The 57,671-nt window shown below is 59.4% G+C and carries 54 protein-coding genes (1 of these 54 running past the window's edge); 17 read left to right on the top strand and 37 right to left on the bottom strand.

The window, feature by feature from the left end:
- A protein-coding gene (locus tag ACXRVY_RS01135; RefSeq protein WP_457266005.1) for a cation:proton antiporter crosses the window boundary here: on the bottom strand, positions 1 to 735 show its 5' end (the start). The gene continues 1,029 nt to the left of window position 1, outside the view; the window shows 735 of its 1,764 coding nt (coding positions 1-735); the start codon lies at positions 733 to 735; its stop codon lies beyond the left edge, outside the window.
- A gap of 286 nt (positions 736 to 1,021) precedes the next feature.
- Here ACXRVY_RS01135 and ACXRVY_RS01130 point away from each other — a divergent pair, with 286 nt between their 5' ends.
- Positions 1,022 to 1,504, top strand: coding sequence for an acyl-CoA thioesterase (locus ACXRVY_RS01130; protein WP_056726807.1), 483 nt, complete (start codon positions 1,022 to 1,024; stop codon positions 1,502 to 1,504).
- Positions 1,505 to 1,616: 112 nt separating this feature from the next.
- Here ACXRVY_RS01130 and pdxY read toward each other — a convergent pair whose 3' ends face one another.
- Positions 1,617 to 2,489, bottom strand: a complete 873-nt coding sequence (gene pdxY, locus ACXRVY_RS01125; RefSeq protein WP_046038853.1) for a pyridoxal kinase PdxY — start codon at positions 2,487 to 2,489, stop codon at positions 1,617 to 1,619.
- A 119-nt stretch (positions 2,490 to 2,608) separates the two neighbouring features.
- Here pdxY and ACXRVY_RS01120 point away from each other — a divergent pair, with 119 nt between their 5' ends.
- Entirely contained in the window at positions 2,609 to 3,022 is a 414-nt protein-coding gene (locus ACXRVY_RS01120; RefSeq protein WP_223459025.1) for a DUF3301 domain-containing protein, read from the top strand.
- A gap of 4 nt (positions 3,023 to 3,026) precedes the next feature.
- On the opposite strand, the gene ACXRVY_RS01115 is transcribed toward ACXRVY_RS01120, so the two are convergent.
- A complete protein-coding gene (locus ACXRVY_RS01115; RefSeq protein ID WP_223459028.1) occupies positions 3,027 to 3,998 on the bottom strand; it encodes a CobW family GTP-binding protein in 972 nt (323 codons plus the stop codon).
- A gap of 27 nt (positions 3,999 to 4,025) precedes the next feature.
- Here ACXRVY_RS01115 and ACXRVY_RS01110 point away from each other — a divergent pair, with 27 nt between their 5' ends.
- On the top strand, positions 4,026 to 4,382 hold the full coding sequence (locus ACXRVY_RS01110; protein ID WP_223459030.1) for an NADH:ubiquinone oxidoreductase: 357 nt from the start codon (positions 4,026 to 4,028) through the stop codon (positions 4,380 to 4,382).
- Positions 4,383 to 4,397: 15 nt separating this feature from the next.
- Here the strand turns inward: ACXRVY_RS01110 and zigA are convergent, their stop codons facing one another.
- Complete coding sequence (zigA, locus tag ACXRVY_RS01105; protein ID WP_223459032.1) at positions 4,398 to 5,603, bottom strand: zinc metallochaperone GTPase ZigA; 1,206 nt, start codon at positions 5,601 to 5,603, stop codon at positions 4,398 to 4,400.
- 140 nt (positions 5,604 to 5,743) lie between these two features.
- Here zigA and ACXRVY_RS01100 point away from each other — a divergent pair, with 140 nt between their 5' ends.
- From ACXRVY_RS01100 to ACXRVY_RS01075, 6 genes are all read left to right on the top strand, one after another.
- On the top strand, positions 5,744 to 6,121 hold the full coding sequence (locus tag ACXRVY_RS01100; RefSeq protein ID WP_223459034.1) for a glutamine synthetase: 378 nt from the start codon (positions 5,744 to 5,746) through the stop codon (positions 6,119 to 6,121).
- Positions 6,122 to 6,266: 145 nt separating this feature from the next.
- Positions 6,267 to 7,163, top strand: coding sequence for a GTP cyclohydrolase FolE2 (gene folE2, locus ACXRVY_RS01095; protein WP_223459036.1), 897 nt, complete (start codon positions 6,267 to 6,269; stop codon positions 7,161 to 7,163).
- On the top strand, positions 7,160 to 7,828 hold the full coding sequence (locus ACXRVY_RS01090; protein WP_457266008.1) for a metal ABC transporter ATP-binding protein: 669 nt from the start codon (positions 7,160 to 7,162) through the stop codon (positions 7,826 to 7,828). The genes folE2 and ACXRVY_RS01090 overlap by 4 nt, the downstream gene beginning before the upstream one ends.
- A complete protein-coding gene (locus ACXRVY_RS01085) occupies positions 7,828 to 8,694 on the top strand; it encodes a metal ABC transporter permease (RefSeq protein ID WP_223459040.1) in 867 nt (288 codons plus the stop codon). Before ACXRVY_RS01090 ends, ACXRVY_RS01085 begins: the two co-directional genes overlap by 1 nt.
- A gap of 11 nt (positions 8,695 to 8,705) precedes the next feature.
- The gene (locus tag ACXRVY_RS01080) at positions 8,706 to 9,581 is read left to right on the top strand and encodes a metal ABC transporter substrate-binding protein (protein WP_457266009.1); all 876 of its coding nucleotides are present in this window, start codon (positions 8,706 to 8,708) and stop codon (positions 9,579 to 9,581) included.
- A 129-nt stretch (positions 9,582 to 9,710) separates the two neighbouring features.
- Positions 9,711 to 10,589 (top strand): His/Gly/Thr/Pro-type tRNA ligase C-terminal domain-containing protein, encoded by an 879-nt coding sequence (locus ACXRVY_RS01075; protein WP_457266010.1) that lies wholly within the window; start codon positions 9,711 to 9,713, stop codon positions 10,587 to 10,589.
- Between the two features lie 99 nt (positions 10,590 to 10,688).
- Here ACXRVY_RS01075 and ACXRVY_RS01070 read toward each other — a convergent pair whose 3' ends face one another.
- Entirely contained in the window at positions 10,689 to 11,210 is a 522-nt protein-coding gene (locus ACXRVY_RS01070) for a DUF3617 domain-containing protein (protein ID WP_223459046.1), read from the bottom strand.
- A gap of 132 nt (positions 11,211 to 11,342) precedes the next feature.
- On the opposite strand from ACXRVY_RS01070, the gene cls reads away from it, so the two are divergent.
- The gene (gene cls / locus ACXRVY_RS01065) at positions 11,343 to 12,782 is read left to right on the top strand and encodes a cardiolipin synthase (RefSeq protein ID WP_223459049.1); all 1,440 of its coding nucleotides are present in this window, start codon (positions 11,343 to 11,345) and stop codon (positions 12,780 to 12,782) included.
- Here the strand turns inward: cls and cfaB are convergent.
- From cfaB to hflK (ACXRVY_RS01040), 5 genes are all read right to left on the bottom strand, one after another.
- Positions 12,779 to 13,963: a C17 cyclopropane fatty acid synthase CfaB gene (gene cfaB / locus ACXRVY_RS01060; protein WP_458236960.1), complete on the bottom strand. Its 1,185-nt coding sequence runs from the start codon at positions 13,961 to 13,963 to the stop codon at positions 12,779 to 12,781. The two genes, cls and cfaB, sit on opposite strands and share 4 nt — an antisense overlap.
- A gap of 219 nt (positions 13,964 to 14,182) precedes the next feature.
- Positions 14,183 to 16,093: a cation-translocating P-type ATPase gene (locus tag ACXRVY_RS01055; RefSeq protein WP_223459053.1), complete on the bottom strand. Its 1,911-nt coding sequence runs from the start codon at positions 16,091 to 16,093 to the stop codon at positions 14,183 to 14,185.
- Positions 16,090 to 17,148: a protease modulator HflK gene (hflK, locus tag ACXRVY_RS01050; protein WP_223459055.1), complete on the bottom strand. Its 1,059-nt coding sequence runs from the start codon at positions 17,146 to 17,148 to the stop codon at positions 16,090 to 16,092. Before hflK (ACXRVY_RS01050) ends, ACXRVY_RS01055 begins: the two co-directional genes overlap by 4 nt.
- On the bottom strand, positions 17,145 to 18,185 hold the full coding sequence (gene hflC, locus ACXRVY_RS01045; protein WP_223459057.1) for a protease modulator HflC: 1,041 nt from the start codon (positions 18,183 to 18,185) through the stop codon (positions 17,145 to 17,147). The genes hflK (ACXRVY_RS01050) and hflC overlap by 4 nt, the downstream gene beginning before the upstream one ends.
- Positions 18,182 to 20,140: a protease modulator HflK gene (hflK, locus tag ACXRVY_RS01040; protein WP_458236959.1), complete on the bottom strand. Its 1,959-nt coding sequence runs from the start codon at positions 20,138 to 20,140 to the stop codon at positions 18,182 to 18,184. Before hflK (ACXRVY_RS01040) ends, hflC begins: the two co-directional genes overlap by 4 nt.
- 213 nt (positions 20,141 to 20,353) lie before the next feature.
- Here hflK (ACXRVY_RS01040) and lpdA point away from each other — a divergent pair, with 213 nt between their 5' ends.
- A complete protein-coding gene (gene lpdA / locus ACXRVY_RS01035) occupies positions 20,354 to 21,754 on the top strand; it encodes a dihydrolipoyl dehydrogenase (RefSeq protein ID WP_223459061.1) in 1,401 nt (466 codons plus the stop codon).
- Positions 21,755 to 21,876: 122 nt separating this feature from the next.
- Here lpdA and ACXRVY_RS01030 read toward each other — a convergent pair whose 3' ends face one another.
- Positions 21,877 to 22,350, bottom strand: coding sequence for an Lrp/AsnC family transcriptional regulator (locus ACXRVY_RS01030; protein WP_108218814.1), 474 nt, complete (start codon positions 22,348 to 22,350; stop codon positions 21,877 to 21,879).
- A gap of 146 nt (positions 22,351 to 22,496) precedes the next feature.
- On the opposite strand from ACXRVY_RS01030, the gene ACXRVY_RS01025 reads away from it, so the two are divergent.
- Positions 22,497 to 23,126: a LysE family translocator gene (locus ACXRVY_RS01025; protein ID WP_223459063.1), complete on the top strand. Its 630-nt coding sequence runs from the start codon at positions 22,497 to 22,499 to the stop codon at positions 23,124 to 23,126.
- A 3-nt stretch (positions 23,127 to 23,129) separates the two neighbouring features.
- Here the strand turns inward: ACXRVY_RS01025 and ACXRVY_RS01020 are convergent, their stop codons facing one another.
- The 5 genes from ACXRVY_RS01020 to ACXRVY_RS01000 all read right to left on the bottom strand — a co-directional run bounded on the left by ACXRVY_RS01020 (position 23,130) and on the right by ACXRVY_RS01000 (position 30,286).
- Positions 23,130 to 25,244 (bottom strand): hypothetical protein, encoded by a 2,115-nt coding sequence (locus ACXRVY_RS01020; protein ID WP_223459065.1) that lies wholly within the window; start codon positions 25,242 to 25,244, stop codon positions 23,130 to 23,132.
- On the bottom strand, positions 25,231 to 26,427 hold the full coding sequence (locus ACXRVY_RS01015; protein ID WP_223459067.1) for a DUF3142 domain-containing protein: 1,197 nt from the start codon (positions 26,425 to 26,427) through the stop codon (positions 25,231 to 25,233). Before ACXRVY_RS01015 ends, ACXRVY_RS01020 begins: the two co-directional genes overlap by 14 nt.
- Positions 26,428 to 26,536: 109 nt before the next feature.
- On the bottom strand, positions 26,537 to 28,567 hold the full coding sequence (locus tag ACXRVY_RS01010; RefSeq protein WP_223459070.1) for a pyridoxamine 5'-phosphate oxidase family protein: 2,031 nt from the start codon (positions 28,565 to 28,567) through the stop codon (positions 26,537 to 26,539).
- A gap of 63 nt (positions 28,568 to 28,630) precedes the next feature.
- Entirely contained in the window at positions 28,631 to 29,257 is a 627-nt protein-coding gene (locus tag ACXRVY_RS01005) for a glutathione S-transferase family protein (protein WP_223459072.1), read from the bottom strand.
- A gap of 126 nt (positions 29,258 to 29,383) precedes the next feature.
- Complete coding sequence (locus ACXRVY_RS01000) at positions 29,384 to 30,286, bottom strand: LysR family transcriptional regulator (RefSeq protein WP_223459074.1); 903 nt, start codon at positions 30,284 to 30,286, stop codon at positions 29,384 to 29,386.
- A 579-nt stretch (positions 30,287 to 30,865) separates the two neighbouring features.
- On the opposite strand from ACXRVY_RS01000, the gene ACXRVY_RS00995 reads away from it, so the two are divergent.
- The 4 genes from ACXRVY_RS00995 to ACXRVY_RS00980 are packed head-to-tail and all read left to right on the top strand — an operon-like array spanning position 30,866 to position 35,675.
- Positions 30,866 to 32,023, top strand: coding sequence for an AI-2E family transporter (locus ACXRVY_RS00995; protein ID WP_223459076.1), 1,158 nt, complete (start codon positions 30,866 to 30,868; stop codon positions 32,021 to 32,023).
- A gap of 14 nt (positions 32,024 to 32,037) precedes the next feature.
- Entirely contained in the window at positions 32,038 to 33,549 is a 1,512-nt protein-coding gene (locus tag ACXRVY_RS00990) for an efflux transporter outer membrane subunit (RefSeq protein WP_223459078.1), read from the top strand.
- Entirely contained in the window at positions 33,542 to 34,660 is a 1,119-nt protein-coding gene (locus ACXRVY_RS00985) for an HlyD family secretion protein (RefSeq protein ID WP_223459080.1), read from the top strand. The genes ACXRVY_RS00990 and ACXRVY_RS00985 overlap by 8 nt, the downstream gene beginning before the upstream one ends.
- Positions 34,650 to 35,675, top strand: a complete 1,026-nt coding sequence (locus ACXRVY_RS00980) for a DUF2955 domain-containing protein (protein ID WP_458236958.1) — start codon at positions 34,650 to 34,652, stop codon at positions 35,673 to 35,675. Before ACXRVY_RS00985 ends, ACXRVY_RS00980 begins: the two co-directional genes overlap by 11 nt.
- A gap of 45 nt (positions 35,676 to 35,720) precedes the next feature.
- Here ACXRVY_RS00980 and glmS read toward each other — a convergent pair whose 3' ends face one another.
- From glmS to rpmH, 21 genes are all read right to left on the bottom strand, one after another.
- Positions 35,721 to 37,553 (bottom strand): glutamine--fructose-6-phosphate transaminase (isomerizing), encoded by a 1,833-nt coding sequence (gene glmS, locus ACXRVY_RS00975; protein ID WP_223459085.1) that lies wholly within the window; start codon positions 37,551 to 37,553, stop codon positions 35,721 to 35,723.
- A gap of 1 nt (position 37,554) precedes the next feature.
- On the bottom strand, positions 37,555 to 38,331 hold the full coding sequence (locus tag ACXRVY_RS00970; protein ID WP_458236957.1) for a DeoR family transcriptional regulator: 777 nt from the start codon (positions 38,329 to 38,331) through the stop codon (positions 37,555 to 37,557).
- A 201-nt stretch (positions 38,332 to 38,532) separates the two neighbouring features.
- Positions 38,533 to 39,900: a bifunctional UDP-N-acetylglucosamine diphosphorylase/glucosamine-1-phosphate N-acetyltransferase GlmU gene (glmU, locus tag ACXRVY_RS00965; protein ID WP_458236956.1), complete on the bottom strand. Its 1,368-nt coding sequence runs from the start codon at positions 39,898 to 39,900 to the stop codon at positions 38,533 to 38,535.
- A 114-nt stretch (positions 39,901 to 40,014) separates the two neighbouring features.
- Positions 40,015 to 40,440 carry a F0F1 ATP synthase subunit epsilon gene (locus tag ACXRVY_RS00960; protein WP_007985046.1) on the bottom strand — a complete coding sequence of 142 codons (426 nt, stop codon included), beginning with the start codon at positions 40,438 to 40,440 and terminating at the stop codon, positions 40,015 to 40,017.
- A 45-nt stretch (positions 40,441 to 40,485) separates the two neighbouring features.
- Positions 40,486 to 41,865, bottom strand: coding sequence for a F0F1 ATP synthase subunit beta (atpD, locus tag ACXRVY_RS00955; protein WP_223459090.1), 1,380 nt, complete (start codon positions 41,863 to 41,865; stop codon positions 40,486 to 40,488).
- 27 nt (positions 41,866 to 41,892) lie between these two features.
- Entirely contained in the window at positions 41,893 to 42,753 is an 861-nt protein-coding gene (atpG, locus tag ACXRVY_RS00950; protein WP_007934344.1) for a F0F1 ATP synthase subunit gamma, read from the bottom strand.
- A gap of 50 nt (positions 42,754 to 42,803) precedes the next feature.
- Entirely contained in the window at positions 42,804 to 44,348 is a 1,545-nt protein-coding gene (atpA, locus tag ACXRVY_RS00945; RefSeq protein WP_030132553.1) for a F0F1 ATP synthase subunit alpha, read from the bottom strand.
- A gap of 21 nt (positions 44,349 to 44,369) precedes the next feature.
- Positions 44,370 to 44,906, bottom strand: a complete 537-nt coding sequence (locus tag ACXRVY_RS00940; RefSeq protein ID WP_108218799.1) for a F0F1 ATP synthase subunit delta — start codon at positions 44,904 to 44,906, stop codon at positions 44,370 to 44,372.
- Between the two features lie 12 nt (positions 44,907 to 44,918).
- Positions 44,919 to 45,389, bottom strand: a complete 471-nt coding sequence (locus ACXRVY_RS00935) for a F0F1 ATP synthase subunit B (protein WP_108218798.1) — start codon at positions 45,387 to 45,389, stop codon at positions 44,919 to 44,921.
- Positions 45,390 to 45,447: 58 nt separating this feature from the next.
- Positions 45,448 to 45,705: a F0F1 ATP synthase subunit C gene (gene atpE, locus ACXRVY_RS00930; RefSeq protein ID WP_003097235.1), complete on the bottom strand. Its 258-nt coding sequence runs from the start codon at positions 45,703 to 45,705 to the stop codon at positions 45,448 to 45,450.
- A gap of 134 nt (positions 45,706 to 45,839) precedes the next feature.
- The gene (gene atpB, locus ACXRVY_RS00925) at positions 45,840 to 46,709 is read right to left on the bottom strand and encodes a F0F1 ATP synthase subunit A (protein ID WP_223459093.1); all 870 of its coding nucleotides are present in this window, start codon (positions 46,707 to 46,709) and stop codon (positions 45,840 to 45,842) included.
- A 16-nt stretch (positions 46,710 to 46,725) separates the two neighbouring features.
- On the bottom strand, positions 46,726 to 47,133 hold the full coding sequence (locus ACXRVY_RS00920; protein WP_223459271.1) for a F0F1 ATP synthase subunit I: 408 nt from the start codon (positions 47,131 to 47,133) through the stop codon (positions 46,726 to 46,728).
- 148 nt (positions 47,134 to 47,281) lie between these two features.
- Positions 47,282 to 48,154 carry a ParB/RepB/Spo0J family partition protein gene (locus ACXRVY_RS00915; protein ID WP_458236955.1) on the bottom strand — a complete coding sequence of 291 codons (873 nt, stop codon included), beginning with the start codon at positions 48,152 to 48,154 and terminating at the stop codon, positions 47,282 to 47,284.
- Between the two features lie 9 nt (positions 48,155 to 48,163).
- Positions 48,164 to 48,961, bottom strand: coding sequence for a ParA family protein (locus ACXRVY_RS00910; RefSeq protein WP_007969897.1), 798 nt, complete (start codon positions 48,959 to 48,961; stop codon positions 48,164 to 48,166).
- Between the two features lie 18 nt (positions 48,962 to 48,979).
- A complete protein-coding gene (rsmG, locus tag ACXRVY_RS00905; protein ID WP_223459098.1) occupies positions 48,980 to 49,624 on the bottom strand; it encodes a 16S rRNA (guanine(527)-N(7))-methyltransferase RsmG in 645 nt (214 codons plus the stop codon).
- A complete protein-coding gene (mnmG, locus tag ACXRVY_RS00900; RefSeq protein ID WP_223459100.1) occupies positions 49,621 to 51,519 on the bottom strand; it encodes a tRNA uridine-5-carboxymethylaminomethyl(34) synthesis enzyme MnmG in 1,899 nt (632 codons plus the stop codon). The genes rsmG and mnmG overlap by 4 nt, the downstream gene beginning before the upstream one ends.
- A 549-nt stretch (positions 51,520 to 52,068) precedes the next feature.
- Entirely contained in the window at positions 52,069 to 53,439 is a 1,371-nt protein-coding gene (gene mnmE / locus ACXRVY_RS00895) for a tRNA uridine-5-carboxymethylaminomethyl(34) synthesis GTPase MnmE (protein ID WP_223459101.1), read from the bottom strand.
- Positions 53,440 to 53,518: 79 nt separating this feature from the next.
- Entirely contained in the window at positions 53,519 to 55,198 is a 1,680-nt protein-coding gene (gene yidC / locus ACXRVY_RS00890; RefSeq protein ID WP_458236954.1) for a membrane protein insertase YidC, read from the bottom strand.
- 2 nt (positions 55,199 to 55,200) lie between these two features.
- Positions 55,201 to 55,446 (bottom strand): membrane protein insertion efficiency factor YidD, encoded by a 246-nt coding sequence (yidD, locus tag ACXRVY_RS00885; protein ID WP_010207715.1) that lies wholly within the window; start codon positions 55,444 to 55,446, stop codon positions 55,201 to 55,203.
- Positions 55,439 to 55,840, bottom strand: coding sequence for a ribonuclease P protein component (gene rnpA / locus ACXRVY_RS00880; protein WP_056727027.1), 402 nt, complete (start codon positions 55,838 to 55,840; stop codon positions 55,439 to 55,441). The genes yidD and rnpA overlap by 8 nt, the downstream gene beginning before the upstream one ends.
- Before the next feature lie 16 nt (positions 55,841 to 55,856).
- On the bottom strand, positions 55,857 to 55,991 hold the full coding sequence (gene rpmH, locus ACXRVY_RS00875) for a 50S ribosomal protein L34 (protein ID WP_003213577.1): 135 nt from the start codon (positions 55,989 to 55,991) through the stop codon (positions 55,857 to 55,859).
- A gap of 566 nt (positions 55,992 to 56,557) precedes the next feature.
- Between rpmH and dnaA the strand changes: the two genes are divergently transcribed.
- Positions 56,558 to 57,671 (top strand): chromosomal replication initiator protein DnaA (gene dnaA / locus ACXRVY_RS00870; RefSeq protein ID WP_458236953.1); only part of this gene is annotated, 1,114 nt, incomplete at its 3' end.

Below are 57,671 nucleotides of genomic sequence, written 5' to 3'. Positions count from 1 at the left end.
GAGGACCATGCTGTATTCAAGCTTGACCACCAGCAGGCAGAAGCCGAAACACAGGCCCAGCACGGTAATCAGTAGCATTTCGTTGCTGTCGAATCTGGCCACGTAGGCCAGCAACCGCGGCACCATCAGAATACCGATGACCAATGCGACGATCATGAACAGCGACAGCTTGCCGACTGTAGAAAACACTTCGCCGGAGCTGACCGTACCGCTGACAGCGATACTGGATAACAGCGCGATGATGCCAATGCCCAGGATGTCTTCGACGATCAGCACCCCGAATATCAACTGGGCAAACCGCTCGTTTTTCAACTTCAGGTCGTTGAGCGCCTTGACGATGATGGTGGTCGAGGAAATCGCCAGGATCGCGCCGAGGAACAGTGAGTCCATGGTGTTCCAGTCGAACCAGCGACCGATTTCGTAGCCGATCCAGATCATCAGCACGATTTCCAGGAATGCCGCGATGAATGCCGTGGCACCGACCTTGAACAACTTGCGCAGGCTGAATTCCAGGCCCAGGCAGAACATCAGGAATATCACCCCGAGTTCGGCCAGGGTCTTGATGGTTTCTTCGTCATGGATCAGGCCGAATGGCGGGGTGTGCGGGCCAATGATGAAACCGGCGACGATGTATCCCAGCACCACCGGTTGTTTCAGGCGATGGAAGACCACGGTGACCACTCCTGCGATCAACATGATCACTGCCAGATCCTGAATGAAACTGATGGCATGCATGGCGTGAGACTCCCTGGATGGCATTGCTCGATCCCCGTCCGCAGGAAAAGTCTGATCGAGCAGAACAAAAATCGGAATTGCACGTAGGAAATGCCCTTAAGTCAGGGCTTTTTGCAGGGTAACACCGCGACTTCTGGCAGAAAGGCGGTGCAATATATGGAAACAGATCGATCCGGCGTGACGGCGACTCCGCACCCGGCGTCCCGATAACTGTTGGTTTGAAAAAACCGCCGAGGCACCCGCAGAGGTGCATCCCTCAAACCTGGCCTTGACCCGTGAGAATGCTATGGAACCCGGAAACGCCCAGCTGTCGATGACGGTATTGATGACCCCCGACATGGCCAACTTCTCTGGCAATGTTCACGGCGGCACCCTGCTCAAATACCTCGACGAAGTGGCCTACGCCTGCGCCAGCCGTTATGCCGGCCGCTATGTGGTGACCCTGTCGGTGGATCAGGTCATTTTCCGTGAGCCGATCCATGTCGGCGAACTGGTGACCTTTCTCGCCTCGGTCAACTACACCGGCAACACCTCCATGGAGGTGGGAATCAAAGTGGTGACCGAGAACATCCGCGAACGCTCGGTGCGTCACACCAACAGTTGCTTCTTCACCATGGTCGCGGTGGATGACCAGCGTAAACCTGCCTCCGTACCACCGTTGCAACCGGATAACAGCGAGAGCAAGCGCCGCTTCATCCAGGCTCAGCAGCGCCGGCAGATTCGTCAGGAGCTGGAAAAGCGTTATCAGGAGATCAAGGGCGACGCCTAAGGCGGGTCGCTCTTGCGTGATCTTCGGACCGCTATCGCGAGCAAGCTCGCTCCCACAGGTACAGCATTAACCCTGTGGGAGCGAGCTTGCTCGCGATGGGGGCAGCGCCGAATCAAAGGCTGATCGACGTCGCCTCGAACCTCACCCGCGGATGGGCAATCCGGTCCTGAGCCCGAACCAGTTCCAACTCGTAGCTGGCACACGCCTGGGTTTCCAGCAGCACTTCATGCACCGCCGATGCCGTGAACTCGAACGCGGCCACCAGGCTGTCGCCCAACAGCACACGCGCCAGGAACAGACCAGACGTCAGATCGCCCACGCCCACCGGCTGACGCGGGAACGCCAGCAACGGGCGCTGCAAATGCCAGCTGCCTTCGGCCGTCACCAGCAGCATCTCGAAGACCTCTGCCGATTTGCCTGGGTAGTCCAGATGCTTGACCAGCACCGCTTTCGGGCCGCGCACCAGTAATGCACGCGCCATGGCCAGGCAATCGAACAGCGATTGCGGCTTGCGCCCGGAGAAGCTGTCCAGCTCCAACTGGTTCGGGCACATGAAGTCCGCCACGGCGGCGGCCTCTTCCAACAGGAAATCACTGACCTCCGCCGGAACACTGCAGCCCTTCTCCGGATGCCCCATGACCGGGTCACACAGGTACAGCGCCTTGGGATTCATCGACTTGATCCGCGCCACCCCTGTCAGGATCGCCCGGCCCTGGGCCGCACTGCCGAGGTAACCGGAGAGCACCGCATCGCAGTTGCCCAACTCGCCAATCGCCGCGATGCCTTCGACCAGGTCCGGGATCTGGTGCGGCGCCAGCACTTCACCGGCCCACTGACCGTACTGGGTGTGATTGGAGAACTGCACGGTGTTGAGCGGCCAGACATTCACCCCGACCCGTTGCATCGGGAAAACCGCGGCACTGTTGCCGGCGTGACCGAATACCACGTGGGACTGGATAGCGAGCAAATGCGGAGTACGTTTCATGCGGTGGATTTCCGTAAAACGATTGAAATTCTAGCCGCGCAGTATGCGACTAAACGCAGCCTGTACGACAGACCAGCGACGCAGTTAAGCTGACACTATCTTGTTGGAGCACCCTGTTGATGCTGACCCTTGGAAATATATTCGTGCTGATGCTGTTCGCCACTGCCGGCGCATGGCTATGGCACAACCACGGCTTGCGCGAGCGCGCGCTGGAGCGGGTGAAGCAGCATTGCGGCAAACTCGGGATCGAATTGCTTGACGGCAACGTGGCCTTGAAAAGAATCGCGTTCATCAGGGATGCCAGTGGTCGCCGACGCCTGGCCCGTGTGTATAACTTCGAATTCACCGTGACGGGCGAAACCCGCCACAACGGCACCATCACCCAGTTCGGTGCTCACAGCGCACAGATTGAGCTGGCACCCTACCCGGTCCCGTTCGACGAAACCGAACCAGTGGTCGAAGTGGCGAAACCTCGCGCGGAAGTGATCGAGCTGAGCCAGTGGCGTCAGGACCATACCAAGTGGCGGCCTTGAGCCGTTAACCCGATCCGGATCGGCACGCTGCCAGCTCACGCTGCAGTCGTTCTGCATTCTGCGCTTCACTGAAAATCAGCTCGATACGCGAATCCTGCCGCCATTCACTGGGCCGCCAGTCCAGCACCGAGTTATCCACCGCGTTCGCCGAGACCCACCTGTGCGAGCTGTGGATAACCAGCTTCGCCCGCCTCCATCCAAGACTTTCAAGCCACCGGCTCACCAGAGCGACATCAAATACCTGGCTTGGGTGCCAACGCCATCCGATGCTCCAGCCACCGTCCTGTTCCTGACTCAAGCAAATGGGCAACGCGGGATCGCTCCAGACCGCCGGCAACTGCGCCAATCCCTTGGGTACGACGAAGTTATTCACACCTGCCAGTGCTTTGGTATTCAGCCCCGGCAACTCGCTTAAGGGTAAAGCCGCCTGTTGCGTCCAGCACAGGGGGAGCGGCGGCAATTGTCCGGCGATTCGCTGGCGGCTTTCTTCTTCGAGACCTTCAGACTTGTTCAACAGCAGTAGCCCCGCATGGCCCAGCGCTTGCTGTTGCGCATCCGGCAATGGCTTGCCTGCGGCGAGCGCCTGGGCGTCCAGCACCAGCACACAAGGCTGAACAGCCAACACGCCTTGCCACGGCGCTTCACTCAATTGCCTGAGCAACTGCGCCGGATGCCCCAGCCCTGAGGGTTCGATGAATAGCCGATCCGGTTGTGCCTTGCGCAACAAACGCCCAAGACCAATCTGAAACGGCGCACCGTTGACGCAACACAAGCAGCCCCCGGCCACTTCCCCCAGTGCGATACCATCGGCGTCCTGGGTCAGTAGCGCAGCGTCGAGACCGATCTGGCCAAACTCATTGATCAACACCGCCCAGCGCTCGCCAGCCGGGCGCTGGGCCAGCAAGTGCTTGATCAGGCTGGTCTTGCCGGCGCCCAACGGTCCGGCAATGACATGAGTGGGGATATTCTGCAGCATGGTTGATGATTTCTGAGGAGGTGGTGGATGCGGTTGATTGGCTTGTCGTTGCTCCTGGCACTCGTTTCAGGCGAGGTGCTGGCCCAGGCTTGTGTGGTTCACAGCCAGGGCGAGCGGCTTGATGTCCAGGTTTGCCAGCAGAACCGCAACATCCCGCCAAAGCTCTTTGCCGACGGCTTCTGCCAGCCGAACCTGGCGGGGCAGAAAGTCGAGGTGCAGTATGTCGATCAATGCCCCGGCGGCGCATTTGGTATCTGCAGCAACGCCCAAGTCGCCAATATGCCCTACCGCCAGGATATTCACTATTACGGCGTTGCCACCGACGCGGCATATTTGCAGCCGTACTGCGAGGCCCAGAGCCAGGGCACCTGGCTCAAGCCCTGAAGCGCCAGTAGAGGATCAGGCGGCCTCTTCGTACCAAGGGCCGAATGGATCGGGCAGCAAACGCCAGCCCTCTACGCCCAGCGCCATTTCCTCTTCGGTCAGCAGGCAGGCGTCCAGTTCGGCCGTGAGCTGCGTGAAGTCGATGTTCTGGCCGATGAACACCAGTTCCTGACGACAGTCCCCGCTGTCGGCAGTCCAGTTTTTCATGATCCCGGCGGTACTTTCTGCGTCCTGCGGCCACTGGTTTTTCGGTACGAAACGCCACCAGCGCCCGGCAAAACCATAGCGCATCAAACCACCGGCCTGGGACCAGCTGCCAGCGTCCATTTGCTTGCTCGCCAGCCAGAAAAAGCCCTTGGAGCGCAGCAGTTTGCCGTTGTCCCAGGGACCGTCGATGAAGTTGAAGAAACGCTGTGGATGGAACGGCCGGCGAGCCCGGTAAGCACTGGAAGCGATACCGTACTCTTCGGTTTCCGGCACATGTTCACCGCGCAGCTCCTGCAACCATCCCGGTGCCTGGGCAGCCTTTTCGAAGTCAAAACGACCGGTGTTGAGAATCTTGTTCAAGGGGATTTCGCCCATCGACATCGGAATGATTTCCGCCCGGACGTTGAGCCGTTCAAGAATGGCGATCAATTCTTCGCGCTGGTGGCTGCTGATCAAGTCGATCTTGCTGAGCAAAATCACATCGGCGAACTCGACCTGCTCAATCAACAGATCGGTAATCGAACGCTCGTCTTCCTCCCCTAGGGTTTCTCCTCGGGAAGCCAGGCTTTCGGCAGCCTGGTAGTCGAGCAGGAAGTTCATGCCATCGACCACCGTGACCATGGTGTCGAGACGTGCGATGTCGTTGAGGCTCTGGCCGTTTTCATCGCGGAAGGTGAAGGTTTCCGCCACAGGCAGCGGTTCGGAAATCCCGGTGGACTCGATCAGCAGATAGTCGAAGCGACCCTCCCTGGCGAGTTGACTCACCTCCTCCAGCAAGTCTTCACGTAACGTACAGCAAATACACCCGTTACTCATCTCCACCAACCGTTCTTCGGCTCGGTTCAGGCTGACATCGCGCTGGACTTCGGTGCCATCGACGTTAATTTCGCTCATATCGTTGACGATGACTGCCACTCGCAATCCATCGCGATTACGTAGTATGTAATTAAGAAGTGTACTTTTTCCGGCGCCTAAAAAGCCGGAGAGAACGGTCACGGGGAGTCGATTGGACATCTGCATATTCCTCACAGGGTGCCCGGTCGCTGCGTCGGGCTTACACAATGTTATACTGTAACAACAACAATATGCCATCCCCTCTTGCCCGGTAGGGCAAAGGACACGATGCTGTACGCGTTCCTTCCATGAGAAGCCCTATGCACAACGTCCTGAAACCTGCACTGATCATGCTTTCCCTGCTGGTGGCTGCCGACGCGATGGCCCAGATCCCGAGCCTGGCCAAGTGCACCCGTAGCGCCAACCTGTTGGCCTGCGTGGATGCGGATGGCAACGCCTACAGCGTCAATACCGCCGGAAGCACCATCTATCTGCGGGGTTTCGAAACGGCCGGAAAACGCTATTGGGCGCAGACCAACAGCCGCTACGGCCAGTTTGTATTTTTCACCGGTATCGCTTCCGATGGCGAGGCCTGGGTTGGCTACAACCAGCGCGTCGGCTGGACCACAATCAACCGGTTTTCCAGCTCCGGCGGCAGCAGCGCCAGGTTCACTTGCAGCCGGATCGCTGGCTGTTAAACCTCTTTGTTTTTCTGTTGATGGCGTGAAATCAGGCTGAGCATGTGGCGGTTGCGCATGATGAAAGTCCGCTCATGAAAAAGGCATCGCCGACTTAGTTGTTATGATATAACATTTTAAGTCAACTCTCTCGATGGACCTGCTCATGAATGCGCTGACTCTGCCGGATATCGCCGCGCAGGCCTCACGCCAAGCCCTGCCACTGGAGTGGGTGGGCATGTGCGGCATTGCTCTACCTGTTTTGTTTGATGGCCAACGATTGAATGCAAAGGTCGATGCCGGCGTGAGTCTCGACGATGGCAACGCGCGCGGCATTCACATGTCACGGCTCTATCTGGCGCTTGAATTGCTGGAGCAGGAAAACCTTTCTCCGGCTTTATTGAGGAGGGTTCTGCAGCGTTTTCTTGAGAGCCATGAAGGGCTTTCCAACAGTGCTCACTTAGCCATTCACGCCGATTTATTGCTGAAAAGGCCGGCGCTGATCAGTCCATTGTCTGGCTGGAAAAGCTATCCGGTGAACATCGAAGCACGTTTGAAAAACGCAATGTTCCACGTGGAACTAAAAGTCGATGTGTCTTATTCCTCAACCTGCCCGTGTTCCGCGGCCCTTTCTCGACAGCTAATTCAGCAGCACTTCGTCGACGATTTCGCCAACAAGGCACTGCAACACGCCGACGTTTTAGCGTGGCTCGGCTCCACGAACGGCATCGTCGCCACACCTCACAGCCAACGCAGCAGCGCAAAGTTGCGCGTACGGTTGGCTGATTTTTTGGACGATCTGCCTCTGATCGCCGTCATCAACGACGCCGAAGCCGCACTCGGCACCGCCGTTCAAACAGCGGTAAAACGCGCCGACGAACAAGCCTTCGCCCTGGCCAATGGTCAGAACCTGATGTTCTGCGAGGACGCCGCACGCCGTTTGAATCTGGCCCTGAAACGCTCCACAGGCATCAATGCCTTCCACATTCGTGTCACCCACGCCGAAAGCCTGCACGCCCATGACGCCGTAGCCGAAAGCCGTTTCAACTGGGAGGTCGCATGATTGGTTGCCAGGCCTTGCGCTGGGGCGCACCGGGGCAGCCACTCACGCCAGCGCTGGACTTCGAACTGTCGAAGGGCAGCCTGACCGCCATCATCGGCGCGAACGGTTCCGGGAAAAGCAGCCTGTTGAAGGTCATCGCCGGCTTGCAAAAACCGTTGGCCGGAAAGGTGCGACTGAGTGTTCCAATCAAGGGCGGTGTGTCGTTCCTGCCCCAGCAACAACACCTGGACAGGCAATTTCCGATCAGCCTTCAGGCATTGGTCGCCGCCGGTTTCTGGGGCAACAAAAAGTCGCCGGAGATCCGCAGCCAACGACTGAAAACCGTCCTCGAAAATTGGTGCCTGAACGGTCTGGAAGATCGACCCTTGATGGCCCTCTCCGGCGGCGAATTGCAACGCGCCCTGCTCGCCCGATTGAGCCTGACCGACGCACCCGTACTGTTGCTCGATGAACCCCACGCGGCCCTCGATGAACTCGGCCAGGTATTGCTCTGGAAGCACATACACGATTGGCACCTCGAAGGCCGGACACTGGTGATCGTATGCCATGACCTGGCCGCCGTCCGCGAGCACATCCCATGCACGTTGCTGATCAAAAGCAGCGGTTGTGCATTCGGCCCGAGCACCGAACTGATCCGCCAACTACCACAGGCACAGGTGGCCTGATGATCGCTACCGCGCATCTCTGGCAACCGTTCCACGAGTTCGTGTTCATGCGTCGGGCGCTGCTCGGCGGCTTGCTCCTGGCGTGCAGTACGGCGCCCCTTGGGGTGTTTCTGATCCTCAGGCGCATGAGCCTGATCGGCGATGCCGTCGCCCACGGCATCCTTCCCGGTGCGGCGCTGGGTTTCTGGTTTGCCGGGTTGAGCCTCCCGGCGTTGACCATAGGCGGTCTCGGCGCCGGCCTGAGCATGGCTGGCCTCGCGGCCTGGATTACGCGACGCACCGGCCTGCGAGAGGACGCCAGCCTCGCGGCGATTTACCCGATATCCCTGGCCGGTGGCGTGCTGATTCTCGGCATCGCCGGCAAACGCCTGGACCTGTTGCACCTGCTGTTTGGCTCGGCTTTGGCTGTCGACGGTCCGACCTTGACCGGCATGCTTTGGGTCTCGGGCCTGAGCCTGATTGCCATGACACTGATCTACAAACCACTGCTGCTCGACACCCTCGACCCGCTTTTTCTGCAAACCGTCAGCCGACTCGGCCCATTGGCCCACGGCGTGTTCCTGACGCTGGTGGTGTTGAATCTGGTCATCGGCTTCCAGGCGATCGGTGCGTTGATGGTAGTCGGCCTGATGATGTTGCCTGCCGCCGCGGCACGCTTCTGGAGCCGCCGCCTGCCGGTGCTGATCGTCGTCGCCGCGTTGCTCGGCAGCCTCTCGGTGTGGATGGGTTTATTGATCTCGTTCTATTACTCACTGCCCAGTGGCCCGGCAATCGTGCTGGTGGCCGGCGGCGGGTATCTGTTGTCCGTGGTGTTCGGGCCGGTGCACGGCTTGCTGCGCCGCCCACCTTTGCTCACATCCCAATGAGGTGTTACCCGATGCGCGCTTTACTCGTGTTGTTCAGCTTGATGGTGTCGATGTCGCTGTCTGCCGCCGAAAAACTTCAGGTGGTCACCAGCTTCAGCATCCTTGCCGACATGACCCGACAGATCGGCAAGGATCATATCCAGATCACCAACATGGTCGGCCCGGACGCGGATGCCCATACCTACGAGCCGACACCGGACGACGCTAAAGCACTGCTCAAAGCCAGACTCATCATCAAGAACGGCCTGGGTTTCGAGCCCTGGCTGGATCGCCTGGTGACGAGCACAGAGACCCGGGCGCCGGTCATCAGCGCGAGCCGCGGCGTTATACCGCGTAGCCTGGATGAAGACGGCGAAACCGTTCCCGACCCGCATGCCTGGCATAACCTGGCGAACACCGAACTGTACATCGCCAACATCACCAGGGCGCTGATCGCCGCCGACCCGGCGAACACCGCCGACTATGAGCGCAACAGCCAGATGTACCTGAAACAGGTCTACGCCCTGCTCGCCGAAGCCAAGGCCAAACTCGGCTCACTGCCACCAGGCAACCGCAAGATCGTGACGTCCCATGACGCCTTCGGTTATCTCGGCCAAGCTTACGGTATCGAGTTCATGGCGCCTCAAGGTCTGTCTACCGAGCGCGAACCTTCAGCCGCCGAAGTGGCCGCACTGATTACCCAGATTCGTCAGGCCAAGGTCAAGGCGGTGTTCATGGAAAATATCAAGGACGCCCGCCTGCTCAAGCAAATCGCAGATGAAAGCGGCGCGCAGATCGGCGGTACGCTGTACTCCGATGCCCTCGCGGCGAGCGGTCCGGCCAGCACCTTTACCGGGATGTTCGAGTACAACCTCAACACCCTGTACAACGCGTTGAGCCAGCCATGATCCGCAGGAACCCTTCCGGAGATTTACCGCTGATTGCCTGGCACGACAAACGTCTTAATGACAACCGCCAGGGTTTTCCCCTACGGTTTATGCGATAACGCTCGTTAGAAGCACCTGAGTACGCCGACCATGATCCAGATCACCCTGCCCGACGGTTCATTGCGTGAGTACGACCAGCCGCTGTCCGTGCACGAGGTTGCCGCCAGCATCGGCCCCGAACTGGCCAGCGCGGCTGTGGCGGGCCGGGTCAATGGGGTCCTGGTGGACTGCGAATACATGATCGAGGCAAATGCCCGGGTCAGCATTGTCACCCCCCGGGAGCCGGACGGCCTGGAGATCTTGCGCCGCTCCTGTGCCTTGATGCTGGCAATGGCGGTCAAGCAACTCCACCCGCATGCGCAAATGCGTGTGGGCAAGGAATTGGGCGACGGTTTCTTTTACGAGTTTGCCGTCGAGCCACCGCTGACCGTGGCAGACCTGCCCCTCATCGAAGCGCGCATGCAATCACTGGCAGCGACCAATCACTCGATCCGTCGTCGGCCGGTGCGCGAAGCAGTGTCGCTGTACCGTCTGGGGGACACCGAGTACCAGAGCCATGGACCGCACGTCCCCACCACCAAAGTCTTGCAGGCGTTTACCCTCGACCACATCAACGGCACGTTACAACAACGGATCTACGGCACTTGCTGGTCCAGCCATCAGGAACTGCAACAGTGGAGCGTTCCACCCCACGTGGTCGTCGTGAGCATGGATGATCGCCAGGCGACTTATGCACAAGCGGTGACCGAATCCTTGCGCCAACGGGGCGTACGCGCCAGGGCCGACCTGCGTAACGAAAAAGTTCACTACAAGATTCGCCAGCACAGCCAGACCGTGCCGTACCTGGTGGTGGTGGGCGAGAAAGAACAAGCTGGGGGATTTGTCAGTGTGCGCAGCCGCACGGGGGAAGATTTTGGCCGGATGCCTGTCGAGGCGGCGTGTGAATGGTTGAGTCGGCCGGGGATTTAGGGCGGCTTGCGGACGCCCTCGCGAGCCGGCTCGCTCCCACAGAGAAAGCACAATCAATGTGGGAGCGAGCCTGCTCCGGGCGGCGATCCGACGAAGCTTTTAAGCTCTTGGCTTCACAGTACCGCAATCCTGCCCCAGCCAGACGGCGCGGGATTCGAGGCTGCCCTTCTGCTGAATGCCGGTGGCGTTGAACGTCCCGTTGACCTTGGTGGTGAACTCGCGATCACTGAGGAATGTCGCCACGCCCGCACCCTGGGCTCTCGGGCAGCTGAAACGGAATTTCCACTGATTGCCGGAGCGGTCGGTGATTTCCTGCTTGCAGCCCGACTGCGGATCGGTCAGAGGAATGTTGTCGGTCTTGACTTGCTCCGGGGTCAGGCACGCCCGGACCCCTTTACCGCCCATAGTGATGCCCTGTTTTTCCAGCTGTGCACGCTGCTCAGGGGTCATCTGGCTCTGGAGCTGACCAAGGATCAATTGCAGGTCCGGCATATTCTGTTCATCGACCTTCATGTTGCTCGTAGTCAGCTCCCACAATCCTGGTTGCAGCATTTGCGCGTGAGCCGCAACAGGAAGTGCCAAACCCAGTGCCATGGCCAAACCCAGCAGACGAACGTTCATCGAGTAACTCCTGATCAGTAGTGGCCGTTAGACGTCAGCCGCGCGCTTCGGTTCATGGGCCAATTAATTAGCGACATTCTGTACGGAACATGGTCTGTTAAGCATTGAATCTTCAGGAGCAAGGCAGCCCCCATGGATTATTTCGGACCGCATATTTTCGGTTATACCATCGCCCTGTTGCACTCGCTGGGCATGATCGCGGCCATACACGCCGTGTTGACCGTCCGTACCGCCCAAGGCTCGATCGCCTGGGCGCTGTCGCTGTTTTTCATCCCTTACTTCACGCTGATCCCGTACCTGATGTTCGGCCGCAGCACCTTCGATGGCTACATCAAGGCCCGGCGGCAGGCCAACGAAGAAATGCGCAAGGCTGTTTCCGAACTCAACTGGCGACCCTGGGTAGAAGAGGCGCTCACCGCCCGCGCTTCTTCTGCATACGCCTCACTCAGAGCGATGCCCAAGCTCGGACAGATGCCCTGCCTGGCCAACAACCAAATGCGTCTGTTGATCAACGGTCAGAACACGTTCGAGGCCATTTTCGATGCCATCAGCCAGGCGAAAGAAGCCGTGCTGATCCAGTTTTTCATCGTTCACGACGATCGCCTCGGCCAGCGCCTGCAAAACCTGCTGTTGAAGAAAGCCGCCGAAGGCGTGGCGATTTACCTGTTATATGACCGAATCGGTAGCCATTCCCTGCCCCACGGCTATGTGCAGGCCTTGCGTGATGGCGGGGTCGAGGTCAAAGCCTTCGCCACCCGCAGTGGCTGGCTCAATCGCTTTCAGGTGAACTTCCGCAACCACCGCAAGATCGTGGTGGTGGACGGCATTCTCGGCTTCGTCGGCGGGCACAACGTCGGTGACGAATACATGGGCGAGAAACCGCCCCTGGCGCCCTGGCGCGATACCCACGTACAAGTGCGCGGGCCGGTGGTGGCGTGCATGCAGGAGTCTTTCGCCGAAGACTGGTTCTGGGTGGCTCGTGTACTGCCGCCGCTGATCCTGCCCGAGGTTTATCCGGAAGACGGCGTACTGTGCCAGTTGCTCGCCAGTGGGCCGGCAGACGCCTGTGAAACCTGTTCTCTGTTCTTTGTCGAAGCGATCCATGCGGCGACGGAAAGGGTCTGGATCACCAGCCCGTATTTCATCCCCGATGAAGCCGTGTTCGCAGCATTGCGCCTGGCGGTACTGCGCGGCGTGGATGTGCGCCTGCTGTTGCCATCCCGGCCCGATCATCGAATCGTCTACGCCGCCTCAAGCCTCTACGCCTTCGAAGCGGTGCGCGCCGGTGTGCGGGTATTCCGTTACCAACCCGGGTTCCTGCATCAGAAAGTGGTATTGATCGACAGCGAAATCAGCGCCATCGGCAGTGCCAACATGGACAACCGTTCGTTCCGGCTGAATTTCGAAGTGATGTTGCTGACCGTCGACCGCGCGTTCGCCGCCGAGGTGGAAGAGATGCTCAACGATGACTTTGCCAACGCCCACGAAATCGCCAAGGAAGAAGGCCGGGAGACCCGCCGCGTCCAACAGGTCGGCATGCGGGTCGCCCGGCTTATTTCGCCGATTCTCTAGAGGTAGATATCGTCACGGGTCCATGGCAGTTCATGACTGCCATCGGCGTGGGCCTTCACTGCGAGAATCTGGTGCAGGTTGATCCAGCCCCGGGCGAACGCGTAAGCGCAACCGGCCAGATAAAGCCGCCAGATACGCAGGACCTGTTCCGGTACGAGTCTGGAGGCCGCTTCGAGGTTGTCTTCCAGGCGTTCGCTCCAGTGATCGAGCGTGYGTGCGTAGTGCAGGCGCAAGCTTTCGACGTCGACGATTTCCAGTCCGGCCTCACTGATCTCGGCAGAAATCATCGACAGATGCGGCAGCTCGCCGTTGGGGAACACATATTTCCCGATGAAATCACCGGCACCGCGTCCCACCGGACGGCCATCGGTGTATTTGGCGGTGATCCCGTGGTTCATCACCAGGCCGCCCTCTTTCACCGCGCCGAACAAGGTATTGCAGTACTCGGCCAGATTGGCATGACCAACGTGTTCGAACATACCGACGCTAACCACTTTGTCGAAACGGCCATCCTGCGGCAGATCGCGATAGTCGAGCAGTTGCAGTTCGACCAGGTCCTCCAGGCCCTCCGCTTTTACGCGCTCCCGGGCCAGGGCCAACTGCTCCTTGCTGAGGGTGATACCGAACACTCTCGCGCCAAATTCCCGCGCCGCAAAACGCGCCAATCCGCCCCACCCGCAACCCACATCCAGCAGATATTCGCCGGGCTGCAGGCGCAGCTTGCGGCACAAATGACGGAACTTGGCTTGCTGGGCTTGTTCCAGGGATTCGCTGCCGGTCTCGAAATAGGCGCAGGAATACGCCATGTCGCTGTCGAGCCACAGCTGATAGAACGCGTTGGAAAGGTCGTAGTGGTAGGAGATCGCCTTGGCGTCCGTCTCTTTGTCGTGGACGCTACGCACAGGCAGATTGTCGTAGTTTTCATCCAGCAACGCCTGGCTCCACTCATCGCAGACGCGGATCACATCGCTGATGGAGCCTTCGAGTTCCAGTTTGCCTTCGACAAATGCAGCGCCAAGGGTGTCCAGGCTGGGATGGGTAAACTGGGTGACCATCTGCGGATCCTTGACCACAATCGTGACACTGGGCGTCGGCCCCAGATTGAGTTCATGGCCATCCCAGAGTCTCAGGCGAAGCGGTAACTGCAGATTCTGTAAGGCCGGTGGAAGATGCGCGAGCATGGAGAATCTCCCTTGTTTCAGACGTCTAAACAGAGGGTAGACCATCTTTGAAAAATAGCTGGCTATCGAATTAATAGCCGTTTTCAATGATTCGCGACGCCTACAGCTGCCGCCGCGAACGCACAAAAATGATGTGCCCTCATCTTCAATGACTACGAACCGGGCGCACAGTTCTAAAAAGTTGAAGCCCCGTGATTACCCGGTTTAGAGCGTTCGCCTTCAGGTTTCGTCCTTGAGCTTGAGCAACGGCTCCTGGAACCGCAGCAAACGACCGGCATTGCCCAACACCAGCAAGGTGCTGAGGTTATGCAGCAACGCCGCAATCATCGCCCCTGCAGCGCCAAGCCAGCCGAAAGCGGCGAAGGCTACGATCGCCAGGGTCCAGCCCAATCCGATGATCACATTGACCTGCAACGTCTGGCGGCATTGACGACTCAGGCGCACGCAGGTGCCGAGGCGGCGCAGGTCACTGCCGATCAGCACGATGTCCGCCGATGCCAGGGCAATGTCCGCACCGCCCGCGCCCATGGCCACACCGACTACTCCAGCCTTGAGGGCCAGGGAGTCGTTGATGCCATCGCCGACCACCATCGGCCGGAAGCCGCTGTCGATTTCCTTGAGCACGCGGTTGAGTTTGTCTTCGGGCAAGGCTTGTGCTTCGACGTCACTGATCCCGACATCCCGGGCCAACGTCTGCGCGACGCTGTGCCGGTCACCGGTGAGCAACAACTGGCGGCCCAAACCCAGATCACGCAACTCACCCAAGGCAAACTGCGCCTCGGGTTTGACGCTGTCGGCCAGCAACAGCCAGGCAAGAAACTCCCCGTTGAGCGCCAGCCCGGCAATCGGGCCGTCGTGATCGGGAATCTCCGTTGTGCTGATGCCCAGTTGCGCGAACAACTCCGGCCGGCCAAGCGCCGCCTCACCCTGCCCGGTCATCGCCACCACACCGAGGCCCTGGCGTTCACGAATGTCGGAAAGCAGCAGGAAATGCTCCTGGGTCACCAACCCCGCGAGCGCACGGCTGACCGGGTGACTGCTGGCCGAGCCGAGGCTGGCGGCGAGCTTCATGACATGGCTGCGATCCTCAAGCGGACTGTCGATGGATTGCAGGCGCAAGGTGCCGAATGTCAGCGTCCCGGTTTTGTCGACTACCAGCGAGGTCAGGTCCGCCAACTCTTCAAGGAACGCAGAACTGCGGATCAGAATCCCGTGGCGTGCTGCTACCGCCACCCCGGCAATAGCCGTCGCCGGTGCCGACAACACCAGCGCACAAGGACAGGCCGCCACCAACACCGCGAGCATCGCTTGAGCGTTGTTGGTGATGAACCAGGTCACCGCCGCCAACAGCAACACCAGCACCATATAGCTGCCCGCGTAACGCTCCAGCAAACGAGTGATCGGCGGTTTCGAGCGCTCGGCGTTTTGCATCAGGGCGATGACTTTGCCGAGGGTCGATTCCTGGCCGGTACGGGTCACTTCGATTCGCAGCAGACCGTCGAGGTTAATTGCGCCACCGAACACCGACATGCCGACGCCCGCCTCTATCGGCACCGATTCGCCGGTAATGGAGGCAGTATCGAGACTGGCCTGACCGGACAATACCCGGCCATCCGCCGGCACCCGGTCCCCGGCGCGCACCTCGACCAGATCGCCCGCCTTGAGCGTGCCGTTGTCGACTTCGATGATGGAGCCGTCCACCTGCACCTTGCGTGCGTGGCTGCGGGTCAGTTTGCCGAGGGCGTGAATCGCTTCCTGGGAGCCGATCACGCTGCGCTCTTCCAGCACATGGCCGAAGATCATGATGATCGGCAACAGCGCCGCCGTCAGCAGATCTCCGGTGGCCCAGGCACCCAGCATGGCCAGGGCAATCAATTGATCGGTGATGCCGTGCAGGCTCGGATAGCGCAGGCTGTACCAGGCCGAACGCATGACCGGTATGGCGACCAGCAGCGAGGCAAAACCCAGCAGCAGCTGACTGACGCCGGTTTGCTCTGACGACAACCAGCGCCAGATCAGTCCCAAGGCCAGCAAGCCCAATGCGAGCATGGCCAGGGTCAGTTGGCGCGCGGCGCTACGTTGTTCTGTCGAAGACAACATGCTCGACGCGGTGGCGGTTTGCGCAGTCATTGTGCTGCTCCCTGAATGATCAGGCGGGAATCGTCTTTAGGGTCGACCGTCGTGACAGAACCGGCCTGGCCGAGGATCTTCGGCATTCGTTCACGGTAAATGCGCAACAGCATTTGCGGATCGGTGCCCTGTTGCTGCGCCTTGGCCAGGCTCAACACCGTGGCCGTGTCGGTGGATGCTTTGGCCAGTCGTTCACTCGCCTGGGCATGGGCAACTTGTAGTGTTCTGTCGGCTTGCTCGTTGGCAGTTTGCGTCAGCTTTTCGGCTTCGGTACGCGCATTGGCCACGGCTTTGTCGGCCTGCTGACTGGCTGTCAGGACCGCATTGAAGGCATTGACCGCCGGGCTTGGCAGACTCGATTGCACATCGACTCGCGCCACCTCGATCCCCAGTCCCTGCCCCGTCGCTGTGAGTTCGGCAAGACGCTGGTTGACGCCCTGCACCAGATCGCCACGCAAGCGTTCGCGTCTTTCAGCCGCCTGACTGTCAGCGCCGATCAGCTCTGGCCGGGCTACCAGAATCGTGTCCAGATCGCGTGCGGCGGTGAGTGCCACAGCGCTGCGGGTGACCAACCGATCCAATGCCGGCAACACATGTTCACCCTGAAGCACGAATGCATAGGGCTCGGTGACTTTGTAGAAAACCCGCACATCGAGTTGCACCACTCCGGCATCACCCGTTAACAGATAGCCTGAGCCTGCAAGGGCATCGCTGATGGGCGTGGCAAAACTGGCCACGCGATCTGCCTGCATCGCGGCACCACTGCGCAACAGACTGTCCACTCGCCGCTCGATCACCCGGTCCGCCGCCGGCAACAAAATCACCTGCTCGAAGGGTTGCGGCCAGGCCAATAACAACCCGGCATTCTGAATGCGATCCAGCGCCCCGAAATGCAAAACCACGGCGCGATTTTGTGGATCGATCTGCCGCACATTGGAAAACGCCCACGCCAATGCCGCCAATACCGTCACCGCGTACAGGGCGAGAAACGCCAAGCGCCCGGCCTGAATCCAGGGGCTGCTCAACTCATTTGTTCCACGTGGAACCAAACTCATGGCTGCGATCCGGACTTGTTGTCGAGGCTCGGCGGACCGTCAACCAACACCCGGAACGGTGCGGCATCGGTGCGCAGAATCAGCTTGGTTCCCGGCGTTACCACCGTGCCCAAGGTATCGAGCGAGCGCAGCAGGTTGTAGAGCTGCGGCGATCCCGCATAGGCACGACCATAAATCTGCGCCGCTTCGACGCGCGATTGCGCTTCGATATCTGCCGCTTTCACTGTGGCATCGGCCTGCACTATCCGCGCATCACGTTCGGCGGCGGAACGAATTTGCGCGGCTTCACGCTTGCCGATCGCCGTGCGCTCAGTAGCGATGGTTTCACGCTCGGCACGCATCCGGTCGACCGTCGCGGTGAGCGTCACCGAAGGCAGCGTCAATCGTTCGATACCGACCTGCAATACGCGCACGCCATAAGTGGTGAGCAACTGCTGATCGATTTGCTTGCGCAGTTGTGCTTCGAAATCGGCGATGCGCACCTGGCTGGCATCGGTGTTCACCAGATTCGCCAGATCAAAACTGCTGGCGGTGGTTTCCAGTGCGGAGCCGACAAAAGTGCGAATCTGCCGTGCAGCTTCATCGGGCTGGTTCTGCACCGCGCGCATGAAACGTTGCACGTTGTCCGGATCACCCTGCACCTGCCACGCCACGTAGGCCTGAACGATGATGCGCAAACCATCCCGCGTGCCCACATCCTGCAAACCGCTGGACGTGGTGCGCAGCCGCAGATCCACCGGGATCGCCGCCTCGAATGGTGCCGGCCAGCGCCAACCCAGTCCAGGCTCCAGCAAGACTCGCGATGGATTGCCGAAGCGCGTGATCACAGTGGCTTCACCTGAGCGCACCTGCACCAGACTTGCAGCGGCGACCGCAAACGCCACCAGCAATGCCGCCCAACCCATCCGCCGCCATGGGAAAGGACCGGCCTCCTGCGGATCGCCGTGATGATGGTGATGGCCGTGGTGGTGATGCCCGCCATGGCCGTGATCGTGGCCGGCGTGGTCATCGTGATCGTGGGTCTGGGACTGGCTCAATTGGCAGCTCCTGGCTGAGCGGTTTTACGCGACGGCGCAGGGTCAACCGGCAGCGCGAAAGTACGGAGGTCGATGGTTGGCGCATTGCTGCTGCCGCCCAGACGATGATCGAGCACCAGCAATTTGGCATTGGCCAAACCCTGGGACAACTGACTGAAATACTGCTCCAGCACGAAGGCTTGGCCAGCGCTGGCATAGGCTTTTTGCTCGGCGTTGAATTTCAGGTCCGCGGCCTCGGCGCCAGCATTGATCTCACGGGCGCTGGCCGTCGCCTGATCGCGGGCGATGCTGGCCTGCAACTGCGCCTGATTGGTGGCCTCGGCAGCGGCGCCGCGTTCACGGGCGATCAAGGCTTGCGCGCCAATCTGCGCCGCTTGCACGCCGTGATAGGCATTGGCTGCACCGGCCGGAGGGTGAATCGCCTCGACCACGGTGGCGAGAATTTCCACGCCGCTGTCGAGTTTTTGCAGGTCCGCCTGAACCGCGCGGCCGATTTCTTCGGCCAGCCCTACCCTGTCCTCGCCAAGCAAACCGTCGAGGGTGCGCGAGGCGAAATCGTGAACCAGGAKTCGGCTGGCGGTGCTGCGAATCAACATCGGCACATCGGCACTGTTATAGGTTGCGGCCAACGCCGCCTCATCACTCAGACCGATGCGATAGACGAAGCGCACGTCCATGTTGACGATCTGAAAGCTCTGCTTGTCGGCTCGGCTGCTGGCGATCACCTGAGATTTGTCGTTCACATGGCTGGCGTCCCACAAGCGATTGGCAATCGCCGGGGCCGGGCCTTCGGCGGGGTCGGCCTGAGCGGGGGCCGAGGTTTCGCCAACACTGGTGGCCAACTCGTGAACGACCCCATTCTCGACGCTCAACACGCGGCCCAATGGCCAAGGCAAACCCATGTGCAAACCTGGGCCAAACACCTCCACCGGTTTGCCGAATCGTTCGTAAATGCCACGCCCTTGCAGGGCAATTTCGTGAATGCCGGTCAGCGACCAGCCAACCAGCGAAACCACCGCCAGTACCGGCAGGAACGCCCGACGCATGTAAGAGAAGGCCCAGATCTGCCGCAGATCGATGCCGAAGCGGTTATGCAATTCGTGCTGCAACGCCAGCAAAGGCTGTGGCGGCCAGCGCAGCATGTCGACGACAAAACTGCGTGCCAACAACTCCGGTTCAAGACGATCGCGGCGTGGGCTGAACAATGACAACAGCGCACGCAGCAACAATTCTGCCGCCACCAGCCCCGGCAGCAGACCGATCAACACTGCCAGACGTACAGGCCATACCGAGGTTTCATCGGCAAACAACAGACAAAAAGCACCGAGCACCAGGCTGATGATCGCCACACGGATCAATTGCGCCAACGTAGCGGCTTCAGGCCATTGCGCGGTATTTTCCTGCGCCAGATGGCGCTCCATCACCAACAGGCCGAACGCCAACAGCAAGAAGCACGCTGCCCCGACAGGGGCCGACAGGCCCAACGCTGCCGGGGGCAATGTGAGGTTCCAGGCCTGTTCGACACCCAATACCGCCAACAATGCCCAGCCGCCAAGCCACAACGTCGGCGCGCCGATTTGCCCGAGCAAGTGCTGCGATTTCCGGCTGATCCGGTCCAGCAAACGTTCATACCACCCCGAAGGCGCGACAGACTCGTCGACAACAACCACCGGCACTACGGGATTCATGGCGCGGGCACGCCACTGGGTTACCCACCAGGCCGATTGCAAACCGGCCATCAACACCACAGACGCCGCGCTCAGGTTCAGCAGCAACGCCGGCCACAGTGTTTGCGAGGAAAACAGCCCGGCAAAAAGCGCCAGCAGCACACCCACCGTCGCGAATACGCCCGCACCGATGGCGAACTGGCGCAAACGCCGCCCTTGAATGAACGCCTGCTGAAAGCGCGGCAACCCGGCTAACGGAGCTTCATCAACATCGAGATCGACTTGCATACCACCCCAGAGTGTCTTCGCTTACAGGACAATTCGTTACAATATAACGGAAATGGTGAAATTTCCGTACTCACGCGCGCTATCTAAAGATTCCCAACCTGTCGCTTACCTGAAGCCTTGACCGAAATGCGGCAGAACGCACATATTACGTTCGTAATTTTATCCGGGAACTACTTTTACCCATCCTTCCCCTTTCGATCCAGGAGTACATCCATGAGCACTTATGACGTCGTGATACTCGGCGGTGGCCCCGGCGGTTACAACGCGGCGATCCGCGCCGGACAACTGGGTCTGAAAGCCGCCTGCGTGGAAGGACGCGCCACACTCGGCGGCACCTGCCTGAACGTCGGCTGCATGCCGTCCAAGGCGCTGCTGCATGCCTCCGAACTGTACGACGCGGCCATGGGTGCGGAATTCGCCAACCTGGGGATCGACGTCAAACCCAGCCTCAATCTCGCCCAGATGATGAAGCAAAAGGATGAAAGCGTTACCGGGCTGACCAAGGGCATCGAGTTTCTTTTCCGCAAGAACAAAGTCGACTGGATCAAAGGCTGGGGCCACATCGACGGGCCGGGCAAAGTCACGGTGACCGATAGCGCCGGCGGCAAGACTGAGTTGCACGCCAAGGACATCATCATCGCCACCGGCTCCGAGCCCACGCCCCTGCCCGGCGTGGACATCGATAACAAACGCATACTCGACTCCACCGGCGCCCTGGCGCTGACCGAAGTGCCCAAGCATCTGGTGGTGATCGGCGCCGGCGTGATCGGCCTGGAGCTGGGCTCGGTCTGGCGACGCCTTGGGGCACAGGTGACGGTGGTCGAGTTCCTCGACCGGATCTGCCCCGGCGTGGACATCGAAGCCGGCAAAACCCTGCAGCGTTCCCTGAGCAAGCAAGGCTTGAGTTTCAAGTTGAGTTCAAAAGTGACCAGCGCCACCACCTCCGCCTCCGGTGTGCAACTCAGCATCGAGCCTGCCGCAGGCGGTGCTGCAGAGTTGCTGGAAGCCGATTACGTGCTGGTGGCCATAGGGCGCCGACCTTATACACAGGGCCTGGGGCTGGAGAACGTCGGCCTCGCGACGGACAAACGCGGCATGCTCGCCAACAAGGGTCATCGCACCGAAGCCGCCGGGGTCTGGGTGATTGGAGACGTGACCTCGGGCCCCATGCTCGCCCACAAGGCCGAGGACGAAGCCATGGCTTGCGTCGAGCAAATCGTCGGCAAGGCTGGCGAGGTCAACTACGACCTGATCCCCAGCGTGGTCTACACAAGACCGGAGCTGGCCAGTGTCGGCAAGACCGAAGAGCAGCTCAAGGCTGAAGGTCGGGCGTACAAGGTCGGCAAGTTTCCCTTCACCGCCAACAGCCGGGCGAAGATCAACCATGAAACCGAAGGCTTCGCCAAAGTGCTGGCCGATGAGCGCACGGACGAAGTTCTCGGCGTGCATCTGGTCGGCCCGAGCGTCAGTGAAATGATTGGCGAGTATTGCGTGGCCATGGAGTTCAGCGCCTCGGCCGAAGACATCGCCCTGACCTGCCACCCTCACCCGACCCGCTCCGAGGCCTTGCGCCAGGCGGCGATGAATGTGGAGGGGATGGCGACGCAGATGTAAGGCCCACAGGGCTTGGGTGCCTGGTCTAATGCCATCGCGAGCAAGCTCGCTCCCACATTGGATTTGTGGTGTTCACACAATCACTGTGGGAGCGAGCTTGCTCGCGATGCAAACGACTCGGTCTACAGCGGCAGATGCTCCAAAGGCAACGCCCCCGGCGCCTTCACCGTATGAATCGCAAAATTGCTGCGGATATCGCTCACCCCCGGCAGCTTCAGCAAACGCCCGGTGAGAAACCGGTCATAGGCACGCAAGTCCGGCACCACCACCTGCAGCAGAAAATCCGACTCCCCTGACACCAGAAACGCCGAAATCACCTCGGGCAATGCCGTCACCGCCAGGCGAAAGCTTTCGGCTTGTTCGTCGTTATGACGCTCGACCTTGACCCCGACAAACACCGTCAGCCCTAACCCCACCTCATCGCGATCCAGATTGGCCTGGTAGCCGCGAATCACCCCCGCGTCTTCAAGCATCCGCACCCGGCGCAAGCAGGGTGACGCCGACAGGCCGATCTCGTCTGCCAGTTGCACATTGCTCAGGCGGCCGTCCCGTTGCAGTGCGGCGAGAATCTTGCGGTCGTAGGCATCGAGTTTCATGGTTTGGCAGATCCTGATGGTTCAAGCTTGATTAAGTGGCAGGTTATGCCAATACACGTCCTGATAGAAGCTGACAACGCAAGCACCTGCCCCGCCCTCCAGCCCTAGACTGGTACGACCGAATCGACAACGAATGGGGGTACAACATGCAAGGGCTCTGGCTGTTTTTCATGGCGCTGGCGGTGGTCTACCTGTTGCCGGGGCCCGACATGATCCTGCTATTGCAGACCGGTGCCCGCCAGGGCAAAGGCGCCGCGCTGGCCACGGCCGTGGGGTTGGGCATCGCCCGGGGTTGTCATGTGGCATTGGCGGCGCTGGGGCTGGCGGCACTGTTCAAGGCGGCGCCCTGGACCTTCGATGTGGTGCGCCTGGCAGGCGCCGCGTACTTGCTGTGGATCGGCATTCAGTGCCTGCGAACCACGATGCTGCCGAGCTTGACCAGCACTGACACAGCCGGCGAAAAACCACGCTTGGGCGCAGCCATCCGACGCGGACTGCTGACCAACCTGCTCAACCCCAAGGCACTGTTGTTCTGCTCGGTGCTGCTACCGCAATTCATCAACCCACAGGCCGGGCCGGTGCTCGGGCAATTTGCGACGTTGGGCGTGGTGCTGGTCGGCGTCGGTTTGCTGTTCGACAGCGCCTACGCCCTGGTCGGTGCGGCACTCGGCCGGTGGCTGCAACGCAGCCCCTCTGCCCAACGCTTGCAGCAATGGTTGTTCGGCAGCCTGTTGATCGGTTTCGCCGTGCGGCTGACCTTTGTGCAACAGGCTTGAACCTCACTGCGCCTTGCGCCGACGATTGATCAGGAACAATGCCGCCGCCGTGACCACAATCACACCGCCATACTGAAGCGGCTTCTTGTACGGCCGCAGCGCTGAACGCGCGGCATCGGTAACCTGGGTCACGTAGCGCTTGTCGGCGTTCTGGAAGTCGGGATAGGGGCACTGATGACCGAAATGGAACGCCCAATCCACGTACGGCCCCTCTTTGACATAGCGCTGGTAGAAAGCGTGTTCCTCTTCAGGGCTGCTGTTCCAGCCTGCTGCCGCGCACAGCACTGCCGCAAAGGCCTGGCTGGAGTGAGGCAAATTGTCAGCCGCACGACTGGCCAATGCCGTGGCTATAAAACGATAGTGATAACGCTCATCGGGCTGAGCAACGCTGGCCTGCTGGCGCTTCACTTCGTCCTCGGTCGTTAACGGCCCGACCTTGAGCTCAGTGCTTTCCAGGCTGTAGTTGCCGCCGAATGTGGCGAAATCCGGGGCCATTTCATATCCCAGGATTTCCATTCCCCACGTGCGCGCGGCCCAGGCCGAGTTAAATAGCGCAGCAGCGCGAGTCGTGGGCCACCAGGCAGCATCCGCCTCCTTGCGTAATATTCCGTATGACTTGGCCTTGTTCTGTAGTTCAACGTTATCGAAGTACGCCGGCGCCTCCTCATAGTGCCCCTCACGCAACAAACGCCGCCCCAGCAGATTGCGCAGGCTCGCCGCCACCGGCAAGGGCACGTAGTTGTCGCGGTCCTGCTGGCTGAGCGGTGGGGGTGCCGGCACTTGTGTGTCGACGTAGTGCTTGAGTTCTTCGAGGGTCAACACTCGCTCGGCAACGGTGGCGGCATCGAACCAGTAAATGCTTTGGCTGCGATACAGTTGATCGAAGGCTTGCAGGTAATCCCCGCGTTGCAGGGCGAGGATCGCACTTTCACCCTCGACCCGGCATTTGGGCTGAAGCGTTTCGTAATCGTAGTCCGGGGTCCGTCGCTCACCCCAGGATTCATTCTTCGGGAAGGCCTGGGCCGCTTTGGCGTAGGCTGCGGCGGCCGCGATTTTATCGCCGTCGCGCACTGCCAGTTTTGCCCGCAGCCACCAGGCCAACCCGCCATCGCCGGCATGCTCGAGGAAAGCCTTGGCGCTGGCGTAATCGCCCTGTTGATAATTCATCGCCGCCAGACGATCGGCGTTTTCGAGACTGCCGCGGGTGCTGTTTTGCAGCAGCTTGATCATTTTTTGTTCGTTGGCAGGTTGGTCGCCGAACGACCAACCCAACCGGCTGATCAGCGACGCGGTCACCAACTGCTGCACGGGCTGTCCCTTGAGCAACTCGGCCACTTGATCATCCGGCAGCGTCATCAGGTCCGCCATCAACAGCTTCAGCGAGGTGTAGCCCACTGCAGAGCCGTGCAGATTCTGCGTGGCGTACAGCTCGATGGCGCGGTTCCAGTCGCCGGAGGTGCGTACCACCCGGGCTTCTTCACCGAGGCTGGCGACGCCCAGTTCCAGTGGATCGCTGAAGCCGTCGATACTCAGTTGCCGGGCTTGCTCGAAGGCCTTGGCGGATTGTGCGAGCAGATCCGGAGCCGCATTGGCTTCGGCGCTCATGGCGAACAACGCGCGCCCCAGCGAGTAAGCCGCCCAGGTGCTGCGCGAAGCCCGTTGCTCGGTGGGCAAGGCCAGCACTTTCTTGAAATACCCGGCGGCCAGGGCAGGATCACCCGCGGCAAATGCCACGGCGCCGGCCAGGTACAACCTGAGCTCAGGCGGCAGTTGCGCCCCTTCGGTTTCAACCTGACGAGCATCGGTCAGGCTGCGCAGGTGTTTCACCAACACCTGTTGCTCAGCGGAAAGTCCGGCCTGCTCGGCCTGATCCCGCAGCGCTACCGGGTCAGTTTCATCCGCGTAGCTGGCGCCAGCGGTGACATTCTTCAAGCCTTTGATGGCGTGGCCGAGGCGATTGATTTCAAAGCTGAAGTTGCCTTCTGGCAGTTCCGCCAGCGACTGGCCACGGTTATCCAGCAGGCGCATGGGGAAGTCCGGGCCGCAGGCCAGCGCCGAACCCAGTGGCAGGCTGAGGCTCAGGCAAAGCAAATGACGCGGCCAGTTACGGGTGAACATTCGAACCTCCTTGATCAATGTGTGCGCAGCGAGCCCAACCAATGGCACGCTGTCCGCCGGCCGTTATTCGGCCATCGCGCAGGCGGGTGAAGGTAAGCAGATCCGGGCTCTGTTGCAACGCGTAACCGGCCAGGGCATCGGCCCCCTCACAACCACTGACCGCCAGTGTCAGGCGTTCGGGCCAGACGCGGTCGAGATTGCCCTGGTTGCTGATACCGATGTCATAGAGGCCATTGTCGGCCGAGAGTTGCAGTTTCAGTTGACTGTCGAGGGCATCACCACGCGCCACCGCGCGCAAGGTTGTCAAACTCCAGGCCCGACGGTCGTTGGCCAATGGCAGGCGAAACCAGATCAGGCCCGCCAGATGTTTCGGTGGATCGGCACGCAACTCGGTGCCGAGGGTGCGCAACGCCTGCGGATCGGCGAGTAATTCCCGACGCTGGCCTGCACGCTCCAGCGTCACTTCGCTTTCCACCACAGGTGCGCCGTCCGCCGACGGCAGCAACGCCACGCCATAGGCCGGCAGCGCCAGATAGAAAGGTTTCGTCGTGACGCGGCTCCAGGCTTTCGCCCATTGCCGGGCCTGTTCGGCATCAAACAAACCACGACGCGGATCGCTCACCGCATGCACCTGCAACACGCTGCTGTCGACTGTGGATAACAACGCCGGCAGTTCACGACTGTCGAGCCAGGACGGCAACGCGGTGATGCTCAACGGCAGCGAAGTCGGCAACGCTTCGCGCAAATGCGCGAGAAACTCGCGATACGCCGGTAGCCGGGCATTGCTGGCATCGTGGTCGATTTCCACCCCGGTGAGGTTCAACCCCTGTCCCCGCCAATCGCTGATCACCCGGCGGATCTGTGCAGTGACTTCCTCCTGATCCAGCGCTTTGAGCTGTCCGTCCAGGCGAACCACCGCAATCACCGGTCGGCCATCACGCTTGAGCAACTGCGCATCCATTCGGGCTCGGCTCCAGCCGGCATGGGGGAAGGCCTGCAAGGCCAGCACTCGTAACGTCGAAAAGTCTGCACGACTGTCCCTGAGGGCGGCGTCGTGGGCCGGCGTCCACTGCCGCTGCCAGACGTAAAGCTGTTGATCCAGAGGCGGTGCATCCTGTCTTTCGCATCCGGTGGTCAGCGCCAGCGCCATCAGCAAGGCGATCGAGCGAGTGAAAAAAACCATTGAAACGCCTGTTCCTGAAATGCAGAAAGGGCCATTGCGGCCCTTGTTCGTTCTGCCCCTACCCTACTCAGCCATCGACCGGCGGGCAATGTTCACCAGCAATCATCCTTCAGATATCGAGCACCAACGGCTGCGCCCCCTGAGCCGGAATCGCACAGCAAATCAGCACCTGGCCGTCATCCGGCACCTCGGCTGGCGGCAGTGGGTAATGCACCTGACCGCTGATCAAGCGCGCCCTGCAGGTGCCGCAAGAGCCGCCGCGACAACTGAATTCCGGGCGCAGGCCACGGCTTTCCGCCAACTCCAGCAAGCTGCCGCCCTCCGGCTGCCAGCGCGCCTCCTTGGCCGAGCGCTGGAACACCACGGGCACCGACGTGGTGGCGGCTGGCGGTTGCTCGATGACCACGGCATCGGGGTCTGGACGCCGGCGCAAGGTGGATGGGCCGAAAGTTTCGGCGTGAATCCGCGAATCGCGAATGTCCAGTTCGCGCAAGCCGTCGTACAACGCCTGGGTAAAACTTCCGGGGCCACAGACGACAAAATCCAGCTGATCGTAGTCCTCGACTGTCAGCAGATCCTTGAGCAGCGCGACGTCGATCCGTCCACGGAGGTCGAAGTCCTCTCCTTGCATCGCCTCGGCTTCCGGTTGGCTGAGCAAACGCACCACCCGCACCGCGTCACCGGCGTCTTCGAGCAAGCGATCCAGCTCCCGGCGAAACGGCTGGTCAGCCAGTGTGCGCGAACTCTGGATAAACCATGTCGGGCGGATACGACGGGTGCGCAATCCCTGGTAAACCACCTCCCGCAACATCGACAACAGTGGCGTGATACCGACCCCGGCCGCCAGCAATACCAAAGGCCGACGCTCATGGGGCGCCACGGTGAAATGCCCTTGCGGCGCCCGCGCCTCCAACAGGTCGCCAACACGAATCTGCTCATGCAAATGCGTAGACACCCGCCCGTCACGCTTCACGCTGATGCGGAAAAAATCATCGGACGGCGCGCTCGATAAACTGTACGTGCGGATGTGCACATCGCCGTCAATGTTGAAACGCAGGGGCAAATGCTGTCCGGCCTGAAACAGTGGCAACCCGGCTCCGTCGGCAGGCTCCAGGTAAATCGAGCGAATGTTGTGGCTTTGCGCTTCAATCCGCGCCACCCGCAACGGCCGCCATTGATCCCCCATGGCTTTGGCCTGCAAACGCGCCGTGGCCTGCTCCCATGTGCCGGTGAGCAAACTGGTGGGTGACACGCCATCGAAGCGCCAGCGCAAGGCCAGGGCGCCGGGGCGACGTACCACCTGCTCGACATCGATTGTCCACAGCCGCTCGGCTCCCTGGAACGCCTCGACCTGCGGGCCCTCCAGAATGATTTCGGTCCGCCCGCTGAGCTGCAGCAAATCACCGCTATTGAAATCGATGAACAACAGTCCGGCCCGGGGGTTGAGCAACAGGTTGCCCAAGGTGTTGAAATGCAGGTTGCCGGCGAAGTCCGGAACGGTCAGGCGATTGCCTTCCACTTGTACGAAACCGGCCTGACCGCCACGGTGCGACACATCCACCGAACGTTCACCGTCGACATCCACATAACTGGCAACGAAGAACGTGTCTGCCTCGGCGATCATGGCTTTGGCCGCGTCATCCAGTTCGTTGAAATGCTGGGCGGCACGCGTCGAAGGATCGGTCAGCGGCACCGAGCGAAACTGGCGCAACTGAATGTACTGCGGGCAATTGCCGAAGGACTGGTCTACCGTCACCCCGAAACCACCCGTAGTCATGGCGCGGACATGTCCATTGATGCGGTTGCGGCGGCGAGTGTGCAGTTCGATACCCAACAGGCCAATGGCCGAGCCATCGCTCATCTGCGCGGGATCGTCAACGGCAGGCAGGCTGCGAAATTGCAGCAAGCCCGGTTCTGGCGAGTGGGCGAAACCAGGCTCACCTTCAAGGATGCTGGCCCAGGGATGACCGTCGGCATCCACCGCCCCGTACAGCATGAACGGCAATTGCTGATAGAACGTGCGGTGCTGGTCCGGCATCTCGCTGCGAATCACCTTACGACCAAACGTCTCCATTCGTTCGGCAACGCCCACATGCGCCTGCAACTGTTTTTCGCCGGCATGCCAGGGTGAACGGTCCATACGGCTGCTCCCTTGCGCCAGTGGCGCAGAACGGGGCGGCCCGGTAACTCCGGGCCGCCAGTATCAGGCGGTTTTTTGCAGACCGGCAACGGTGCGCGGCATGCCGACAAAACCCGGCAAGGCTTCGATGCGGGCCAGCCAGGCGCGAATGTTGGCGTACTCGTCCAGCGACACATTGCCCTCGGGCGCATGGGCGATGTAGCTGTAGGCGGCGACGTCGGCAATCGTCGGTTCAGTGCCGGCCAGATACGGCGTATTGGCCAGTTCGTGATCGATCACTTTGAGCACGGTATGGGCGTAAGCAATCACTTCTGCAGCGTTGTAAGGCGCGCCAAACACGGTGATCAATCTTGCCCGGGCAGGGCCGAAGGCAATCGGGCCGGCAGCCACCGACAACCAGCGCTGGACCTTGGCCGCACCCGCCGGATCAGCCGGCAGCCAGCGACCGTTGCCGTACTTTTGCGCCAGATACACCAGAATCGCGTTGGAGTCGGCCAACACCACACCCTGATCATCAATCACCGGCACTTGGCCGAATGCATTGAGCGCCAGGAACGCCGGTTGCTTGTGCTCGCCCTTGGCGAGGTCAACGAAGATCAGTTCGGTCGGCAATTTCAGCAGGGACAGCATCAACTCGACACGGTGAGCGTGGCCGGAACGTGGGAAGTTGTAGAGTTTGATCGCTTGCATGGTCGACACCTCGGGTCAGTGGTGCTGCTCAGGAAGACCAGCGCCGATGGGTCGTATCTTCCACCTACGACCAAAACAACAGAATCACCAGCAAACGCAATCCATTATTTCAGTGGGTGAAATAACTCAACGCGCGAGCGCCGGATGCTCGCGCAGGGTCTTCACCGCGAAATCAACAAAACTGCGCACCCGGGCCGGCGCTTTGCGTCCGCCCTGATAGACCACATGGATGGGCAACGGCGGCAGTTCGAAGTCGGCCAGAATGATTTCCAGCTCTCCGGCAGCCACCTTGCTCGCGACTTGATAAGACAGTACCCGCGTGAAGCCCAACCCCAGACAGGCTGCCGTGATGGCCGCCTGATTCGCTGTCACCACCAGTCGTGGTTCAGCCCGGACACTCAAGGTTTCGCCGTCTTCAATGAATGGCCAACTCCTGAGTTGGCCAATGGCCGATGTCGCGATAATCGGCGCCTGGGCCAGTTCCCGAGGATGCCTGGGCCGACCATGGCTGGCCAGAAACTGTGGCGAGGCGCAGATCACCCGCCGCACCTCACCCACCCGGATCGCATGCTGATTGCTGTCGGGTAGCTCGCCGATGCGAATGGCCACATCGACGCCCTCCTCGACCACGCTCACCACCCGATCCACCAGCAGCGCGTTGATGCAGACCTCGGGGAATTGCGTCAGGTAACTCACCATCAGCGGCGTAACAAACAGCTCGCCAAACAAGACCGGTGCGGTGATGGTCAGTTGCCCACGAGGATGGATATGGCTGCCCGCAGCCGAGTCCTCGGCTTCCTGCACCTCGGCGAGAATTCTCCGACAGTCCTCCAGATACCGCTGACCGGCCTCACTCAAATACACGCTGCGCGTGGTACGCGTGAGCAGTTGCGTGCCAATACGCTGCTCCAGCGCCGCCACCGCTCGGGTGACGCTGGCCGCCGACAGCCCCAAACGCCGCGCCGCCGCCGAAAACCCCTGTTCCTGGGCGACGGCAGCGAAGACCTGCATTTCCTGGAAACGGTCCATGGGCATGTCCTTATTTCAGATAGATAAATCGCAATAAAAGGCCGGGATGTTAAACGCAAGTGCTCAATAACAAAGTTGGGCGTCCGACCATCAAGTAAATCAATGGGCTACTGCACTCTAGCGCCTGCGCTGTAAAAACCAAGCGTGGCACAAACCTCAAAGACCAGGCCGGGGGATTATTGATAATTAATGAGGGTTATTTTCTTGCGACAGGTGCGACTGTTCGTAATTATCCGGACCCGCCCGCTGCAACGGCTAATGYCTGACAGGGAAAAAGAGCCACTGGCTCGGCTCCCAACCCGTTTCCAGGCATGGGCTCGTCAGCGGACGATATCCACAGCGGCAGAATTCCAGCCTGCATAAACAGGCGGAATATACGACTGCTCCTATACTACAAGCCACCCTGTTACCTATTGAGTATTAGTAGGTACCTCGTTGAAATCTTCCCTACGTGAAATAAGGCGTTAGTTGTTAACGCTTGGACGCCTGTCCATCGATCCTGCTTTCAAGAGTCACTKAGTAGGGAAGAGTGAACTTCAACTAGCTGGCTAACCTGGTGACACCGCAAGGAGTTCGAGAATGTTGCGCACAAACATTTCCGCAAGAGCACTGTCCGGTGGTTTGCTCGATGTACTGATACGCGCCGGGCTGATTACCGTGCTGGTGTTGTTCTGCTTCCAGATCTTCCACCCGTTCCTCAACCTCATGCTCTGGGCGCTGATTCTGGCCATCACCCTGTATCCACTGCATGCGCTCATCAAGCGCAAGGTGGTCAACAAGGACGGGCGTGCCGCCACCCTGATCGTGGTGGTCTCCCTGGCCTTGCTGATGGTGCCGATCTACCTGCTGGGCACTTCGATCAGTGAATCGATCCAGGGCACTCTGGCGATCCTCAAGTCCGATACGCTGCAGATTCCGCTACCCAGCGAAAAAATCGCTTCCCTGCCGCTCATTGGCCAGCCGCTCTATGGCTACTGGATGCAGGCTGCCACCGACATGAGCAGCGTGGTGATGAAGGTGATGCCCTATATCAAGTCCGTCGGCCTGACCTTGTTGGGCAAGATGGCCGACGTCGGCGTGGGCTTTCTGTTGTTCATCGGCGCCCTGATCATTGCCGGCGTGCTCATGGCCTATGGCGAAAACGGCGAAAGAAGTGCCCTGGCCATCACCTCGCGCCTTTCCGGACCGGAGCGTGGCCCACGCATTACCGAGCTCTGCACTGCCACCATCCGCGCGGTCGCCCAGGGCGTGGTGGGCATCGCGTTCATTCAGATGTTACTGGTGGGCGTGGGCTTCGTGCTCATGGGCGTGCCCGGTGCCGGCCTGCTGGCGATGGTTGCGCTGTTGATGGGGATCATGCAATTGCCGGTGCTGCTGGTAACTCTTCCGGTGATCGCGTATGTCTTCGCCACCGAAGGGACCAGCCTGGCCACCATTGTGTTTGGCATCTACAGCCTGATTGCCGGGATGGCCGATAACGTCCTCAAGCCGTTGATGCTAGGCCGCGGCGTCGATGTGCCCATGCCGGTGATTCTGATTGGCGCCCTGGGCGGTATGGTGAGCGGCGGCTTCATTGGTTTGTTCATCGGGCCGGTTGCGCTGGCGGTGGGCTACCAACTGTTCTGGCAATGGGTCCAGGACCAACCGCCTGCCGAGGTAATGAACGAGACACCCGAGATCGAGGCGTTGAACGAGACACCGAAGACAGAGGCAATGAACGATCAGCGTCCTGTCTGAGGAGTTTGCGCTTGATGCCACGCCCTGCTCGCATCAGCCGGCTTCTGCTCTGTGGCACCGTCGTTCTGGGAGGCTGTGTGCAACTGGGCCCGGATTTCCAGTCGCCGGCCCAGCCCTGGGTCGACCACTGGAACACCCCGGCCCTGGAGATCGCCGGCCAACAACACGCGCAACCTGACAGCCGCCAATGGTGGCGCGTGTTCAACGACCCGGTGCTGGACCATTTGATGGCCGAAGCCGATGCCCACAACCCCGACCTGCACGTCGCCGGCCTGCGGGTCATGGAGTCCCGCGCACAATTGGGCATCGCACTGGCCGGCCGCTACCCGCAATTGCAACAGGCCAGCGCCGACAGCCTGTACCTGAACCGTCGACAGTCGGGCGGCACTAACCCCCAGGACACGCATTTCTGGCAACACAGCGTCGGCTTCGATATCGGCTGGGAACTGGATTTCTGGGGGCGTTTCAGCCGTGCCATCGAGTCGGCCGACGCCTCCTGGTTTGCCGCCCAGGCCAACTACGAAAATGCCCTGGTGCTGTTGCACGCGCAACTGGCGCAAAACTACTACGCCTTGCGCACCGCCGAGGCGCGCCTGGCCATAGCCCGCAGTAACGCCAAATTGCAAAAACGCAGCTACGAGATCACCGAGCGCCTGTTCAACAGCGGGGCCGAAGCCGAACTCGATCTGCAACAAGCCAAGACCCAGTACCTGGGCACCCTGAGCACCATCCCGGATTTCGAAAGCCAGGTGGCAAGCTTGCGCAATGCGCTGTCCACACTGATCGGCCAGCCACCTGGCTCGATCCCTGACCTGGATCGCAACACCGGAGTGGTGCCACTGCTCGATACCGCGGTCTTGCAGGATGTGCCGGCCAACCTGCTGGTGCGGCGCCCCGATGTTCGCGCTGCCGAGCTGCAAGTGGCAGCGCAGTCGGCGTTGATCGGTGTGGCCGAGACCGACCTGTACCCCTCCATCAGCCTGCTGGGCAGCATCGTCTGGTCCGCCAGTTCGCTCAACGGTGCGCCCAATACCCTCGATATGGTGGCCGGCCCCAGCCTGCGCTGGGACATCTTCGATCACGGCCGGATCACCAACAACGTCCGTGTGCAGGATGCCCGCTTGCAGCAGTTGATCGTTATCTATCAGGACAGCGTGCGCCAGGCGGCGCGCGAGGCTGACGATGCCGCTACCGGTTTGATCAAAGCGTTGGAGCGCGACCGAATCCTCAGCGAGGCCTCGGTAGCCGCCGAACGTTCAGTGACCCTGGCCAATGCCCAATACCGCGAAGGCTATTCGGATTTCCAGCGCGTGCTGGATGCCCAGCGCGCCCTGTTTGCCCAACAGGATATCTATCTGGTCAACCGTGGCACCGCGGTCAACAGCCTGATCGCCCTGTACAAGGCCCTGGGCGGTGGCTGGTACAGCGACCAGCCGATGATCGACCCGGCCACCCGCCAACAGATGCAACAACGGACTGATTGGGGCGATTTGCTCGATGAACCGAAGGAAAGTGCCCATGACTGACAGCCAACAACCGGTCGACGAGAAAGCCCCGGCACCCGCCGCCGACCCTGCGAAAAAAGCGATCAATTGGGTGGTGCTGCTGATCATTCTGAGCCTGGTCTGGTACCTGATGGCCGACCGTTACACGCCCTACACGCAACAGGCACGGGTGCAGGCCTTCGTTGTTCCGGTGGCGGCTGAGGTATCGGGCCGGGTGACCAAGGTGCATGTACGCAACAACCAGGACGTCAAGGCTGGCGAGTTGCTGTTTGAAGTCAATCCCGAGCAGTACCAGATTGCCGTCGATCGTGCCCGCGCCGACCTTGAGTCGACCCGTCGCCAGGTGGGCGCCAACACCGCCGGCGTCGACTCCAAGCAAGCGTCCCTGCGCGCGTCCCAGGCCAACGAGCTCAAGGCACGCCAGGACATCCAGCGACTTGAACGCCTGTACCGCGAAGACCCGGGCACCATCTCGCTGCGACGCCTGGAGATATCCCGCGCCACCCTGGAAGAATCCATAAGCCAGGTCGCCGCGGCCAAGGCCGAAGTGCAACGTGCGCGCGAACAACAGGGCGGTAACGAAGACGAAAACGCCCAGTTGCTCAGCGCCGCCAGCAACCTTGAAAAAGCCGAGCTGGACTTGAGCAATACCAAGGTCCACGCACGCTCGGCCGGCCTGATCACCGATCTGCGCACCGATGTCGGCCAGTTCGCCGCTGCCGGTGCGCCGGTGATGACCCTGATTGCCATCCACGATGTGTGGATCAGCGCCGACATGACCGAAAACAACCTGGGAAGCGTTCAGCCCGGGACGCCGGTGTCCATCGTCCTCGACGCCCTGCCGGGGAAAATTTTCAAAGGCCATGTACGCAGCGTCGGCTATGGCGTTGATATCGGCCAGACCACCCAACCGGGCAGCCTGCCAAAAGTGGAGAACAGCCGCGATTGGCTACGTCCTGCCCAGCGCTTTCCAGTCATCATCGAGTTCGAGCCCGGTGAGTTGACCAGCCCGCAAGGCATCAGGTCCGGCGGGCAGGCCGAAGTCATGGCGTTCCCGAGCGAAGGTAACCCGCTGAATATACTGGGTCGCCTGTTCCTGCGCCTGATGAGCTGGATGTCCTATGCGTATTGAGCGTCCGGCCCGGGTCCAGCGCGCCCTGCGCCTGGGCTTCGGTACGGCACTGTGCCTGGCGGCGAGCTTCGGTCTGGCCCTGCCCATCCCGTTCCTCGCGCCGATGTTGGCGCTGATGATGCTGGCAGCGATGAACCGACCGTTGCCGTTCAAGGCCAGCCTGGGCCTGATCCTGATCCTTATGCTGACCACCGGGACCGGCCTGCTGCTCATTCCCCTGCTGCGTTACTACCCGTTCAGTGGTGTGCTGCTGGTCGGACTGTGCCTGTTCATGGCCTTCGGGTATGGCTTGCGCGGCGGCAACCCGCTGGTGGCGACTTTCCTGGTGGTGGGCCTGACCTTGATCAGTTCGGCCGGAACCGCTGAATTCGCCCTGGCGCTTGAGGTGATCGTGGCCCTGGTCAAGGGACTGTTCCTGGCCGTCACCACGCTGACCATCAGCCATTGGCTGTTTCCCGACCCCGCCAGTGCCCCCGCGGCCAAACCCGGCCCGAGCCTTACCCCAACCGAAAGCGGCTGGCTGGCTCTACGTGCCACACTGGTGGTGCTGCCGACGTTCCTGCTGGCCATGATCGACCCGGCCAGCTACCTGCCGATCATCATGAAAGCCGTCAGCCTCGGCCAACAAAGCTGCGCGACCAGCACCCGCACCGCCGGCCAGGAATTACTCGGCTCGACCTTGCTCGGAGGGCTGATGGCGATCCTTTTCTGGTGCGCGCTGAGCCTGTTCGTCAACCTGTGGATGTTCTTTCTGTGGATGTTGCTGTTCGGATTGCTGGCGGCCAGAAAGCTCTATGGCCTGGCCCGGACCCGACAACCACCGAKTTTCTGGCTCAACAGCCTCGCGACCCTGATCATTCTGCTTGGCCAATCGGTGCAGGACAGTGCCGCGGGCAAGGATGTCTACACCGCCTTCGCTATCCGCATGGGCCTGTTCATTCTGGTGACTTTGTATGCCTGTGTGATGGTCCACTTGCTGGATACGCGGCGGCAACGTCGAATTACGACCGCCTAGAAACAGAAAAAACCCCTGAAGAGGGGGTTTTTCATTGTGGATAACTTATTCCACAGTGACCGACTTCGCCAAGTTGCGCGGCTGGTCAACGTCGGTGCCCTTGAGCACGGCAACGTAGTACGACAGCAGCTGCAGCGGGATGGTGTAGAGGATCGGCGACAGGATGTCGTGGATGTGCGGCATGTGCACCACGTGGGTGCCTTCACCGTTGGTCATGCCGGCCTTCTCGTCTGCGAAGACGATCAACTGGCCACCGCGGGCACGGACTTCCTGGAGGTTGGACTTCAACTTCTCCAGCAGTTCGTTGTTCGGCGCCACGGTCACCACTGGCATGTCGTTATCCACAAGCGCCAACGGGCCGTGTTTCAGCTCGCCGGCCGGGTAGGCTTCGGCGTGGATGTAGGAGATTTCCTTGAGCTTGAGTGCCCCTTCCATCGCTACCGGGAACTGCGCGCCACGGCCGAGGAACAGCGTGTGGTGTTTCTCGGCGAACAGCTCGGAGATTTTTTCCACGGTGCTGTCCATGGCCAGCGCTTCGCCCAGACGGGTTGGCAAACGGCGCAGTTCTTCGACCAGCGTCGCTTCGACGCCTTTGGCCAAGGTGCCACGAACCTGGCCCAGGGAAAGCGTCAGCAACAACAGGCCAACCAATTGCGTGGTGAAGGCTTTGGTCGAAGCCACACCGATTTCGCGACCGGCCTGGGTCAACAGGGTCAGGTCGGACTCACGTACCAGCGAGCTGATGCCGACGTTGCAGATCGCCAGGCTGGCGAGGTAACCCAGTTCCTTGGCGTTGCGCAGTGCGGCCAGGGTGTCGGCGGTTTCGCCGGACTGGGAAATGGTCACGAACAAGGTGTCCGGCTGCACCACCACCTTGCGGTAGCGGAATTCGCTGGCGACTTCGACCTGGCAAGGAATGCCGGCCAGCTCTTCGAGCCAGTAACGCGCGACCATGCCGGCGTGGTAGCTGGTGCCGCACGCGACGATCTGTACGTTACGCACTTTGGCGAACAGCTCGGCCGCCTGTGGGCCGAATGCCTGTACCAGTACCTGGTTCTGGCTCAGGCGACCTTCCAGGGTGCGCTGCACCACGGACGGTTGCTCGTGGATTTCCTTGAGCATGAAGTGGCGGAACTCGCCCTTTTCAGCGGCTTCGGCACCGTCGCGATACTGCACGGATTCGCGCTCGACAGCCTGGCCGTCAACGTCCCAGATCTGCACGCTGTCGCGGCGGATTTCGGCGATATCGCCTTCTTCCAGGTACATGAAACGGTCAGTGACCTGACGCAGGGCCAACTGGTCGGACGCCAGGAAGTTTTCCCCCAGGCCCAGGCCGATCACCAACGGGCTGCCGCTGCGGGCTGCGACCAGGCGATCCGGTTGCTGCGCGCTGATCACTGCCAGGCCGTAAGCACCGTGCAACTCTTTGACGGTTGCCTTGAGGGCCACAGTCAGATCGCGCAGATCCTTGAGTTTGTGGTTCAGCAGGTGGGAGATGACTTCAGTGTCGGTGTCCGAAGTGAACACATAGCCCAGGGCTTTGAGTTGTTCACGCAGGGCTTCGTGGTTTTCGATGATGCCGTTGTGCACCACCGCCAGGTCACCGGAGAAATGCGGGTGAGCATTGCGCTCGCACGGTGCACCGTGGGTGGCCCAGCGGGTGTGGGCGATACCCAGACGACCGACCAGCGGCTCGGTGGCCAATGCCTGCTCCAGCTCACTGACCTTGCCCGGACGACGCACGCGCTCGAGTTTTTCGTCATTGGTGTAGACCGCCACGCCGGCACTGTCATACCCACGGTATTCGAGGCGCTTCAGGCCTTCGACGAGGATGGCGGTGATGTTACGTTCTGCGACTGCGCCGACAATTCCACACATGCTATTTCTCCTGACTGACAGCCGCGCAAATCAAATTGATGCCGCGGGCCTGAATCTGATCGCGAGCCTCTAGTGGCAGGCGTTCATCCGTAATAAGGGTATGGACGCTGCTCCAGGGCAGCTCCAGGTTGGGAATCTTGCGGCCGATCTTGTCAGCCTCCACCATCACGACCACTTCGCGGGCGACTTCAGCCATGACCCGGCTCAGCCCGAGCAGTTCGTTGAAGGTGGTTGTACCGCGAACCAGATCGATGCCATCGGCCCCGATGAACAGCTGGTCGAAGTCGTAGGAGCGTAGTACCTGCTCGGCAACCTGCCCCTGAAAGGACTCGGAATGCGGGTCCCAGGTGCCACCGGTCATCAATAGCACCGGTTCGTGCTCAAGTTCGCTCAGGGCATTGGCAACATGCAGCGAGTTGGTCATCACCACCAGACCGGGTTGCTGTCCGAGTTCCGGGATCATCGAGGYGGTGGTACTGCCACTGTCGATAATGATGCGCGCATGCTCGCGAATCCGCGCGACGGCGGCACGGGCGATGGCTTGCTTGTATATGGAAACCGGCTGACCAAGATCCGCGACCAGCTCCTGAGGCATGGTGATCGCCCCGCCGTAACGACGCAGCAACAGACCATTGCTTTCAAGTGCCGCCAGATCCTTGCGAATCGTAACTTCCGACGTTTCGAAGCGCTTGGCCAACTCATCCACACTGACTTCGCCCTGCTCATTGAGCAAGGCGAGGATGTTGTGACGACGCTGAGGTGTGTTGCGCTTCGACATGAGCTGATAAGTTTCGTTTCGAAAGATAGCGGAAGCAATCAAAACCTATCAGCGAAACTTCGTCAAGCGTCTTGCGATAAAAAGCACTGTGGATAACTTGCTCGCGATGGGCGTGAACGATGACGCATTCCTTCTGGAAAAATGCGCCGCTCTCGAATTCATCGCGAGCAAGCTCGCTCCTACAAGAGAGTTGTGGATAACTCAGCTCTTCTTGATTTTCTCCGGCCGCTTCCAGCCGTCGATGTTCTTCTGGCGAGCACGTCCGATGGCCAACTGGGATTTATCCACAGTCGAGGTGATGGTCGAACCGGCCGCTGTCGTTGCACCGGCGAGGATATCCACAGGCGCCACCAACGAGTTGTTGGAACCGATGAACACGTCTTCACCCAACACGGTTTTCCACTTGTTGGCGCCGTCGTAGTTGCAGGTGATGGTACCGGCACCGATGTTGGAGCGCGCACCCACCTCGGCATCGCCCAGATAGGCCAGGTGACCGGCCTTGGCGCCTTCGCCCAAGTGAGCGTTTTTCAGCTCGACGAAGTTACCCACATGCGCCCGGGCTTCCAGCACGGTGCCTGGACGCAGACGGGCGAATGGGCCGGCATCGCTGCCTTCACCCAGAATGGCACCCTCGATATGGCTGTTGGCCTTGATGACCACGCCTTTGCGCAGGGTGCTGTCCTTGATCACGCAGTTCGGGCCGATCACCACGTCGTCTTCGATGACCACCTTGCCCTCGAGGATCACGTTGATATCGATCAGCACGTCGCGGCCAACGGTGACTTCGCCGCGTACATCGAAACGAGCCGGGTCGCGCAGTGTCACACCTTGGGCCATCAAACGACGGCCGGCGCGCAGCTGATAGTGGCGCTCGAGTTCGGAAAGCTGCTTGCGGTCGTTGGCGCCCTGCACTTCCATGGCGTCGTGGGGTTGTTCGGTGGCCACTACCAGACCATCGTTGACCGCCATTTCGATCACGTCGGTCAGGTAATACTCACCCTGAACATTGTTGTTCGACAGGCGGCTCGTCCAGTCGGCCAAGCGATCGGCAGGAACAGCGAGGATGCCGGTGTTGCCTTCGCGGATCGCGCGTTGCGCTTCGTTGGCATCCTTGTGTTCAACGATGGCAGCTACTTTACCTTCAACGTCGCGCACGATGCGGCCATAACCGGTCGCATCATCAAGTTCGACAGTCAGCAGGCCCATCTGTCCTGGCACTACCTGAGTCAGCAGGCGTTGCAGGGTTTCCACTTCAATCAACGGCACGTCACCGTAAAGAACCAGCACGGTGTCGGATTTGATGAAAGGAACAGCCTGGGCCACGGCATGCCCGGTGCCCAGTTGCTTGTCCTGCAGGACGAAGTTCAGGTCGTCAGCGGCCAGACGTTCGCGCACGGCGTCGGCACCATGACCAATCACGACGTGGATGCGCTGTGGATCAAGTTGCCGGGCGCTGTGGATAACATGGCCGAGCATCGAATTGCCGGCAATCGGGTGCAAGACTTTCGGCAAGGCAGAACGCATGCGCGTGCMTTGGCCAGCAGCGAGAATAACGATTTCAAGGGACATGACTGGCTACCAATCCAGGGTGGTCAGCGACTGCGACCAAGGTTATAAAATGTCGAAAAAGAAAAAGGGTAGCCGAGGCTACCCTTTTTTATCAATCACACAACAAGCGCTGCCTTAATGGCCGAACTTCTTGCGGATCTGCTGGACGGTGCGCAGCTGAGCTGCAGCCTCGGCCAGTCGAGCAGCAGCAGAACCGTAATCGAATTCCGCGCCCCGCTCATGCAAGGCTTTCTCGGCAGCCTTAACGGCTTCCAGAGCTGCGGCTTCGTCCAGGTCGGCAGCACGTTGCACGGTGTCGGCAAGAACCTTGACCATGTTCGGCTGAACCTCGAGGAAACCACCGGAGATGTAATACACCTCCTCTTCCCCGCCCTGCTTGACCAGGCGGATCGGACCTGGCTTCAGATTAGTGATCAGCGGCGCGTGACCCAGGGCGATACCAAGATCACCCAGTGCACCGTGCGCAATCACCATCTCGACCAGACCGGAAAAGATTTCTCCTTCCGCGCTGACGATATCGCAATGGACTGTCATAGCCATCTGATTGCCTCAACCTAAATTAGCGCCCGTTGCCGGGCGCCGGGATTACAGTTTCTTGGCTTTCTCGATCGCTTCTTCGATGCCGCCAACCATGTAGAACGCTTGTTCTGGCAGGTGGTCGTAGTCACCGTTGAGGATGCCTTTGAAGCCAGCAATGGTGTCTTTCAGGGAAACGTATTTACCCGATGCACCGGTGAAGACTTCAGCCACGAAGAACGGCTGCGACAAGAAACGCTGGATCTTACGAGCACGGTTTACCAACTGCTTGTCGGCTTCCGACAGCTCGTCCATACCCAGGATCGCAATGATGTCCTTCAGTTCTTTGTAACGCTGCAGAACGTACTGAACACCGCGAGCGGTATCGTAGTGGTCCTGGCCGATTACGTTCGGGTCCAGCTGGCGCGAAGTCGAGTCGAGTGGATCGACCGCCGGGTAGATACCCAGGGAAGCGATGTCACGGGACAGAACGACGGTAGCGTCCAAGTGGGCGAAGGTGGTCGCTGGCGACGGGTCGGTCAAGTCGTCCGCAGGTACGTATACCGCCTGGATCGAGGTGATCGAACCTTCCTTGGTCGAAGTGATACGTTCTTGCAGAACGCCCATCTCTTCAGCCAGGGTCGGCTGGTAACCTACTGCCGAAGGCATACGGCCCAGCAGTGCGGATACTTCAGTACCGGCCAGGGTGTAACGATAGATGTTGTCGACGAACAGCAGAACGTCGTTACCTTCGTCACGGAACTTCTCGGCCATGGTCAGGCCGGTCAGTGCTACGCGCAGACGGTTACCCGGCGGCTCGTTCATCTGACCGTAAACCAGTGCCACTTTGTCCAGAACGTTGGAGTCCTTCATCTCGTGGTAGAAGTCGTTACCCTCACGAGTACGCTCACCCACACCGGCGAACACGGAATAACCGCTGTGCTCGATGGCGATGTTACGGATCAGTTCCATCATGTTTACGGTTTTGCCTACACCGGCACCACCGAACAGACCGACTTTACCGCCTTTGGCGAACGGGCAAACCAGGTCGATAACCTTGATGCCGGTTTCCAGCAGGTCGTTGCCGCCTGCCTGTTCAGCGAACGAAGGCGCTGGACGGTGAATGCCCCAACGCTCTTCGGTGTCGATCGGACCAGCTTCGTCGATCGGGTTACCGAGGACGTCCATGATCCGGCCCAGGGTCGCTTTACCGACCGGTACGGAGATGGCTTTGCCGGAGTCGATGACGTCCAGACCGCGCTTCAAGCCCTCGGTGGAACCCATCGCAATGGTACGAACCACGCCGTCGCCCAGCTGCTGCTGAACTTCCAGGGTGGTCCCGGCCGCGCTTTGAACTGTCAGCGCGTTGTAGATGCTCGGTACGCTGTCGCGTGGAAATTCCACGTCGATAACGGCGCCGATGATTTGAACGATACGTCCGCTACTCATAGCTGGATCCTCTGAATATTTGAACCGTTAAACCGCGGCAGCGCCGCCGACGATTTCCGAGATCTCTTGGGTGATCGCAGCCTGACGCGCCTTGTTGTAGACCAGCTGCAAATCGCTGATCAAATCACCGGCGTTGTCGGTAGCGTTCTTCATCGCGATCATCCGCGCAGCCTGTTCAGCCGCGTTGTTCTCGACCACCGCCTGGTAGACCTGCGACTCGACGTAACGGACCATCAAGCCATCAAGCAGCTCTTTGGCGTCCGGTTCGTAGAGATAGTCCCAGTGGTGCTTGAGTTCTTGATCCGGGGTTGCCACCAGTGGAATCAACTGCTCCACGGTAGGCTGTTGCGTCATGGTGTTGATGAACTTGTTGGACACCACGGACAGGCGGTCAATACGGCCGTCCAGGTAGGCATCCAGCATCACCTTGACGCTGCCGATCAGATCATTGATCGACGGCTCTTCACCCAGGTGGCTGATAGCTGCTACGACGTTACCGCCGAAGTTGCGGAAGAAAGCCGCACCCTTGCTACCAACTACACACAGATCGATCTCGACGCCGTTTTCGCGGTTTACCGCCATGTCCTTGACCAGAGCCTTGAACAGGTTGGTGTTCAAGCCACCACACAGACCACGGTCACTGCTCACTACGACATAACCAACTCGCTTTACTTCACGGTCGATCATGAACGGGTGGCGATATTCCGGGTTAGCGTTGGCCAGATGACCAATAACCTGGCGGATGCGCTCCGCGTAAGGACGGCTAGCAGCCATGCGCATTTGTGCCTTGCGCATTTTACTGACCGCCACTTTTTCCATGGCGCTGGTAATCTTTTGCGTGCTTTTGATGCTCGCAATCTTACTGCGAATCTCTTTTGCGCCTGCCATGTAACACCTATCAGGTTAGCAAGCGGGAGCCTTGCGGCTCCCGCTGCGGCTTACCAGGTTTGGGTGGCCTTGAACTTCTCGATACCGGCTTTCATGCCAGCGTCGATTTCGTCATTGAAGTCACCTTTCACGTTGATCTTCGCCATCAAATCGGCGTGATCGCGGTTGAAGAAAGCAATCAGCGCTTGTTCGAAGCTGCCGATCTTGGCGATTTCAACGTCAGTCAGGAACCCACGCTCAGCGGCATACAGCGACAGCGCCATGTCAGCGATCGACATTGGTGCGTATTGCTTCTGCTTCATCAGCTCGGTAACGCGCTGACCATGCTCAAGTTGCTTACGGGTCGCTTCGTCCAGGTCAGAAGCGAACTGGGCGAATGCCGCCAGTTCACGGTACTGAGCCAGAGCGGTACGGATACCACCGGACAGCTTCTTGATGATCTTGGTCTGAGCGGCACCACCCACACGGGATACCGAAACACCGGCGTTCACTGCAGGGCGGATGCCCGAGTTGAACATGGCCGATTCCAGGAAGATCTGACCGTCAGTGATGGAAATCACGTTGGTCGGAACGAACGCGGAAACGTCGCCAGCCTGGGTTTCGATGATCGGCAGTGCGGTCAGGGAACCGGTTTTGCCGGTCACTGCGCCGTTGGTGAACTTCTCTACGTATTCTTCCGAAACGCGGGATGCGCGCTCCAGCAGACGGGAGTGGAGATAGAACACGTCGCCTGGGTAAGCTTCACGGCCTGGTGGACGGCGCAGCAGCAGGGAAATCTGGCGGTAAGCCACTGCTTGCTTGGACAGATCGTCATAAACGATCAGCGCGTCTTCACCGCGGTCGCGGAAGAATTCACCCATGGTGCAACCGGAGTACGGTGCCAGGAATTGCAGCGCAGGAGATTCCGAAGCACTGGCAGCCACGATGATCGTGTTGGCCAGGGCGCCGTTTTCTTCCAGCTTGCGAACCACGTTGGCGATGGTCGATTGTTTCTGACCGATAGCTACGTAGACGCAGAAAATGCCGCTGTTCTTCTGGTTGATGATCGCGTCGATCGCCAGAGCGGTTTTACCGATCTGACGGTCACCGATGATCAGCTCACGCTGACCACGGCCGACCGGGATCATGGCATCGACAGCCTTGTAGCCAGTCTGTACAGGCTGGTCTACCGACTTACGCCAGATCACGCCTGGAGCAACTTTCTCGACCGCGTCGGTCTCGGTGTTGCCCAACGGACCTTTGCCGTCAACAGGGTTACCCAGTGCGTCGACAACGCGACCCAGCAGTTCCTTACCAACTGGAACTTCCAGGATGCGGCCGGTGCACTTGGCGCTCATGCCTTCAGCCAGAGACTGGTAAGCGCCCAATACAACGGCACCTACGGAGTCTTGCTCCAGGTTGAGGGCCATGCCGAAGACGCCGCCCGGAAACTCGATCATCTCGCCGTACATAACGTCGGCCAGACCGTGAATCCGCACGATACCGTCAGATACGCTGACGACAGTGCCTTCGTTACGGGCTTGGGAGGTCACATCGAGCTTGTCGATGCGGCCCTTGATAATTTCACTTATTTCGGAAGGATTGAGTTGCTGCATTGCTCTGCTGCCCCTTCAAACTCAAGATTTCAATGCTTCGGCCAGTTTCGCGATTTTGCCGCGAATCGAGCCATCGATAACCAGGTCGCCGGCGCGGATGACGACACCACCAATAAGGGCAGCGTCCTCCGCAACTTGCAGGCGCACTTCCCGGTTGAGTCGTGCACTGAGAACCTTGGCGAGTTTGTCTTGCTGTTCTTGGTTCAATGCAAAAGCACTGGTCACTTCAACGTCTACCGACTTCTCTTGCTCGGCCTTGTACAGGTCGAAAAGAGCGGCGATCTCCGGCAATAGCAGGAGACGGTCGTTTTCGGCAACGACATTGATGAAGTTCTGTGCCTTGGCATCAAACTTGTCGCCACACACGTCAATGAACGTGGTGGCCTTTTCTGCGCTCGTCAGTCGCGGGGCCTTGAGCACGCGCTGCAGGGTGTCGTCTTGCGACACCGCCGCAGCCAGGCCGAGCATGGCTGACCAATTGGCCAGTTGCTGGTGGGCCTGAGCGTGCTCGAAGGCCGCCTTAGCGTAAGGTCGGGCCAACGTGGTCAGTTCTGCCATGATCGCCCTCGCTTAGATTTCAGCAGCCAGTTGGTTAACCAGCTTTGCGTGCGCGTTTTGATCGATTGTGGCACCCAGGATCTTCTCGGCGCCTTCGACTGCCAGCAAGCCCACTTGGGCACGCAGCATGTCTTTGACGCTGTTCAGTTCCTGTTCGATCTCGGCCTGAGCCTGAACCTTCACACGGTCAGCGTCGACACGGGCTTTTTCAACAGCCTCTTCGACAATCTGATTACCGCGTTTCTTGGCTTGCTCGATGATTTCAGCTGCCTGAGCTTTCGCTTCGCGCAGTTGCTGACCCGCTTTCTCTTGGGCCAACTCCAGGTCGCGAGCTGCACGGCTGGCAGCGTCCAGACCATCAGCGATCTTCTTTTGACGTTCGTGCAGTGCCGCAATGACCGGAGGCCATACGAACTTCATGCAGAACAGTACAAAAATCAGGAACGCAACGGACTGGCCAATCAGGGTCGCATTAATGTTCACGCCAACACCTCGCAGTTACGTTGTCCATCACACCAAATTACCCGGAAGATCCGAGTAATCAGCCAGCGATTTGACCAACGAACGGGTTCGCAAAGGTGAAGAACAGAGCGATACCAACACCGATCATGGTTACGGCGTCGAGCAGACCGGCAACGATGAACATTTTAACTTGCAGCATTGGAACCATTTCTGGCTGACGCGCTGCGCCTTCCAGGAACTTGCCGCCCAGCAGGCCGAAACCAATTGCGGTACCCAGTGCGCCCAGGCCGATCAACAGTGCAACAGCGATAGCGGTTAGACCAACTACAGTTTCCATCTTTCCTCCCGACTTTTACGTCGTATGGTTTAGGTTTTTTTAATTTAAAGCGGTAAAACAAATCGTTTCAGAGGCCCCGTTAAGAGCCCCCTCCCGTTTAACGGGGAGGGACATCAGACTAGTCGAGACTGGTCTTAATGGTTTTCTTCGTGTGCCATCGACAGGTAGACGATGGTCAGCATCATGAAGATGAACGCCTGCAGGGTGATGATCAGGATGTGGAACACAGCCCACGCCCACTGCAGAACGACGCCCAGGCCGCTGAGCCAGAGCAGACCGCTGCCGAACATCACAGCAATCAGAATGAAGACCAGCTCGCCGGCGTACATGTTGCCGAACAGACGCAGAGCCAGGGAGATCGGCTTGGCGATCAGGGTCACGAATTCCAGCAGGAAGTTCACCGGGATCAGCAGGGCCTGAAGGAAGATGTTCTTGCTGCCGAACGGGTGCAGGGTCAGCTCGCCGATGAAGCCGCCGAGGCCCTTGATCTTGATGCTGTAGAAAATGATCAGCGCGAACACCGTGAAGGCCATGGCCAGAGTCGCGTTCGGGTCGGTGGTCGACACGGCGCGGAACGGGATGTGGTGGTCGCCGGAGATCAGGATGGCCAGCTGAGGAATCCAGTCGACCGGTACCAGGTCGACGGCGTTCATCAGGAACACCCAGACGAAGATGGTCAGTGCCAACGGTGCAATCACCGGGCTACGGCCATGGAAGCTGTCTTTCACGCTGCCATCGACGAATTCGACCAATACTTCAACGAAGTTCTGCAAAGCACCAGGAACACCGGTAGTCGCCTTCTTTGCCGCCATGCGGAAAAGAAGAACGAAGATCAGACCCAATGCGACCGACCAGCCGAGAGTATCGACGTGGAAAGCCCAGAAGCCCATTTCCTTGGCTTCTGCTGCGGTGTGGGCAAAGCCCCAGCCGCCGGTAGGGAGCTGACCGAAGGTCAGGTTCTGCAAGTGGTGCTGGATATAGCCCGAAGCGGTTGTTTCTGCCATGGTTGCCTCAAACGCCCTAAGGTCTCGAAAGTCTTGTTCTCATCAGCAGGGGAGCGAACCAGCTGACCAGTTGGGTCAGCACGAAGACGCCGAATACAGCTAGCGGCGCCAATGGCTTCACACCTGCGAACGTCAATGCAAAAAGCACCGCCGTCAAAATCAGTTTGCCCGCCTCGCCGGCATAAAATGACCGGACGATGGCTTGAGCTGCCCGGGCGCCGGTAAACCGAAATGCCCTGTGAGCGAAATAAACATTGGGAAGCAAGGCTATCAGGCCTCCGCAGAGCCCCGAGTACCCGGCAACGACTCCATACCGTTGCCAGAGCGCCAAAGCGGCAATGAGCAGAACGACAAATTGAGCCATTAACACCGGAAAAACTGCCAGACGATGGAAGGGCAGGCGGTTTGGCGTGCGGGTTTCCATCATTTTTACTCCCCAATGGTCGGCTGCCGAAACTCACTAACTTGGCATAATTTGTGCCGACAAAATGCGCGCAGAGTATAGGGGCGGTTCTGCCCCTATTCAACTGTCAGGTAGTGATTTCCGACTGCGCGCTACATGAGGAAATGTTTCAGCGGATATGTGCAAGTACGCCTTGAAGCTCATCCAGAGAGTTGTAACCAATCACCAACTGCCCTTTACCCTTCTTACCGTGGCGAATCTGCACCGCAGAGCCTAGGCGCTCGGCCAGGCGCTGCTCGAGGCGGGCGATATCCGGGTCCGGTTTTGCCGGTTCAACAGGCTCCGGTTTGCCACTCAACCACTGGCGAACCAGTGCCTCGGTCTGGCGCACGGTCAGTCCGCGTGCGACAACATGTCGCGCCCCTTCAACCYGTTGAATTTCCGGCAAACCGAGCAAAGCACGGGCATGACCCATTTCCAGGTCGCCGTGGGACAACATGGTCTTGATGACTTCCGGCAAGGAAATCAGGCGCAGCAGGTTAGCCACGGTCACCCGGGACTTACCCACCGCCTCGGCCACCTGTTGCTGGGTCAGCTGGAACTCCTGCTGCAAACGCTGCAGGGCCACCGCTTCTTCAATCGGGTTCAGGTCTTCGCGCTGGATGTTCTCGATCAGCGCGATGGCGATCGCGGTTTCATCGGGTACATCGCGAACCATCGCCGGGATGGTTTCCTGRCCGGCTTGCTGGCTGGCGCGCCAGCGACGTTCGCCGGCAATGATTTCAAAGCGGCCGCTGCCGATCGGGCGAACCACGATGGGCTGCATGACGCCCTGGGCCTTGATCGACTGTGCCAGCTCTTCGAGCGCCTGCGGATCCATGTCACGACGCGGCTGGTACTTGCCGCGCTGGAGCAGATCCAGGGGAAGGTGCTGCAGCTCTCGCTGATCGGCTTGCGCCGCTTGTTCCTCCAGCGAGTTGACAGTCGGACCACTCAACAGAGCATCCAGTCCACGTCCGAGACCTCGTTTCTTGACGGCCATGGGGATTCCTTAAGTTGCCTGAGCAGCGGCGATGCGTGAGTTTTTGCGTTGACGACGAACCATTTCGCCCGCCAATGCCAAGTAGGCAACGGCGCCTCGCGATGCTTTGTCGTACGCCAGCGCCGGCATGCCGTAGCTTGGTGCTTCGGCCAGACGGATGTTGCGCGGAATGACGGTGTCGTAGAGCTGTTCGCCGAAGTGTTCCTTGAGCTGCGCCGAGACATCGTTCATCAGGCTCAGGCGCGGGTCGTACATCGTCCGCAGCAGGCCTTCGACCTTGAGGTTCGGGTTCAGCAGTTCAGCGATACGCTTGATGTTATCCACAAGGTCGCTCAAGCCTTCGAGTGCGAAGTACTCGCACTGCATGGGGATAATGACCCCGTCGGCGGCAACCAGTGCGTTCAGGGTCAGCATCGACAGCGACGGCGGGCAGTCGATCAGGATGTAATCGTAGTTTTCCCGGATCGGCGCCAGCGCACTGCGCAGACGGCTTTCCTTCATCTGCATTTCCAGCAGCACCACTTCGGCCGCGGTGAGGTCGCGGTTAGCCGGCAACAACTGGTAACCACCGTGTTCGGAGAAGTGCATGGCCTGGGCCAGATCACATTCGCCGATCAGCAGATCGTAGACCGAGTTTTCCAGGCCATGTTTATCCACACCGCTACCCATGGTGGCGTTGCCCTGTGGATCAAGGTCGATCAACAGCACCCGACGCTTGGTCGCGACCAGGGATGCTGCGAGGTTGATGCAGGTGGTGGTTTTGCCCACGCCACCCTTTTGGTTCGCAATCGCGAATACCTTAGCCATTCTTGCTTGTGTTCCCAATCATGCCGTGCGGCGCAGTATCAGCAGATGGCGTTGGCCTTGGCAACCAGGTACGGCCAGGGCGTGTTCGCTATCGAGGTGGAAGTCTGCCGGCAATGCTACCAGCTCATCGGCCGGATGAACGCCCTTCATTGCCAGCCAGCGTGTTTCGCTATCGCCGAGGTGGCGAGTCCAGTTGCTGAAGTTCTCCATGCTGCTGAACGCCCGGGAAATGATCCCGTTGAACGGCTGGGCAGGCTGGAAGGCTTCGACGCGACTGTGGATAACTTGCAGGTTATCCAGTTTGAGTTCGAGTTTGACCTGGGTCAGGAAGCGGGTTTTCTTGCCATTGCTGTCCAGGCAGGTCACCTGGGACTCGGGAAACAGGATCGCCAGCGGAATGCCAGGCATGCCGCCGCCACTGCCGACGTCGAGCCAGCGTCCGTTTTCGATGAATGACATCACGCTCAGACTGTCGAGCAGGTGACGGGAGACCATTTCGTCCGGATCACGCACGGCGGTGAGGTTGTAAGCCTTGTTCCATTTGATCAACAGGGCCAGGTAACCCAGCAGTTGCGTGTGCTGGGTTTCTGTCAGTGTGACGCCAAGCTGGCGGGCACCTGTGGATAACTCTTCTGCGTGTTGCGAAGTGACCAACGAACTCAAGCGCTTTGCTCCAACTGACGGCCCGCGCCGCGTTTTTTCAAATGAATCATCAACAGCGAAATGGCCGCTGGCGTTACGCCCGGGATACGCGAGGCCTGGCCCAAAGTCTCTGGACGGGTCGCACCGAGCTTGCTCTGGATCTCTTTGGAGAGACCGGAAATGTTCGTGTAATCGATATCCACAGGCAGTTTGGTGTCTTCGCTGGCGCGCAAGCGGGCGATTTCATCCTGTTGACGATCGATGTAGCCGGCGTACTTGGTCTTGATTTCGACCTGCTCGGCAACCTGTGGATCTTCTGCGCCCCCACCAGTCACGGCGATCAGACCAGCGTAGTCGATTTCCGGACGGCTCAGCAGGTTGAGCAAATTGTATTCGTGGGTCARCGGCGTACCGAACTTCTCGGAAATCGCATCGCCCTGCTCGGTGCCTGGGCGAACCCAGGTACTTTTCAAGCGTTGCTCTTCCAGTTCGATGCTTTCGCGCTTTTTGCAGAAAGCTGCCCAACGCTCGTCATCCACCAGGCCCAGTTCGCGACCTTTTTCGGTCAAGCGCAGGTCGGCGTTGTCTTCACGAAGGATCAAGCGGTACTCGGCACGGGACGTGAACATCCGGTATGGCTCTTGAGTACCAAGGGTAATCAGGTCGTCGACCAACACGCCGATGTAGGCCTCGTCGCGACGCGGGCACCAGGCATCTTTGCCTTGTGCACGCAGTGCTGCGTTGGTCCCGGCCAGCAAACCCTGGGCGCCGGCTTCTTCGTAACCGGTGGTGCCGTTGATTTGCCCGGCAAAGAACAGGCCGCCGATGACTTTGGTTTCCAGGCTGTACTTCAGGTCGCGCGGGTCGAAGTAGTCGTACTCGATGGCGTAGCCCGGACGCACGATGTGCGCGTTTTCCATGCCGCGGATCGATTGCACGATCTGCAGTTGCACGTCGAACGGCAAGCTTGTGGATATCCCGTTCGGATACAGCTCGTTTGTCGTCAGGCCTTCCGGTTCGATGAAGACCTGGTGGCTTTCCTTGTCGGCAAAGCGATGGATCTTGTCTTCGATCGACGGGCAATAACGCGGACCGATCCCTTCGATCTCACCGGCAGCGGAATACATCGGCGAACGGTCGAGGTTCGCGGCAATGATTTCGTGGGTGCGCGCATTCGTGTGGGTAATCCAGCAACTGACCTGCCGTGGATGCTGTTCTTTGTTGCCCATGAACGACATCACCGGGATCGGCGTATCKCCCGGTTGTTCGGCCATCACCGAGAAATCCACAGACCGGCCGTCGATACGCGGCGGAGTACCGGTTTTCAAACGACCCACACGCAATGGCAGTTCACGCAGACGGTGAGCCAGCGCAATCGACGGCGGATCACCGGCGCGACCGCCGGAAAAATTCTGCAAACCGATGTGGATAAGTCCACCGAGGAACGTACCGGTGGTCAACACCACCGAATCGGCGAAGAAACGCAGGCCCATTTGGGTGACAACACCACGGACTTGTTCCTGCTCGACGATCAGATCGTCAGCGGCCTGTTGAAATATCCACAGGTTCGGCTGGTTTTCCAGGATTTCGCGAACCGCGGCCTTGTACAGAACCCGGTCTGCCTGTGCGCGGGTTGCACGTACGGCCGGGCCTTTGCGGCTGTTCAACACGCGAAACTGGATACCGCCTTTATCGGTAGCCATGGCCATCGCGCCACCGAGGGCATCGATTTCCTTGACCAGATGGCTTTTGCCGATCCCGCCAATGGCCGGGTTGCAACTCATGGCACCGAGGGTTTCCACGTTATGCGTCAGCAACAGGGTTTTAACCCCCATACGTGCTGAGGCCAGTGCTGCCTCGGTACCGGCATGACCGCCGCCGATGACGATCACTTCAAAACGGGAAGGGAAATCCACCACGCACCTCGTGCCTGCTTAAGTAGGTAATTCAGGAATAGTTTGAGCTCAGGTTTTTGGACCTGGTCGACAAGTATAGGGACTTCGCCCTTCCTAAAGAACCCTTTGCACAAAATTTAACCAGCTGTGGAAAACTCGGGGTTATAGAAATTAAAAAGAAAGAAATTTATTAAATCTTTGTTTTTATGTTTATTTCTATGCACATGCCTTTCTGTGGATAGATCTATACAGCCCTTTGTTTTCAATGTGTACAGAGATTCAAAACCCTGTGTCCATGTGCCAATGAGGCCCTTGGATAACCGGTGTAAGCCTGTGGATGAAACGGGTGGTTATCCACAGAGGTGGTTATGTTCAGTTTTCAGGCCCTGTTATCAACTGACCTTAGCGGCGGTTATTCACAGGGCTTAATCCACAGAAAAGCGCCGTTTGCCCGAAATCCGGGTACAGGAATTGCGCCCAAGCAGACGAAGTCCGCTCGGCACTGGAGGTTTTTTCAGAAAAGGAGAGAGCAGACAGGCACGAATGGCCTGTCTGTGAATAACAGGAGGGCTACTTACCGATACAGAAGCTGGAGAAAATTCGCCCCAGCAGGTCGTCAGAGCTGAAAGCACCGGTGATTTCACCCAGCGACTGCTGAGCCTGGCGCAAATCCTCGGCCAACAACTCGCCAGCACCGGCCAGGGTCAATTGGGCACGACCATGCTCGAGAGCAGCACTGGCATGACGTAGCGCCTCCAGGTGGCGCCGGCGAGCACTGAAACTGCTTTCGGACGTCTGTTCATAACCCATGCAGGCCTTGAGGTGATCACGCAGTAGCTCCAGGCCGACACCACCAGACTTGGCGCTAAGGCTGATGGTGACGTGACCGTCGTCGCTGACCTCCAGGGCAATGGCTTCGCCCGTAAGGTCGGCCTTGTTGCGGATCAGGGTGACTTTCGCGGGATCGGGACGGATTTCGAGAAATTCCGGCCACAGCGCGAACGGATCGAGGGCTTCCGGTGCCGAAGCATCGACCACCAGCAATACTCGATCTGCTTCGCCGATGGCTTTCAGGGCTCGCTCGACGCCGATTTTTTCCACATGATCATCGGTATCGCGCAGACCGGCGGTATCCACCACGTGCAACGGCATGCCATCAATGTGGATATGTTCACGAAGCACGTCCCGGGTGGTGCCGGCAATTTCGGTCACGATCGCCGCTTCACGCCCGGCCAGGGCATTGAGCAGGCTGGATTTACCGGCATTCGGACGACCGGCAATCACCACGGTCATGCCGTCACGCAGCAAGGCGCCCTGCCCGGCTTCGCGCATGACGGTGGATAACTCGTCGCGCACTTTGTCGAGCATGCTCAGGACGTGGCCATCGGCGAGGAAGTCGATTTCCTCTTCCGGGAAATCGATGGCCGCTTCGACATAGATGCGCAGGCCGATCAATTGCTCGGTGAGGTTGTGCACACGTGACGAGAAAGCCCCCTGCAGGGAGCGCAACGCGTTTCTCGCAGCCTGGGCAGAACTGGCTTCAATCAGGTCGGCAATGGCTTCGGCCTGAGCCAGATCAAGTTTGTCGTTGAGGAAGGCGCGCTCACTGAATTCCCCCGGTCGGGCGAGCCGGCAACCCAGTTCCAGGCAGCGCTTGAGCAGCATATCCAGAACGATCGGGCCGCCGTGGCCTTGCAACTCCAGCACATCTTCGCCAGTGAAAGAGTTCGGGCCCGGGAAATACAGGGCGATGCCTTGGTCCAGTACTTCATCGTTTTCACTTAAAAACGGACCGTAGTGAGCAAATCGCGGCTTGAGTTCGCGACCGCTGAAAGCCTTGGCCGCAACGCTGGCCAACGGCCCGGAAATACGGACGATGCCTACACCGCCGCGACCTTGAGCGGTGGCGACGGCGGCGATGGTTTCACGAGGAGCGCTCATAAACCGGTATCCAGACAAAAGTGACAGATAGCAAAACGCCCCACTAGGGGGCGTTTTGAGTGGTTATCCACAGTGTAAATCAGGCAGCTGCTTTGGTAGCCGCTTCGATCTTACGAGTGATGTACCACTGTTGGGCGATCGACAGGCAGTTGTTCACTACCCAGTACAGCACCAGACCCGCCGGGAACCACAGGAAGAAGAAGGTGAAGATGATTGGCATCAGCTTCATCACCTTGGCCTGCATCGGATCCGGTGGAGTCGGGTTCAGCTGCTGCTGGATGAACATGGTTGCACCCATGATGATCGGCAGAATGAAGAACGGATCCTTGATCGACAGGTCAGTAATCCACAGCATGAACGGCGCCTGACGCATCTCGACGCTTTCCAGCAGAACCCAGTACAGCGAGAGGAAAACCGGCATCTGCACGAGGATTGGCAAGCAACCACCCAGCGGATTGATCTTCTCTTTCTTGTACAGCTCCATCATGGCTTGCGACATTTTCTGCCGGTCATCGCCATGTTGCTCTTTCAGCGCTGCCAGTTTCGGTGCCACTGCACGCATGCGCGCCATGGATTTGTAGCTGGCAGCCGACAGTGGGAAGAAAATCCCTTTGATCAGCATGGTCAGGAAGATGATCGACCAGCCCCAGTTACCCACAATGGCGTGGATGTGTTGCAGCAACCAGAAGATCGGTTGGGCGATGAACCACAGAATGCCGTAGTCGACGGTCAGTTCCAGACCTGGGGACAACTCTTTCAGCACAGCCTGGCTTTTCGGACCTGCGTACAGAACAGCGCTGGTCTCAGCCTTGGCACCCGGTGCAACACWCATCGATGGGCCGGTGTAGCCAATGATGTAGTTGCCTTTGCTGTCTTTACGGGTCTGGACGACGTTGTTTTCGCCCTTGGCCGGAATCCATGCGGTCACGAAGTAGTGCTGCAACCAGGCAACCCAACCGCCAGTGACGGTTTCTTTCAACGGCGCCTTGTCCATGTCCTTCATGGACACTTTCTTGTACGGCTCCGAACTTGTCCACAGGGCGGCGCCCAGGTAAGTCGCGGTGCCGGTAGCCGTGGTCGACGAAGGATCGGCGCTGGCGTCGCGCTTCAACTGGGCGAACATCGCACCGGTCCAGGGCTGGGCGCTCTGGTTGTCGATCAGGTAGGAAACAGTTACGTCGTACAGGCCGCGTTTCAGGGTGAAACGCTTGATATAGTTGACGCCGTCCTTGCTGAACTTCAGGTCTACGACCAATTGGTCCTGACCGTCAGCCAGTTGATAAACCTTCTTCTCCGAGGAATAAACCGGACGACCGGCCGGATTTGCATCCGGACCGTTGCTTCCGATCAGACCGCTTTGCGCCAGATAAGTACGTTCGCCGCCATTATCGAACAGCTGGAACGGAATTTCCGGGTGATCCTGACGACGCGGATACAGCGGCAGGGTCAGCTGGGCAACATCGCCACCTTGTGGGTCGACAGCCAGGTCCAGTACATCCGTTTTGATCTGGATGAGGTCCTTGCTCACAGCCACCGGAGTTTCGGCAGGTGCGCTGGTGTCGCTTGCAGCACGTGGAATGTCGTCACTGGCGGAAGCGTTGGAGCCAGATGCCGTATCCGGCAGGCCCGATGCAGTCGTATTGGTGGCAACATTCTGAGTCGGCAGGGCAGCCTGGCCATAGTCCTGGTTCCATTTAAGAACCATAACGTAGGACACGATTGCCAGGGCGACGATCAGGATCGTGCGTTTGATATCCATGATTACTCGGCCATCGAAGAAGAACGGGAGGTAGGGATAGGTGGAACCGGGTCATAACCACCGGGATTCCACGGATGACAGCGACCTAAACGACGAAAGGTCAGCCAGCCACCGCGAAGAAGGCCATGATTTTCGATGGCTTCTAACGCGTAGCAGGAACAACTGGGGTAGAAACGACAGTGACTGGCCATCAGGGGACTAATGGCATAGCGATAAAACTGGATCGGAACGAGTGCCAGTTTACGCATCTGGACTGTCTACCCCTACAGTTTCGGTTTTGACTGCTGGTACCGGCGAACTGCGAGCCAGACGCTTCCAGAGTTTGCCGAAATGCTGAATCAATTCGGGGTTTTCTACATCACCCAAACCTTTGCGCGCGACGATAACGATGTCCCAGCCGACCAGAGAATCCTGGTTCAGGCGAAACGACTCGCGCATCAGACGTTTGAGGCGATTGCGCTCGACGGAGAGCTTTACGCTCTTTTTCCCGATAACCAACCCGAGACGGGGGTGATCAAGATCGTTGTTGCGCGCAAGGAGCAGGAGATTTTTCCCCGGAACCTTGCCGGTAGGGGAGTCAAAGACCGCCTTGAATTGCCGGGGGGTAAGCAGACGCTTTTCCCGACTGAAGTCCTGACTCACCTCCAGTGCCGGATTATCAAACTGCCAGACGCGCACGACCTTTGGCGCGACGACGCGACAGGACGGCACGACCGTTCTTGGTAGCCATGCGAGCACGGAAACCGTGGGTACGAGCGCGTTTGATAGTGCTTGGTTGGAAAGTACGTTTCATTGTCGTGTTACCTGGTTCGTCCACAACGGGCCGGAATGGCCCCCGTTTTAAGAGACCGGGGATTCTAGAGAAAGCAAGCCTTCAGGTCAATTTCCAACCAGCGTTTCCTTATAAATAGATCTCCGGACGTTTTCCGCTGAACGAACCGTCGGCAAATATAAAAATAAGAAAGGAAAGTATTTAAAGCTTTTCTGTAAAGCTTATAAAAGCTAGGCCCGCAGTCTTCTGTGGATAAGTCGATTCAGCCCTTGTTTTGTCTGCTGTACAGAGAATGACAACTACAGTGGAAAACAGTGTTCAGCCTGTGCTGCGCTGTCGGATAACCTGTGTGTGGAAGCTGGGTTTATCCACAGGCCGGTTATCCACCGAGTTTCGCCCCCACTTGTGCAATGACCTTAACCCCGGTTATCCACAGAGCTTATGCACAGACCACTGGTCGTCTTTTTTGCGTATGAAACGGCGATTCTTCTTGGTCGATGAACCACCTTCGTGTGGATAAGTCGGCGTCTGGTCGCTACAATGGCCGCTTGTTTTTGCCTCACCGGCTTTCAACTTAGGGGATATCCGTGTCAGTGGAACTTTGGCAGCAGTGCGTGGAGCTTTTGCGCGATGAGCTGCCTGCCCAACAATTCAACACTTGGATCCGTCCACTACAGGTCGAAGCTGAAGGCGACGAGTTGCGTGTCTATGCACCCAATCGTTTTGTTCTGGACTGGGTCAATGAAAAGTACCTGGGGCGTGTTCTCGAATTGCTCGATGAGCACGGCAATGGCATGGCGCCTGCGCTTTCCTTATTAATAGGCAGCAAACGCAGTTCGGCACCCCGTGCCGCACCCAATGCTCCCCTGGCTGCCGCGGCTTCCCAGGCCCAGGCTGCTCAAGCGCCCGCCAGTCCACCGCCAGCACCTGCCGCCGCGTCGACCAAGCGTGCGCCGCAAAAAGTGGCTGAGGTCACCGAGGAAGAACCTTCCCGTGACAGCTTCGACCCGATGGCCGGCGCCAGTTCGCAACAGGCACCTGTGCGCGCCGAGCAACGTACCGTGCAGGTTGAAGGTGCGCTCAAGCACACCAGTTACCTGAACCGCACCTTTACCTTTGAGAACTTCGTTGAAGGTAAATCCAACCAGTTGGCGCGCGCCGCCGCATGGCAGGTGGCAGACAACCCCAAGCACGGTTACAACCCGCTGTTCCTTTATGGTGGCGTCGGCCTGGGTAAAACCCACTTGATGCACGCTGTGGGTAACCATCTATTAAAGAAGAACCCGAATGCCAAGGTGGTGTACCTGCATTCCGAGCGTTTCGTGGCGGACATGGTCAAAGCCCTGCAACTGAACGCGATCAACGAGTTCAAGCGCTTCTACCGTTCGGTGGATGCGTTGCTGATCGATGACATTCAGTTCTTCGCCCGCAAGGAGCGTTCCCAGGAAGAGTTTTTCCACACCTTCAACGCCCTGCTCGAAGGTGGCCAGCAAGTCATTCTCACCAGTGACCGCTACCCGAAAGAAATCGAAGGCCTTGAAGAACGGCTCAAATCCCGTTTCGGCTGGGGCCTGACCGTAGCGGTCGAGCCGCCGGAACTGGAAACCCGCGTGGCGATCCTGATGAAGAAGGCCGATCAGGCCAAAGTCGAGCTGCCTCACGACGCCGCGTTCTTCATTGCCCAACGTATTCGCTCAAACG

The organism is Pseudomonas sp. P5_A2_2 (assembly GCF_054177685.1).
This window is presented reverse-complemented; position numbering and strand designations above follow the sequence as displayed.

Coding starts and splice junctions, on each gene's coding strand:
- atpA (WP_030132553.1), bottom strand. CDS start 44,348: ATGCAGCAACTCAATCCTTCCGAAATAAGTGAAATTATCAAGGGCCGC.
- atpE (WP_003097235.1), bottom strand. CDS start 45,705: ATGGAAACTGTAGTTGGTCTAACCGCTATCGCTGTTGCACTGTTGATC.
- ACXRVY_RS00940 (WP_108218799.1), bottom strand. CDS start 44,906: ATGGCAGAACTGACCACGTTGGCCCGACCTTACGCTAAGGCGGCCTTC.
- ACXRVY_RS00960 (WP_007985046.1), bottom strand. CDS start 40,440: ATGGCTATGACAGTCCATTGCGATATCGTCAGCGCGGAAGGAGAAATC.
- ACXRVY_RS01005 (WP_223459072.1), bottom strand. CDS start 29,257: ATGCAAGCGATCAAACTCTACAACTTCCCACGTTCCGGCCACGCTCAC.
- ACXRVY_RS01000 (WP_223459074.1), bottom strand. CDS start 30,286: ATGGACCGTTTCCAGGAAATGCAGGTCTTCGCTGCCGTCGCCCAGGAA.
- ACXRVY_RS01100 (WP_223459034.1), top strand. CDS start 5,744: ATGCACAACGTCCTGAAACCTGCACTGATCATGCTTTCCCTGCTGGTG.
- yidD (WP_010207715.1), bottom strand. CDS start 55,446: ATGCGTAAACTGGCACTCGTTCCGATCCAGTTTTATCGCTATGCCATT.
- ACXRVY_RS01110 (WP_223459030.1), top strand. CDS start 4,026: ATGCGGTTGATTGGCTTGTCGTTGCTCCTGGCACTCGTTTCAGGCGAG.
- ACXRVY_RS00920 (WP_223459271.1), bottom strand. CDS start 47,133: ATGGAAACCCGCACGCCAAACCGCCTGCCCTTCCATCGTCTGGCAGTT.
- mnmE (WP_223459101.1), bottom strand. CDS start 53,439: ATGAGCGCTCCTCGTGAAACCATCGCCGCCGTCGCCACCGCTCAAGGT.
- ACXRVY_RS01085 (WP_223459040.1), top strand. CDS start 7,828: ATGATCGCTACCGCGCATCTCTGGCAACCGTTCCACGAGTTCGTGTTC.
- pdxY (WP_046038853.1), bottom strand. CDS start 2,489: ATGAAACGTACTCCGCATTTGCTCGCTATCCAGTCCCACGTGGTATTC.
- ACXRVY_RS01055 (WP_223459053.1), bottom strand. CDS start 16,093: ATGACTGCGCAAACCGCCACCGCGTCGAGCATGTTGTCTTCGACAGAA.
- ACXRVY_RS01010 (WP_223459070.1), bottom strand. CDS start 28,567: ATGGACCGTTCACCCTGGCATGCCGGCGAAAAACAGTTGCAGGCGCAT.
- cls (WP_223459049.1), top strand. CDS start 11,343: ATGGATTATTTCGGACCGCATATTTTCGGTTATACCATCGCCCTGTTG.
- glmS (WP_223459085.1), bottom strand. CDS start 37,553: ATGTGTGGAATTGTCGGCGCAGTCGCAGAACGTAACATCACCGCCATC.
- ACXRVY_RS01025 (WP_223459063.1), top strand. CDS start 22,497: ATGCAAGGGCTCTGGCTGTTTTTCATGGCGCTGGCGGTGGTCTACCTG.
- ACXRVY_RS01120 (WP_223459025.1), top strand. CDS start 2,609: ATGCTGACCCTTGGAAATATATTCGTGCTGATGCTGTTCGCCACTGCC.
- ACXRVY_RS00985 (WP_223459080.1), top strand. CDS start 33,542: ATGACTGACAGCCAACAACCGGTCGACGAGAAAGCCCCGGCACCCGCC.
- ACXRVY_RS01115 (WP_223459028.1), bottom strand. CDS start 3,998: ATGCTGCAGAATATCCCCACTCATGTCATTGCCGGACCGTTGGGCGCC.
- ACXRVY_RS01075 (WP_457266010.1), top strand. CDS start 9,711: ATGATCCAGATCACCCTGCCCGACGGTTCATTGCGTGAGTACGACCAG.
- ACXRVY_RS00910 (WP_007969897.1), bottom strand. CDS start 48,961: ATGGCTAAGGTATTCGCGATTGCGAACCAAAAGGGTGGCGTGGGCAAA.
- ACXRVY_RS01020 (WP_223459065.1), bottom strand. CDS start 25,244: ATGTTCACCCGTAACTGGCCGCGTCATTTGCTTTGCCTGAGCCTCAGC.
- ACXRVY_RS01090 (WP_457266008.1), top strand. CDS start 7,160: ATGATTGGTTGCCAGGCCTTGCGCTGGGGCGCACCGGGGCAGCCACTC.
- folE2 (WP_223459036.1), top strand. CDS start 6,267: ATGAATGCGCTGACTCTGCCGGATATCGCCGCGCAGGCCTCACGCCAA.
- ACXRVY_RS01130 (WP_056726807.1), top strand. CDS start 1,022: ATGGAACCCGGAAACGCCCAGCTGTCGATGACGGTATTGATGACCCCC.
- atpG (WP_007934344.1), bottom strand. CDS start 42,753: ATGGCAGGCGCAAAAGAGATTCGCAGTAAGATTGCGAGCATCAAAAGC.
- ACXRVY_RS00990 (WP_223459078.1), top strand. CDS start 32,038: ATGCCACGCCCTGCTCGCATCAGCCGGCTTCTGCTCTGTGGCACCGTC.
- ACXRVY_RS01080 (WP_457266009.1), top strand. CDS start 8,706: ATGCGCGCTTTACTCGTGTTGTTCAGCTTGATGGTGTCGATGTCGCTG.
- lpdA (WP_223459061.1), top strand. CDS start 20,354: ATGAGCACTTATGACGTCGTGATACTCGGCGGTGGCCCCGGCGGTTAC.
- ACXRVY_RS01015 (WP_223459067.1), bottom strand. CDS start 26,427: ATGGTTTTTTTCACTCGCTCGATCGCCTTGCTGATGGCGCTGGCGCTG.
- atpD (WP_223459090.1), bottom strand. CDS start 41,865: ATGAGTAGCGGACGTATCGTTCAAATCATCGGCGCCGTTATCGACGTG.
- ACXRVY_RS00995 (WP_223459076.1), top strand. CDS start 30,866: ATGTTGCGCACAAACATTTCCGCAAGAGCACTGTCCGGTGGTTTGCTC.
- hflK (WP_223459055.1), bottom strand. CDS start 17,148: ATGAGTTTGGTTCCACGTGGAACAAATGAGTTGAGCAGCCCCTGGATT.
- ACXRVY_RS01030 (WP_108218814.1), bottom strand. CDS start 22,350: ATGAAACTCGATGCCTACGACCGCAAGATTCTCGCCGCACTGCAACGG.
- zigA (WP_223459032.1), bottom strand. CDS start 5,603: ATGTCCAATCGACTCCCCGTGACCGTTCTCTCCGGCTTTTTAGGCGCC.
- rpmH (WP_003213577.1), bottom strand. CDS start 55,991: ATGAAACGTACTTTCCAACCAAGCACTATCAAACGCGCTCGTACCCAC.
- atpB (WP_223459093.1), bottom strand. CDS start 46,709: ATGGCAGAAACAACCGCTTCGGGCTATATCCAGCACCACTTGCAGAAC.
- ACXRVY_RS01070 (WP_223459046.1), bottom strand. CDS start 11,210: ATGAACGTTCGTCTGCTGGGTTTGGCCATGGCACTGGGTTTGGCACTT.